56 protein-coding genes and 2 tRNA genes (1 of these 58 cut by a window edge) are annotated in these 55,756 nt (G+C 59.1%); 32 read left to right on the top strand and 26 right to left on the bottom strand.

The window, feature by feature from the left end:
- From mutY to AEQ67_RS24650, 5 genes are all read left to right on the top strand, one after another.
- Positions 1–776 carry the 3' portion of an A/G-specific adenine glycosylase gene (mutY, locus tag AEQ67_RS24670; protein WP_059406404.1) on the top strand. The gene continues 292 nt to the left of window position 1, outside the view, so only the last 776 of its 1,068 coding nucleotides appear in the window; its start codon lies beyond the left edge, outside the window; it ends in the stop codon at positions 774–776.
- Positions 773–1,045, top strand: a complete 273-nt coding sequence (locus tag AEQ67_RS24665; protein WP_008149405.1) for an oxidative damage protection protein — start codon at positions 773–775, stop codon at positions 1,043–1,045. Before mutY ends, AEQ67_RS24665 begins: the two co-directional genes overlap by 4 nt.
- 103 nt (positions 1,046–1,148) lie before the next feature.
- Positions 1,149–1,224 (top strand) — tRNA-Phe (locus AEQ67_RS24660).
- A gap of 311 nt (positions 1,225–1,535) precedes the next feature.
- Positions 1,536–2,612, top strand: a complete 1,077-nt coding sequence (locus AEQ67_RS24655; RefSeq protein ID WP_059406471.1) for a hypothetical protein — start codon at positions 1,536–1,538, stop codon at positions 2,610–2,612.
- 72 nt (positions 2,613–2,684) lie between these two features.
- The gene (locus AEQ67_RS24650; RefSeq protein ID WP_059406403.1) at positions 2,685–3,476 is read left to right on the top strand and encodes a TSUP family transporter; all 792 of its coding nucleotides are present in this window, start codon (positions 2,685–2,687) and stop codon (positions 3,474–3,476) included.
- Between the two features lie 40 nt (positions 3,477–3,516).
- On the opposite strand, the gene AEQ67_RS24645 is transcribed toward AEQ67_RS24650, so the two are convergent.
- Positions 3,517–3,966 (bottom strand): hypothetical protein, encoded by a 450-nt coding sequence (locus AEQ67_RS24645; protein WP_059406402.1) that lies wholly within the window; start codon positions 3,964–3,966, stop codon positions 3,517–3,519.
- Positions 3,967–4,226: 260 nt separating this feature from the next.
- Here AEQ67_RS24645 and AEQ67_RS24640 point away from each other — a divergent pair, with 260 nt between their 5' ends.
- The 4 genes from AEQ67_RS24640 to AEQ67_RS24625 all read left to right on the top strand — a co-directional run bounded on the left by AEQ67_RS24640 (position 4,227) and on the right by AEQ67_RS24625 (position 7,234).
- Positions 4,227–5,285: a PDDEXK nuclease domain-containing protein gene (locus AEQ67_RS24640; RefSeq protein WP_059406401.1), complete on the top strand. Its 1,059-nt coding sequence runs from the start codon at positions 4,227–4,229 to the stop codon at positions 5,283–5,285.
- Between the two features lie 69 nt (positions 5,286–5,354).
- Complete coding sequence (locus AEQ67_RS24635; protein WP_059406400.1) at positions 5,355–6,320, top strand: alpha/beta hydrolase family protein; 966 nt, start codon at positions 5,355–5,357, stop codon at positions 6,318–6,320.
- Positions 6,321–6,358: 38 nt separating this feature from the next.
- Positions 6,359–6,775, top strand: coding sequence for a hypothetical protein (locus AEQ67_RS24630; RefSeq protein WP_059406399.1), 417 nt, complete (start codon positions 6,359–6,361; stop codon positions 6,773–6,775).
- Between the two features lie 6 nt (positions 6,776–6,781).
- The gene (locus AEQ67_RS24625) at positions 6,782–7,234 is read left to right on the top strand and encodes a hypothetical protein (RefSeq protein ID WP_059406398.1); all 453 of its coding nucleotides are present in this window, start codon (positions 6,782–6,784) and stop codon (positions 7,232–7,234) included.
- 252 nt (positions 7,235–7,486) lie between these two features.
- Here the strand turns inward: AEQ67_RS24625 and gabP are convergent, their stop codons facing one another.
- Positions 7,487–8,878: a GABA permease gene (gene gabP / locus AEQ67_RS24620; protein ID WP_059406397.1), complete on the bottom strand. Its 1,392-nt coding sequence runs from the start codon at positions 8,876–8,878 to the stop codon at positions 7,487–7,489.
- Between the two features lie 562 nt (positions 8,879–9,440).
- On the opposite strand from gabP, the gene AEQ67_RS24615 reads away from it, so the two are divergent.
- From AEQ67_RS24615 to AEQ67_RS24585, 7 genes are all read left to right on the top strand, one after another.
- Positions 9,441–10,214 (top strand): ABC transporter ATP-binding protein, encoded by a 774-nt coding sequence (locus tag AEQ67_RS24615; RefSeq protein WP_007972784.1) that lies wholly within the window; start codon positions 9,441–9,443, stop codon positions 10,212–10,214.
- Between the two features lie 13 nt (positions 10,215–10,227).
- Positions 10,228–10,974: an ABC transporter substrate-binding protein gene (locus tag AEQ67_RS24610; RefSeq protein WP_059406396.1), complete on the top strand. Its 747-nt coding sequence runs from the start codon at positions 10,228–10,230 to the stop codon at positions 10,972–10,974.
- A gap of 78 nt (positions 10,975–11,052) precedes the next feature.
- The gene (locus AEQ67_RS24605) at positions 11,053–11,748 is read left to right on the top strand and encodes an ABC transporter permease (RefSeq protein ID WP_059406395.1); all 696 of its coding nucleotides are present in this window, start codon (positions 11,053–11,055) and stop codon (positions 11,746–11,748) included.
- A complete protein-coding gene (locus tag AEQ67_RS24600) occupies positions 11,745–12,434 on the top strand; it encodes an ABC transporter permease (protein ID WP_059406394.1) in 690 nt (229 codons plus the stop codon). The genes AEQ67_RS24605 and AEQ67_RS24600 overlap by 4 nt, the downstream gene beginning before the upstream one ends.
- Positions 12,415–13,644 (top strand): methyltransferase, encoded by a 1,230-nt coding sequence (locus tag AEQ67_RS24595; protein WP_059406393.1) that lies wholly within the window; start codon positions 12,415–12,417, stop codon positions 13,642–13,644. The genes AEQ67_RS24600 and AEQ67_RS24595 overlap by 20 nt, the downstream gene beginning before the upstream one ends.
- 334 nt (positions 13,645–13,978) lie before the next feature.
- Positions 13,979–14,506 carry a serine acetyltransferase gene (locus AEQ67_RS24590; protein ID WP_059406392.1) on the top strand — a complete coding sequence of 176 codons (528 nt, stop codon included), beginning with the start codon at positions 13,979–13,981 and terminating at the stop codon, positions 14,504–14,506.
- Positions 14,507–14,608: 102 nt separating this feature from the next.
- Positions 14,609–14,684 (top strand) — tRNA-Thr (locus tag AEQ67_RS24585).
- A gap of 77 nt (positions 14,685–14,761) precedes the next feature.
- Here the strand turns inward: AEQ67_RS24585 and AEQ67_RS24580 are convergent.
- From AEQ67_RS24580 to AEQ67_RS35525, 5 genes are all read right to left on the bottom strand, one after another.
- Positions 14,762–15,604 carry an oxidoreductase gene (locus AEQ67_RS24580; protein WP_059406391.1) on the bottom strand — a complete coding sequence of 281 codons (843 nt, stop codon included), beginning with the start codon at positions 15,602–15,604 and terminating at the stop codon, positions 14,762–14,764.
- A 68-nt stretch (positions 15,605–15,672) separates the two neighbouring features.
- Entirely contained in the window at positions 15,673–16,383 is a 711-nt protein-coding gene (locus AEQ67_RS24575; RefSeq protein ID WP_059406390.1) for an SDR family NAD(P)-dependent oxidoreductase, read from the bottom strand.
- Positions 16,384–16,426: 43 nt separating this feature from the next.
- Positions 16,427–17,083 carry a DsbA family oxidoreductase gene (locus AEQ67_RS24570; protein WP_059406389.1) on the bottom strand — a complete coding sequence of 219 codons (657 nt, stop codon included), beginning with the start codon at positions 17,081–17,083 and terminating at the stop codon, positions 16,427–16,429.
- Entirely contained in the window at positions 17,080–17,301 is a 222-nt protein-coding gene (locus tag AEQ67_RS24565) for a tautomerase family protein (protein ID WP_059406388.1), read from the bottom strand. The genes AEQ67_RS24570 and AEQ67_RS24565 overlap by 4 nt, the downstream gene beginning before the upstream one ends.
- A gap of 369 nt (positions 17,302–17,670) precedes the next feature.
- Positions 17,671–18,255, bottom strand: a complete 585-nt coding sequence (locus AEQ67_RS35525; protein WP_236710400.1) for a PBECR2 nuclease fold domain-containing protein — start codon at positions 18,253–18,255, stop codon at positions 17,671–17,673.
- A gap of 183 nt (positions 18,256–18,438) precedes the next feature.
- Here AEQ67_RS35525 and AEQ67_RS24555 point away from each other — a divergent pair, with 183 nt between their 5' ends.
- A complete protein-coding gene (locus AEQ67_RS24555; protein WP_059406387.1) occupies positions 18,439–18,762 on the top strand; it encodes a helix-turn-helix domain-containing protein in 324 nt (107 codons plus the stop codon).
- Here the strand turns inward: AEQ67_RS24555 and AEQ67_RS24550 are convergent.
- Positions 18,759–19,106, bottom strand: coding sequence for a type II toxin-antitoxin system RelE/ParE family toxin (locus tag AEQ67_RS24550; RefSeq protein WP_059406386.1), 348 nt, complete (start codon positions 19,104–19,106; stop codon positions 18,759–18,761). The genes AEQ67_RS24555 and AEQ67_RS24550 overlap by 4 nt on opposite strands.
- Positions 19,107–19,948: 842 nt before the next feature.
- Here AEQ67_RS24550 and AEQ67_RS24540 point away from each other — a divergent pair.
- The gene (locus AEQ67_RS24540; RefSeq protein WP_059406384.1) at positions 19,949–20,239 is read left to right on the top strand and encodes a DUF3077 domain-containing protein; all 291 of its coding nucleotides are present in this window, start codon (positions 19,949–19,951) and stop codon (positions 20,237–20,239) included.
- A 284-nt stretch (positions 20,240–20,523) separates the two neighbouring features.
- Here AEQ67_RS24540 and AEQ67_RS24535 read toward each other — a convergent pair whose 3' ends face one another.
- From AEQ67_RS24535 to AEQ67_RS24510, 6 genes are all read right to left on the bottom strand, one after another.
- The gene (locus AEQ67_RS24535; protein ID WP_059406383.1) at positions 20,524–21,297 is read right to left on the bottom strand and encodes a DeoR/GlpR family DNA-binding transcription regulator; all 774 of its coding nucleotides are present in this window, start codon (positions 21,295–21,297) and stop codon (positions 20,524–20,526) included.
- 55 nt (positions 21,298–21,352) lie between these two features.
- On the bottom strand, positions 21,353–22,354 hold the full coding sequence (gene pdxA, locus AEQ67_RS24530; protein WP_059406469.1) for a 4-hydroxythreonine-4-phosphate dehydrogenase PdxA: 1,002 nt from the start codon (positions 22,352–22,354) through the stop codon (positions 21,353–21,355).
- 5 nt (positions 22,355–22,359) lie between these two features.
- On the bottom strand, positions 22,360–23,640 hold the full coding sequence (locus AEQ67_RS24525) for a four-carbon acid sugar kinase family protein (RefSeq protein WP_059406382.1): 1,281 nt from the start codon (positions 23,638–23,640) through the stop codon (positions 22,360–22,362).
- Complete coding sequence (locus tag AEQ67_RS24520) at positions 23,637–24,650, bottom strand: 2-keto-3-deoxygluconate permease (protein WP_059406381.1); 1,014 nt, start codon at positions 24,648–24,650, stop codon at positions 23,637–23,639. Before AEQ67_RS24520 ends, AEQ67_RS24525 begins: the two co-directional genes overlap by 4 nt.
- Positions 24,651–24,944: 294 nt before the next feature.
- Positions 24,945–26,231 (bottom strand): OprD family porin, encoded by a 1,287-nt coding sequence (locus AEQ67_RS24515; RefSeq protein ID WP_059406380.1) that lies wholly within the window; start codon positions 26,229–26,231, stop codon positions 24,945–24,947.
- A 248-nt stretch (positions 26,232–26,479) separates the two neighbouring features.
- The gene (locus AEQ67_RS24510; RefSeq protein ID WP_059406379.1) at positions 26,480–27,151 is read right to left on the bottom strand and encodes a DsbA family protein; all 672 of its coding nucleotides are present in this window, start codon (positions 27,149–27,151) and stop codon (positions 26,480–26,482) included.
- Positions 27,152–27,405: 254 nt separating this feature from the next.
- Here AEQ67_RS24510 and AEQ67_RS24505 point away from each other — a divergent pair, with 254 nt between their 5' ends.
- Complete coding sequence (locus AEQ67_RS24505) at positions 27,406–29,499, top strand: TonB-dependent receptor (RefSeq protein ID WP_059406378.1); 2,094 nt, start codon at positions 27,406–27,408, stop codon at positions 29,497–29,499.
- Between the two features lie 266 nt (positions 29,500–29,765).
- Here the strand turns inward: AEQ67_RS24505 and AEQ67_RS24500 are convergent, their stop codons facing one another.
- From AEQ67_RS24500 to AEQ67_RS24470, 6 genes are all read right to left on the bottom strand, one after another.
- Positions 29,766–30,110: a hypothetical protein gene (locus tag AEQ67_RS24500; protein ID WP_152974906.1), complete on the bottom strand. Its 345-nt coding sequence runs from the start codon at positions 30,108–30,110 to the stop codon at positions 29,766–29,768.
- A gap of 53 nt (positions 30,111–30,163) precedes the next feature.
- Positions 30,164–30,595 carry a hypothetical protein gene (locus AEQ67_RS24495; protein ID WP_152974905.1) on the bottom strand — a complete coding sequence of 144 codons (432 nt, stop codon included), beginning with the start codon at positions 30,593–30,595 and terminating at the stop codon, positions 30,164–30,166.
- 52 nt (positions 30,596–30,647) lie between these two features.
- A complete protein-coding gene (locus AEQ67_RS24490) occupies positions 30,648–30,860 on the bottom strand; it encodes a hypothetical protein (protein ID WP_059406375.1) in 213 nt (70 codons plus the stop codon).
- Between the two features lie 245 nt (positions 30,861–31,105).
- The gene (gene aguA / locus AEQ67_RS24485; RefSeq protein WP_059406374.1) at positions 31,106–32,212 is read right to left on the bottom strand and encodes an agmatine deiminase; all 1,107 of its coding nucleotides are present in this window, start codon (positions 32,210–32,212) and stop codon (positions 31,106–31,108) included.
- Between the two features lie 5 nt (positions 32,213–32,217).
- Entirely contained in the window at positions 32,218–33,096 is an 879-nt protein-coding gene (gene aguB, locus AEQ67_RS24480) for an N-carbamoylputrescine amidase (RefSeq protein ID WP_059406373.1), read from the bottom strand.
- Positions 33,097–33,390: 294 nt separating this feature from the next.
- Positions 33,391–36,303: an aminotransferase gene (locus AEQ67_RS24470; RefSeq protein ID WP_059406371.1), complete on the bottom strand. Its 2,913-nt coding sequence runs from the start codon at positions 36,301–36,303 to the stop codon at positions 33,391–33,393.
- Positions 36,304–36,565: 262 nt separating this feature from the next.
- Between AEQ67_RS24470 and rfbB the strand changes: the two genes are divergently transcribed.
- The 5 genes from rfbB to AEQ67_RS24445 all read left to right on the top strand — a co-directional run bounded on the left by rfbB (position 36,566) and on the right by AEQ67_RS24445 (position 42,032).
- The gene (gene rfbB / locus AEQ67_RS24465; RefSeq protein WP_059406370.1) at positions 36,566–37,648 is read left to right on the top strand and encodes a dTDP-glucose 4,6-dehydratase; all 1,083 of its coding nucleotides are present in this window, start codon (positions 36,566–36,568) and stop codon (positions 37,646–37,648) included.
- Between the two features lie 37 nt (positions 37,649–37,685).
- The gene (rfbC, locus tag AEQ67_RS24460) at positions 37,686–38,231 is read left to right on the top strand and encodes a dTDP-4-dehydrorhamnose 3,5-epimerase (protein ID WP_059406369.1); all 546 of its coding nucleotides are present in this window, start codon (positions 37,686–37,688) and stop codon (positions 38,229–38,231) included.
- Positions 38,232–38,336: 105 nt separating this feature from the next.
- Positions 38,337–40,145 carry a sensor histidine kinase gene (locus AEQ67_RS24455; RefSeq protein WP_059406468.1) on the top strand — a complete coding sequence of 603 codons (1,809 nt, stop codon included), beginning with the start codon at positions 38,337–38,339 and terminating at the stop codon, positions 40,143–40,145.
- Positions 40,142–41,536 carry a sigma-54-dependent transcriptional regulator gene (locus tag AEQ67_RS24450; protein WP_059406368.1) on the top strand — a complete coding sequence of 465 codons (1,395 nt, stop codon included), beginning with the start codon at positions 40,142–40,144 and terminating at the stop codon, positions 41,534–41,536. Before AEQ67_RS24455 ends, AEQ67_RS24450 begins: the two co-directional genes overlap by 4 nt.
- A 40-nt stretch (positions 41,537–41,576) precedes the next feature.
- On the top strand, positions 41,577–42,032 hold the full coding sequence (locus tag AEQ67_RS24445) for a thioesterase domain-containing protein (protein ID WP_059406367.1): 456 nt from the start codon (positions 41,577–41,579) through the stop codon (positions 42,030–42,032).
- Between the two features lie 102 nt (positions 42,033–42,134).
- Here the strand turns inward: AEQ67_RS24445 and cysQ are convergent, their stop codons facing one another.
- Both cysQ and nudE read right to left on the bottom strand, forming a co-directional pair.
- The gene (gene cysQ / locus AEQ67_RS24440) at positions 42,135–42,962 is read right to left on the bottom strand and encodes a 3'(2'),5'-bisphosphate nucleotidase CysQ (protein ID WP_059406366.1); all 828 of its coding nucleotides are present in this window, start codon (positions 42,960–42,962) and stop codon (positions 42,135–42,137) included.
- Complete coding sequence (gene nudE, locus AEQ67_RS24435) at positions 42,959–43,525, bottom strand: ADP compounds hydrolase NudE (RefSeq protein WP_059406365.1); 567 nt, start codon at positions 43,523–43,525, stop codon at positions 42,959–42,961. The genes cysQ and nudE overlap by 4 nt, the downstream gene beginning before the upstream one ends.
- Positions 43,526–43,615: 90 nt before the next feature.
- On the opposite strand from nudE, the gene yrfG reads away from it, so the two are divergent.
- Positions 43,616–44,278: a GMP/IMP nucleotidase gene (gene yrfG / locus AEQ67_RS24430; protein WP_059406364.1), complete on the top strand. Its 663-nt coding sequence runs from the start codon at positions 43,616–43,618 to the stop codon at positions 44,276–44,278.
- Positions 44,279–44,405: 127 nt separating this feature from the next.
- Here yrfG and lysM read toward each other — a convergent pair whose 3' ends face one another.
- Positions 44,406–44,846: a peptidoglycan-binding protein LysM gene (lysM, locus tag AEQ67_RS24425; RefSeq protein ID WP_059406363.1), complete on the bottom strand. Its 441-nt coding sequence runs from the start codon at positions 44,844–44,846 to the stop codon at positions 44,406–44,408.
- A 136-nt stretch (positions 44,847–44,982) separates the two neighbouring features.
- Between lysM and AEQ67_RS24420 the strand changes: the two genes are divergently transcribed.
- The 4 genes from AEQ67_RS24420 (at position 44,983) to AEQ67_RS24405 (ending at position 49,958) form a co-directional block, all read left to right on the top strand.
- Positions 44,983–45,870: a LysR family transcriptional regulator gene (locus tag AEQ67_RS24420; RefSeq protein WP_059406362.1), complete on the top strand. Its 888-nt coding sequence runs from the start codon at positions 44,983–44,985 to the stop codon at positions 45,868–45,870.
- Positions 45,871–45,962: 92 nt separating this feature from the next.
- Positions 45,963–46,802: a formate dehydrogenase accessory sulfurtransferase FdhD gene (fdhD, locus tag AEQ67_RS24415; protein WP_059406361.1), complete on the top strand. Its 840-nt coding sequence runs from the start codon at positions 45,963–45,965 to the stop codon at positions 46,800–46,802.
- A complete protein-coding gene (locus AEQ67_RS24410; RefSeq protein ID WP_059406360.1) occupies positions 46,799–49,147 on the top strand; it encodes an FdhF/YdeP family oxidoreductase in 2,349 nt (782 codons plus the stop codon). The genes fdhD and AEQ67_RS24410 overlap by 4 nt, the downstream gene beginning before the upstream one ends.
- Positions 49,148–49,478: 331 nt before the next feature.
- Positions 49,479–49,958, top strand: coding sequence for a glycine zipper domain-containing protein (locus AEQ67_RS24405; protein ID WP_059406359.1), 480 nt, complete (start codon positions 49,479–49,481; stop codon positions 49,956–49,958).
- A gap of 69 nt (positions 49,959–50,027) precedes the next feature.
- On the opposite strand, the gene AEQ67_RS24400 is transcribed toward AEQ67_RS24405, so the two are convergent.
- The 3 genes from AEQ67_RS24400 to AEQ67_RS24390 form a co-directional block, all read right to left on the bottom strand.
- On the bottom strand, positions 50,028–50,459 hold the full coding sequence (locus AEQ67_RS24400; protein WP_152974904.1) for an acyl-CoA thioesterase: 432 nt from the start codon (positions 50,457–50,459) through the stop codon (positions 50,028–50,030).
- Between the two features lie 173 nt (positions 50,460–50,632).
- Positions 50,633–51,859, bottom strand: a complete 1,227-nt coding sequence (locus tag AEQ67_RS24395; protein ID WP_059406358.1) for a 3-hydroxyacyl-CoA dehydrogenase — start codon at positions 51,857–51,859, stop codon at positions 50,633–50,635.
- Between the two features lie 68 nt (positions 51,860–51,927).
- Complete coding sequence (locus AEQ67_RS24390; protein WP_059406357.1) at positions 51,928–53,883, bottom strand: RecQ family ATP-dependent DNA helicase; 1,956 nt, start codon at positions 53,881–53,883, stop codon at positions 51,928–51,930.
- Between the two features lie 548 nt (positions 53,884–54,431).
- On the opposite strand from AEQ67_RS24390, the gene AEQ67_RS24385 reads away from it, so the two are divergent.
- The 3 genes from AEQ67_RS24385 (at position 54,432) to AEQ67_RS24375 (ending at position 55,580) form a co-directional block, all read left to right on the top strand.
- Positions 54,432–54,725 carry a hypothetical protein gene (locus tag AEQ67_RS24385; RefSeq protein ID WP_059406356.1) on the top strand — a complete coding sequence of 98 codons (294 nt, stop codon included), beginning with the start codon at positions 54,432–54,434 and terminating at the stop codon, positions 54,723–54,725.
- Positions 54,726–54,756: 31 nt separating this feature from the next.
- Positions 54,757–54,957, top strand: a complete 201-nt coding sequence (locus AEQ67_RS36020) for an antitoxin PaaA2 family protein (protein ID WP_059406355.1) — start codon at positions 54,757–54,759, stop codon at positions 54,955–54,957.
- A 335-nt stretch (positions 54,958–55,292) separates the two neighbouring features.
- Positions 55,293–55,580 carry a hypothetical protein gene (locus AEQ67_RS24375; protein ID WP_059406354.1) on the top strand — a complete coding sequence of 96 codons (288 nt, stop codon included), beginning with the start codon at positions 55,293–55,295 and terminating at the stop codon, positions 55,578–55,580.
- Positions 55,581–55,756 lie beyond the last annotated feature (176 nt).

Below are 55,756 nucleotides of genomic sequence, written 5' to 3'. Positions count from 1 at the left end.
CCGAGTACGGCGGTGAGTTTCCGCGAGATGTGGAAAAACTCGTTGAGCTGCCGGGCATCGGTTTGTCCACGGCCGGCGCCATCGCCAGCCTGAGCATGGGCCTGCGCGCGCCGATCCTCGATGGCAACGTTAAACGGGTGCTGGCGCGCTTTACCGCGCAAGAGGGTTACCCGGGCGAGCCGAAGGTCGCCAAACAGCTGTGGGCGAACGCTGAGCGCTTTACGCCACATGATCGGGTCAACGCCTACACCCAGGCGATGATGGATCTGGGCGCCACGCTCTGCACCCGCAGCAAACCGAGCTGCCTGCTCTGCCCGCTGGAAAAAGGCTGCGAAGCGCACATGCTCGGTCTGGAAACGCGATACCCGATCCCCAAACCGCGCAAAACGGTGCCACAGAAGCGCACGCTGATGCCGATGCTCGCCAATGGCGAAGGCGCGATTCTGCTTTACCGTCGCCCTTCCACGGGCTTGTGGGGCGGTCTCTGGAGCCTGCCGGAACTCGACGACCTCGACGACCTGCAACATCTGGCGTCGCAGCACTCACTGGAGCTTGGCACTCAACAAGCGCTGCCGAGCCTGGTGCACACCTTCAGTCATTTTCAATTGTCTATCGAACCCTGGCTGGTTCAGGTCCAGGAGGCCGGCCATCACGTGGCCGAGGCCGACTGGCTCTGGTATAACCTCGCCACCCCGCCGCGCCTGGGCCTTGCCGCCCCGGTCAAAACCTTGCTCGAACGCGCGGCCGCCGTATTGAACGCAGGAGAGTCGTCATGACCCGCACCATCATGTGCCGCAAGTACAAAGAAGAACTGCCCGCCCTGGAACGCGCTCCATTCCCGGGCGCAAAAGGCCAGGACATTTTTGACCACGTCTCGGCCAAGGCCTGGGCCGACTGGCAGAAACACCAGACCCTGCTGATCAACGAAAAACGCCTGAACATGATGAACGCCGAAGACCGCAAATATCTGCAAGGCGAGATGGACAAGTTCTTTTCCGGCGAGGAATACGCCAAGGCCGATGGCTACGTTCCGCCCGCCGAATAATCGAGCTTTTCGCGGGGTCGGAACGTAAGCGACGGTAATAATTAAAATTTTTTTGAAAACTTTCTTGACGACCCCCTGAAAAACCAGTTTAATGCGCCCCGTTGCCCAGATAGCTCAGTCGGTAGAGCAGGGGATTGAAAATCCCCGTGTCGGCGGTTCGATTCCGTCTCTGGGCACCAAATACCGAAAACCCTGAATCGCAAGATTCAGGGTTTTTTTATGCCTGTGATTTGGTGAGGCGCGATTGCAGTCACCTTCGAAGCGCCAGACGAAGCTTCAATTCCCCACCTCCTGTCGCCACGCTAGCAAGCGGCTGTAACGCTTTTTAAGCCGAGTCTCGATGCCCCCTTCTTGGCCGTCTCTCGAGTCTGTGGGAACGCTCCGTATGCTTTAACGGAAACGGACGACATACGCTGAACATCGGCTTGGGCAGAATCGGAGGAGGAGCTGCCGCGTAACCGCAAGCAGATGCACAACAGGGATGTCGACCATGACTGACGCCAAACAAGACGTCGAAACCGCTGAGCTTTTCGCTGAACAAGAAATCAGAATTTTCAACTTTGATGTTCGGCAGTCGACATGGCTTCACACGTTCGCTGAAGAACTGGCCGCCATCGGCGGGCCACAAGCACCAGGCGCCAGGTCCAAAGCCTCTCTGGCAGTCACCGAATTAAAGTGCTCGTTTTCGAAAGACCAACGCGAACTGCTGGCGGCCTACTCCGATGGCCTTGTTTGCGTGTTGATCTTTGAAGGGCTGCAAAAAATCACCGACGCCAGCCCTCCAAAAGAACTACCAGGCCTGACATCCCTGGAAAATCGATACGACGTTCTTTGCCTGGCCGCTCGCAATCAAATCCTGTTGGCGCTGGTGGATAACAGTGCTTTTGCCTATGACATGGACAACGAAGGAAAACTGGTTCGATTGGTGGCCAACTTCAAGGGTGGCGGACTCATCAAAATCAATGCCGAGTCGGGTATAAAAGAACTGAGCTCGCATTCCGGCCTCGCGCTTGGCCCGCACACCGAGGCGCCTTACTGGTGCGCCGTGAACGCGAAAGACGGGCACTCGCCCTCTCCGTCGTCTCTCATACTTTCCGCCCTGTGGAACCCAGGCCTGGAACCTACGCGGGTCATTCCACTGCCTCCCATACTGGACAAGGTTGGTATCACCAACTGCCTCGCGCTGACCACGGGTAACTTCCAGTTCACTCGTAGCGACTCCTTTGTCAGTGGCAAAGGGGAAGGTGGTCGCAACGTTTCGATTCTGGAGTTCGACGACAACGTCGGGTTCGCCGCCCGCTTCAACTCTTATCGCTTTTCGGTCAATGACGACGCCTCGACTTTTGTCAAAACGGCTTACGACGCCCTTTGCCAAGGTGTAAACGAAGCAATTCCGGCTGAATACACGTTGACCCAGGAATCGGCCATGGCCATCAACAACATCCGGACGCTGCACTGCCGCGATGTCATCAAAGACAACAGACGGGTCCTGGTTCGCCTTTTCGGCCTTTCCAAATTCTCTTCCCCTATCGTTATTTCAGAGGACCCGTTACTGCTGCAGGGCTGATTTTCCAAGGGCTCAGGGGGTTGAACGAGCAGTCATGCGGATGACTGGCCAATAATTAAAAGAGGGAATGTAATGTCTTGGGACGTAATTGGCATGCTGGCACTCGTCGCGTTTTGCGCCGGTTTTTTTGATGCGATTGCCGGGGGTGGTGGCTTGATTACCTTGCCTGCATTGTTTCTGGCAGGTGTAGATCCGATCAGTGCAATTGCAACGAACAAGTTCCAGGCTGCTTCGGCAACAATTTCGGCCACTGCAACCTTTGCTCGCAAGGGAATGATCGAGTGGCGAGAGGGCCGCTTCCTGGTTATCTGCGGATTTATGGGTGGTGCCAGTGGCGCCTTGTTGGTCAGCTCTATTGATAAGCGCTATCTGGAAGTTTGCGTGCCAATCATGCTGATTCTGGTGGCCATCTATTTTGCGCTCTCTCCAAAACTGGCCAATGAGGATCGACGCAAGCGAATCGGCATCCTGCTTTTTTCGTTTACCGTTGCGCCGATCCTGGGTTTTTACGACGGTATATTTGGCCCTGGTGTGGGTTCTTTTTTTATCGTCGCGTTTGTGCTGCTCTGCGGCCTGGGCATGATGCGGGCGATGAGCTTTACCAAACTTGCCAATGCCTCATGCAACCTGGGCTCTCTGGCGGTCTTCATTACCAAGGGTGTGATTATCTGGCCGATTGCCATAGCCATGGCGTTGGCGGCCTTCATTGGCGCTCAATTGGGCGCACGAGCCGCTGTTCGGGTCGGGCCCCGGTTGATTAAACCCATGTTGATCGTGGTCTGCTGCGCCTTGGCCATCAAGCTGCTGAGCGTAGAAACCAATCCTTTGCGTGTTGCGGTCGTCAATGGATTGGCTTCGTTTTGATCAGCGGTGGGCGCTCATTCGCGACGCGACGTGTGGGTAGCTATTCATCACCATTCCAGTGAAAAACCAGATTACGAGCGGTATCGTTTCCGACGTCCGTTGTGTCATGCCGCGCCTCTCCATTGCGGGTCGCGACAACGGTGTACTTGCCGGGAGGCAGTTGAACGTAGACCAGCGGGCCCGCCTGGCTCAACGTCAGCACGGGCTGCCCTTGGGCTTTCTGAATGACCACATCGACATCGGGAATGTATTTGTTTTCCACTCCGACGGAGAAGGTCATGTGCAGGTTGTACCCCGTGGTCTGCTGGATGGCCTTCGCCTCATCCTCGCCGATACCACCGGACAGGTAAGTAATCCCGTTTTGCTCTTGTCGCTGAACTTGCACGCCTGAGTTGTCGACCGGATCAAGGCTGGCCGCCTGCAACATGACGGGGAACATCAACAGACCGACAGCAGCCAGAGGCAGCAATAATGCGTGGACGTGTTTCATGATGGGCACTCCCGGGTTCCGCAGAACCCAATCGTTACTCCTTTTAGATTTCTCGCTGAGCGCCCGTGTTTTAGATTGATTAGTACTTGAGTCCACTGCGAATTGGACTACGCACTGTATTCCTCAAATCTGCGCAGCCGTCGGCGTGCTCCTGCAAACCTGTCCGGTATTTCCTGCCGATTTACCAGAGGTGCCCTGCATCTTCATCCAGCGCTCTTTTGCCATCCTCTTTCGCTGTGCCTCCAACTGCGGAAGACTTCATGAGCATCGTCAAACCCGATAACACCCCAGATCCACAACTGGCCTCACTGCTTGGCAATCTGGGCGAGCTGATCCGCCAGGCACGCTTGAAAGTGCTGCGAGCGGTCGATACCGCTCAGGTGCAAACCTGCTGGCAGATCGGGCGGCATATTGTCGAGTTTGAGCAGGAAGGTGCCCGGCGGGCGGTTTACGGGAAGCAGTTGCTGGCTACGTTGGCGAAGGTGCTGACAACAGAATTCGGCAAGGGGTTTGACGAGACCAACCTGCGGAAAATGCGCCTGTTTTATCAGGCGTTTCCAATTCGAGACGCATTGCGTCTCGAATTGAGCTGGACCCACTATCGCAGACTACTCCGAGTGGATAGTGACACTGCACGCAAATGGTACATGGACGAAGCCGCCAACCAAAACTGGTCAAGCCGCGCCCTGGAGCGCCAGATCAACACCCTCTACTACGAGCGCCTGCTATTGAGTCGAGACAAGTCTGCCGTCATGCAGGAAGCGACTACGAACATCCAAGCAATCAACGACAGTCCCAGGGAGTTCATCCGAGACCCCGTGATGCTGGAATTTCTCGGTCTACCCAGCACAGGAATCGTTCTGGAAACCGAACTTGAACAAGCCCTCATCGAACAGCTACAGGGTTTCCTGCTTGAGCTGGGCAAAGGTTTCGCGTTCATCGCCCGCCAGCAACGCATCAGTACCGAAGGCAGGGATTTCTACATTGATCTGGTGTTCTACAACTACCTGCTCAAATGCTTTGTCATCTTCGATCTCAAGCGCGGTGAACTGACCCATCAGGATGTCGGGCAGATGGACATGTATGTACGCATGTACGACGACCTCAAGCGCAGCGACGAAGACGGGCCGACCGTCGGCATCATCCTTTGCGCGCAAAAAAACGAGTCGGTAGTGCGCTACTCGGTGTTGCAGGGCAACGAACAACTGTTCGCCAGCAAGTACAAGCTGGTGCTACCGAGCGAAGAGGAACTGCGCGCAGAGCTGGATCGCGAACGAGCGGCACTTGAAGAGCGGCTGCTCGATCAGATCCCCCTGTAAACACGGATGGATTGTCCGTAAGCCGCGCGAAGACTATTGTTGGCAGCTACCCGCAAAGGTCAAAAAGCCATGAATTTGCAGGACATGCCTTCACTGGCGCCCACTCAAATCGAGTTACCGCTGCCACCATCCACTGCCGGTGAACCGTTCAAGGAACCTGCCGCAGACGGCTACCTCCTGGGCGGCTTCCGCTGGCGGCATGAGCATCAGGACACCACCCGCCCGGTCGTGATCATCAACGCCGCCACCTCAGTCCGCTGCCGCCACTACTCACGTTTCGCTGATTACCTGTTCGCCAATGGCTTCGACGTCATCACCTATGACTACCGCGGCATCGGCGAATCGCGACGCGATTCCCTGAAAGGGCTTCAGGCTTCATGGACCGACTGGGGCGCACTGGACTTTGAAGCGATGCTCAAGCGCGCTCAACGCGACTTCCCCGGCCAGCCCATCGATGTCGTCGGCCACAGCTTTGGAGGCTGTGCAGCGGGCCTGGGAGCGTCCGGACACTTGATTCGGCATCTGGTGACGGTCGGCGCGCAATTCGCTTACTGGCGCGACTATGCGCCCGCCCACCGCTGGCGGATGTTTGGCAAGTGGCACCTGGTGATGCCCTTGGTGACGATGCTGTGCGGATATTTCCCCGGAAAACGCCTCGGCTGGCTGGAAGACACACCCGCCGGCGTGGTCCGCGACTGGAGTACACCGACGTCTCGTTACGAGCAGCGTCCAAGCGGTCGCGCGTTAACAGGCGGCTTACCCTTCGCCAACGTCACCGCGAAAACCCTGGCCATCAGCATCAGCGACGACCCTTACGGCACGATTCCGGCTATCGAACGCCTGCTCGGCTACTTCACCAGCAGTCAGAACAGCCACCTGCGAATTGCCCCGGAAGACATCGGCGAAGAAGAAGTCGGACATTTCGCCTTTTTTCGTAGCCCATACCAAGCCACACTATGGCCCATTGCATTGTCCTGGCTGCAAACCGGCGAACTGGCCCCCGACACTCCTGGGCGGCTAGTGCCACGCAGTTGATCGACCTGCCCCTCTCAACGAAATACGGAACGACGCCCATGGCCTCCGCCAACAAACAGCAAAAACGCGCCACCCGCGCCAAAGCCAAGGCCAAGCAGAACCGCACTCAACGCGCCGCCGCGCCGGTCGAGCTGGACCCGAACGACGATCGCATCGACTTTGAATCGGTGGACCTGACTGAACTGTTCAAAGAAATGATCGACGCGCAAAAGATCAGCCAACAAGCCATGTGCACGGCCTTTCTCGAACACCCACTGCTCGCGCTGGTGCTGGAGCAGGAGGGCGAAGAAACGGCGACAGACTTCATCCTCGCGGCGCTGATCGAATACCGTCAATGGTCCGCCGAGGTCGACGAAGCCGCCGCCCTGGCGTGGATCGAATCGCCGGCCTTCCAGGCTGATTATGTGGCGGCGTCCGACTCCATCGCAGCCCAACCCCAACAGAAACCGAACTGAGTTCCCATGGCCTCCCTGAACAAGCAACAGAAACGCGCCAAACGCGCCAAGATCAAAGCCAAGCAAATCAATATCCACGGCAGAAAACCCGCCGCGCTGGACGATGATCTGGGCGACATCGGCGAGCCGATCCCGGAATACACCCTGGCGATGTTCAGCAAAATGCGTGATGCCGAAGCCATCGGCCGCAATGACATGTTGCTGACTTTGTTGTCGAATCTCGCCGAGATCATCAGCGACCATCCAGAATTGCTGGACATGGAAAACGCCGACAACGAAGCCATGGCTGCCACTCACCTGGCCGCCGACATGCTGATCGACTACCGCATGTGGGCCGACGGCATGGACCGCGACACCGCTCAGGCGTGGTTGACCGATCCGCAGTTCATCACTGACTTCGGCAATGCGCTGGACAGCTATCGCCAGTCGCTGGACGCGCAGGAAGAAAAGACCGAGTAAACACCGGTCAAGCCATAACGCGACCTCTGTAGCAGCTGGCGAAGCCTGCGTTCGGCTGCGCAGCAGTCGTGAAGTCAGATCATGCGGTCCCTCAGCATGACCTCGCGCGCAGGTTTTGCGACCGCTGCGCAGCCGAACGCAGGCTGCGCCAGCAGCTACAAGGTTTGCGCTGCTGCATCTCTCGCCTCTTCAGAAACAAAAACGGCCGCTTGTCATCACTGACAGCGGCCGTTTTGCGTCACGCGGTACGAATCAGTTCAGCACTACCGCGCCAACCTTCTCCAGCTTGCGACGGCGAGCCACGAACAAACCGGCAGCCACCACCAGCAAACTCAGGAAACCGGTCGCGAGGATCTCCACGCGGTGGGCTTCCTGGAACAGCATGATGGTCAGTGCGCCAACGATGAACACGATCACTGCGTAGGTCAGGGTTGGGAACAGCCACATGCTGAAGGCGATTTTTTCACCGCGAGCCATACGCTGTTTGCGCATACGCAGTTGCGAAATCGCGATCACCAGGTACACCAGCAGCGCGATAGCGCCGGAGCTGGCCAGCAGGAATTCGAACACGGCAGCCGGGGCCACGTAGTTGGCGAATACCGCAAGGAACGCAGCGCCGGTCGACAGAATCACGGCCCAGTAAGGGGTGCCGCTCTTGTTGGTGCGCTGGGAAACGGCCGGTGCATCACCGCGCTTGCCCAGGGAGAACATCATGCGCGACGCGGTGTAGAGCGCCGAGTTCAGGCAACTGGTCACAGCAACGAGTACCACGATGTCGACGATCAGCTTGGCATTTGGGATGCCCATGCGCTCAAGCACGGTCTGGTAGGAACCGACGCTCGCCAGGATAGGATCGTTCCATGGCACCAGGGCCACAACGATGAAGATCGATACGAGGTAGAACAAGCCGATCCGCCAGATCACCGAGTTGGTGGCCTTGGAGATTTGCTGGCCAGGGTTCTTCGATTCCGCGGCCGCGATGGTCACGATCTCGGTGCCCATAAAGGAAAACATGGTGGTCAGAATTGCGCCCAGTACCGCGCCCATGCCGTTTGGCAGGAAGCCTTGGGTATCAAACAGGTGCGAAACGCCACTGACCTGGCTGGTTGGCAAGAAGCCGAAGATCGCCAGAATGCCGAGGCCGATGAAACCAATGATCGCCACGACTTTGACCAGGGCGAACCAGAATTCGAACTCACCGTAATTCTTCACACTGAACAGGTTGGTCACCGTCAGCAGCAAAGTAATGATCAATGTGAAGGCCCAGATCGCCACATTCGGGAACCAGGCATGCAGGATAGTCGCTGCGGCGTTGGCTTCCAGCGGGATGACCAGCACCCAGAACCACCAGTACAACCAGCCGATGGTGAAACCGGCCCAGTGACCGATCGCGCGATCGGCGTACGTCGAGAAGGAGCCTGTGTCTGGCGACGCGACGGCCATTTCGCCGAGCATGCGCATGACCAGCACCACCAGAGCACCGGCGGCAGCGTAGGCCAACAGCACGGCCGGGCCTGCTGCAGCGATGGCGTGGCCCGAGCCGACGAACAGGCCGGCGCCGATAACCCCGGCAATCGACAGCATGGTCACATGACGCGGTTTGAGCCCCTGTTCGAGGCCATTGGAGCTTTGGGTACTGCTCATTGAAACTACCTTTGTAAGGAAAAGCGATGACGTCCACCCGGCCTGGTGTTCCTTCTCGTAAAAAGAAACCAACGGGGCGTTCCGGATTCTGCACGCAATAATTGCGCCAAAATGTTACAAAACCCTCTGTCTCGGGGCTCTCCTCCTGACCGGGCAGTCATCGCAAGTCATTGAGATTAATGGCAATTCGCCAGAACGTTACCCAGCGACCCACTTTTAGAACGAAATAGCGCACCAGAAACACACCCAAAAAATGCCAGACGCACAATAAAAGTGCGGATCAGGAACGTTTGGCCGGTTAGCGCTTCCAACACCCCGCCAAAGCTGGCAACATCGCGCCCTTTTTTGGAACAGCCCCGCGCTTTTTATCGGCAGGCCGGGTTCAAACGGCTGTTCGGTTGATAGCAGCGCGACAGTCTGCTGTACCGATGCGACAACCTGCCACACGCCACCCGTTTACCGCCCGTAGCGCTGTTGGCTGCCATTCAGACGCTATGCTAGCTTGGCCGCCTCGCCAGGAAGGCCAACCAACAGCAGGAGCGAAACACTATGAGGAACGCACATGGCTGAGGCCACGCCCGCGCTTGAAATCCGCAACTTGCACAAACGCTACGGTTCGCTTGAGGTGCTCAAAGGCATCTCGCTGACCGCCCGCGACGGCGATGTGATCTCGATCCTGGGTTCCTCCGGTTCCGGCAAGTCCACGTTCCTGCGTTGCATCAACCTGCTGGAAAACCCGCACCAGGGGCAAATCCTGGTGGCCGGCGAAGAACTCAAACTCAAAGCCGCGAAGAACGGCGAACTGGTCGCTGCCGACGGCAAACAGATCAATCGCCTGCGCAGCGAGATTGGTTTTGTGTTTCAAAACTTTAATCTGTGGCCGCACATGAGCGTGCTCGACAACATCATCGAAGCCCCACGTCGCGTGCTCGGCCAGAGCAAGGCCGAAGCCATCGAAGTCGCCGAAGCCTTGCTGGCCAAGGTCGGCATCGCCGACAAGCGCCACGCCTACCCCGCGCAACTCTCCGGTGGTCAGCAACAACGCGCGGCCATCGCCCGCACGTTGGCGATGCAGCCCAAGGTGATTCTGTTCGACGAGCCCACCTCCGCCCTTGACCCGGAAATGGTCCAGGAAGTACTTAATGTCATCCGCGCATTGGCCGAAGAAGGCCGCACCATGCTGCTGGTCACCCATGAAATGGGTTTCGCCCGTCAGGTCTCCAGCGAAGTGGTGTTCCTCCACCAGGGCCTGGTAGAAGAGCAAGGATCGCCACAGCAGGTGTTCGAAAACCCGCTTTCGGCGCGCTGCAAACAATTCATGTCCAGCAACCGCTAACGGAGCTACCCGCATGCAGAACTACAAAAAAATCTTCCTGGCTGCCGCCGTCACCCTGGCGTTCAGCGCCGGTGCCGCCGCCGAGACCTTGAAGATGGGCATCGAAGCGGCCTACCCGCCGTTCAACAACAAAGATGCCAGTGGCAATGTCGTCGGCTTCGACAAAGAAATCGGCGACGCCCTGTGCGCCAAGATGAAAGTCGAATGCACCGTGGTCACGTCCGACTGGGACGGCATCATCCCGGCCCTGAACGCCAAGAAATTCGACTTCCTGATCTCCTCGATGTCGATCACCGACGAGCGTAAGCAAGCGGTGGACTTCACCGACCCGTACTACTCCAACAAGCTGCAATTCATCGCCAAGAAAGACGTCGACTTCAAAACCGACAAGGCCGCGCTGCAAGGCAAAGTAATCGGCGCCCAACGCGCGACCCTGGCCGGCACCTGGATGGAAGACAACATGGAAGGCGTTGAAGTCAAACTCTACGACACCCAGGAAAACGCCTACCTCGACCTCACTTCCGGTCGACTGGACGGCATCCTGGCGGACAAGTACGTCAACTACGAGTGGCTGAAAAGCGACGCCGGCCGTCCTTATGAGTTCAAAGGTGATCCGGTGGAAGAAAGCGACAAGATCGGTATCGCTGTGCGTAAAGGCGACCCGATCCGCGCGAAGCTGAACCTCGCCCTGAAAGAAATCGTCGAAGACGGCACCTACAAGAAGATCAACGACAAGTATTTCCCGTTCAGCATCTATTGATCCTGACCTGCCGGACCGGCGCCGCTTTCTAACGGCGCCAGTCCCTGGCATTGCCTGCCGCGATTTGAAAAGAAATCCATGACTATCGATCTCTACGGATTCGGCCCGGCGCTCGCCGCTGGCGCGCTGATGACTGTGAAACTGGCACTCTCGGCCTTGTGCCTGGGGCTGGTGCTCGGTCTGCTCGGCGCCTTGGCCAAGACTTCCCCGTACAAGCCACTGCAATGGCTTGGCGGCACTTACTCGACACTGGTTCGTGGCATCCCGGAATTGCTCTGGGTGCTGTTGATCTACTTCGGCACGGTCAACCTGATGCGTGCCCTGGGCGAATTCTTCGGCAACCCCGACCTTGAATTGAATGCCTTTGCCGCTGGCGTGATTGCGCTGGGTCTGTGCTTTGGCGCCTACGCCACGGAAGTCTTTCGTGGCGCGATCCTGGCGATTCCCAAAGGTCACCGTGAAGCGGGCGTGGCACTGGGTCTGTCGAAATTTCGCATCTTCACCCGCCTGATCATGCCGCAGATGTGGCGTATCGCCCTGCCGGGCCTGGGCAACCTGTTCATGATCCTGATGAAAGACACCGCGCTGGTGTCGGTCATTGGCCTGGAAGAAATCATGCGTCACGCGCAAATCGGCGTAACCGTGTCCAAACAACCGTTCACCTTCTATATGGTGGCCGCGTTCATGTACCTGGGCCTGACGATTCTGGCCATGACCGGCATGCACTTTATGGAAAAACGCGCCGCTCGCGGCTTCGCGAGGAGCACCCAATGAACTGGGAAGTCATCATCAAATGGCTGCCGAAACTGGCCCAAGGCGCGACGCTGACCCTGGAGCTGGTGGCCATTGCCGTGATTGCCGGGTTGCTACTGGCGATTCCGCTGGGCATCGCTCGCTCATCGCGGCTCTGGTACGTGCGGGCAATTCCCTACGGCTACATCTTCTTTTTCCGCGGCACGCCGTTGCTGGTTCAGCTGTTTTTGGTCTACTACGGCCTGGCGCAGTTCGATGCGATCCGTAACAGCTCGATGTGGCCGTACCTGCGCGATCCGTTCTGGTGCGCTACTGCCACCATGACCTTGCACACGGCGGCCTACATCGCCGAAATCCTGCGCGGCGCGATCCAGGCTATTCCGCCGGGCGAGATTGAAGCGGCGCGAGCCTTGGGCATGTCCCGGGCCAAAGCGCTGGTCTATATCATCCTGCCCCGAGCTGCGCGCATCGGCTTGCCGGCCTACAGCAACGAAGTGATCCTGATGCTCAAGGCCAGCGCGCTGGCCAGCACCGTGACCCTGCTGGAACTGACCGGCATGGCCCGCACCATCATTGCCCGCACCTACCTGCCGGTGGAGATCTTCTTCGCCGCTGGCATGTTCTACTTGCTGATGGCTTACGTGCTGGTTCGCGGCTTCAAGCTGCTGGAGCGCTGGCTGCGCGTCGATGCCTGCCAAGGGCGTTGATTCCCACGTGTTGACGGGCGAGGCCCTACTCGCTCGTTTCACGGCGCTGGATGCTTTTCTGACAACGCATCAGGCGTTGTGGAAGCCTCGACCGTTTACTCATCTGCAGCTTCCTTGGGAAGCGTCCTACCCGGAATTGGCGCTTTGGCTACGCGGGCGCTCATTGGAAGCGGCGGAGCACGCACACAACCACCCAGCTCTTTTGGAAGCGCCGGAGCCGTTTGCTTCATTGGCGGCGTTATCTCTTGAGCTGAGTGCCGTGGGCGAATTGCCGGCCCACGCGCTTGAAGCGGCCGGGCATCGATTGAATGTCGATGTGCCGGGGCGCAAGTGGCAGCAGATTGAAGCCTTTGCCAGTCGGCTGGAGTTTTCTGAGGCGCCGAAGCACTGGCTGGATTGGTGTTCAGGCAAAGGTCACCTGGGGCGGCGCCTACTGCAGGCCGGTCAACAGCTGACCTGCCTGGAATACGACCCGGCGCTGGTTACCAGTGGCCAGGCGCTCAGCCAGCGCCATCATCTGCATGCGCTGCACGTCGAGCAAGATGTACTCGCTGTCGGTGCCGCTGCCTTATTGAACGCTAACCACACGCCGGTCGCGCTGCATGCCTGCGGTGACCTGCATGTGCGGCTGATCCAGCTCGCCAGTGCAGCAGGCTGCAAACAGTTGGCCATCGCGCCTTGCTGTTACAACCGGATCAGTCTTACCGAGTATCAGCCGATTTCCTCTTCGGCCAAGCGCTCCAACCTACACCTGTCCCTCGACGACCTCGCGCTACCGATGAGCGAAACCGTCACCGCGGGCGCCCGCGTCCGACGCCAACGCGACACCTCCATGGCCCGCCGCCTGGCGTTCGACCTGCTGCAACGGCAACTGCGCGGCGTTGACGAATACCTGCCCACCCCGTCCCTGCCCGCTGTCTGGCTGGACAAATCCTTCGCCGATTACTGCCACCATTTGGCCGCACTTAAAGAGTTATCCACAATTGGCGCCCAAGACTGGGCAGCAGTCGAAGCCGCCGGTTGGCAACGATTGGCGGAGGTGCGCAATCTTGAGCTGCTACGGGGACTTTTCCGACGCCCGCTGGAGCTTTGGCTGGTCCTTGATTCGGCACTTTTCCTTTACGAAAACGGCTACGCCATTCGCCTCGGAACCTTCTGCGAAACCCCGCTCACACCGCGCAATTTTCTTCTGTTGGCAGAACGTTCTTAAACAGCCGCATCCTGTGGATAACTCTGTTGATGAAATTTTCATGGATCCAATATCCATGCCTGTTTCGGGCCTGAAACACTACTGTTCAATTTTCGTACACATGCAGAAAAAACCCGAAAAACAGTCATTTGCGAGTAAATGAGAACGGATCCACATTTTCGATCTTAAAGGCGTGTGCCGGACCGGCCGTTGTGCATAAGCATTCAATCAAAAGGACATAACTGCCTAAACCGGGACGGTAGCAGCGGAAAATACGCCTCGTATTCAGCACAAAGGCCAGCCGCTACAATCGGCCGCTTCCAAGCGTCGTTTGATTCATCCGGAGGGCCACGTTTTGAATCTCGACACCTTGCTATTGCATTGGCAGTCAGAAATCTCGAACAAGAACAAACGTGGCAGCCGCATAGGACTCATCAGCAACATTCTCAAGCGAACCCGGAAAAACAACACACTCCGGTACTTGTTCATGTTCCGACTGGCTCAGTACCTGTATTCCGGAAACGCTTTTGCGCGTAGCTATGCCAAGCGTATGGAGCAAAAACTCAATCTCAAATATGGCGTCGACATCAGCATCGACGCCCAAATAGGGCCTGGCTTCCGCATAGGCCACCTCCCCGGTGTGGTCATCACGGGGAGCGTCAGAATCGGCCGGAATTTCTTCATCCGTCAAAACACGACGATCGGCATCAAGACCCTGGGGCTGGACAACTACGACCTGGTCATCGGTGACAACGTCAGCGTGGGCGCCAACAGCTGCATCATCGCCGACACCCTGTCCATCGGGGACAACGTCACGATCGGGGCCATGTCGTTCGTCAACAAAGACATCCCCGAGGGTGCGACCTTTTACAACGCACGATGACCGCAACACCCGCAAAAAAACCGCAGCAGACGCTTGTGCAAAAATAGTCTGAATTCAGGGGTTTACAGAACCAATCCAATCGCTATAATCGTCGCCCAACACGCCGGTATAGCTCAGTTGGTAGAGCAACTGACTTGTAATCAGTAGGTCCCGGGTTCGACTCCTGGTGCCGGCACCATACAAAACGAAGCCCTCGTAGAAATACGAGGGCTTTGTTGTTTTCGGGTTTGAGTTTCTATACGCCGAGCATGTCGATCAATCGAACTCCGTCGCCCCCGAAAGATGCTCCCAAGCATCAATCTCCGCCTGAAGGCCCGCGATCTTTTCGCGCACCAGCCTCACCGCATCCTTACCCAGCAACAGATGAACCGGTGGCTTCTCAGCAGCGACCAACGCCAACAATGCCAGCGCCGCTTTGTGCGGATCGCCAGCCTGCTTGCCACTCTTCTCTTCACGCGCCTTGCGGACCGGATCGAACACCGAATCGTAGTCATTCAAGCTGCGATCCGACCGAATCATCGAGCGACCTGCCCATTCGGTACGAAACGAGCCCGGTGCCACGGCCGTCACGTGAATACCCAGGCTTTCCACTTCTTTAGCCAGCGCTTCACTCACACCTTCGAGGGCGAATTTACTGCCGCTGTAGTAGGCGATGCCCGGCAAGGTGATGAAGCCGGCCATGGAGGTGATGTTGATGATGTGCCCGCTGCGCCGTTCGCGCATGCCGGGCAGAACCGCCTTGATCATGGCCACTGCGCCAAACACGTTAACGTCGAACTGGCGCTGCATCTCCGTCAGCGGTGACTCTTCGAGAATGCCTTCATGGCCATAACCGGCGTTGTTCACTAACACGTCGATCCGGCCCACCTCGTGCAGGATACCGGCCACCAGCGGTTCGATCACCGGGTAATCGGTGACGTCGAGCACGAACGCTTTGGCGCGATCGGCGTCCAGCGCTTCGAACGCGGCTCGCTCGGATTCGCGTCGCACCGTGCCCACCACCGTGTGCCCCGCCGCCAATGCTGCTTGCGAAAAAGCCAGGCCGAAGCCTGAACTGACCCCGGTAATCAGGAAAACCTTGTGAACGTCGATGGTCATGGTGCGCTCTCCAAATGAAAACGCCGTCGACAGGGGTCGACGGCGCTGTGGACAGATCAAGTCAGGTCTTAGTGACCGGCGCTCTGACCACCATCGACGTGCAGGATTTCGCCAGTAACGAAGTTGGCGTTGTCCAGATACACGACCGCTTGCGCAATGTCGCTGATCTCGCCCATGTGCCCGACCGGGTGCAGGTTCCCCAATGCTTCATGGGTTTCTTCGCCGTGCATCGGCGTCTTGATGATGCCAGGGGACACCGCGTTTACGCGGATGCCGCGCTTGGCGTATTCGATGGCCAGGGATTTGGTCGCGGCGTTCAGGCCACCTTTGGTCAGCGAGGCCAGTACCGATGGCACGCCATCGATAGCGTGGTCCACCAGGCTGGTGGTGATGTTGACGACGTGGCCGCTGCCTTGTTTTTCCATCTCGGCGATGGCGAGTTGGGTGATGTAGAAGAAGCCATTCAGGTTGACCGACAGCACGGCGGCGTAGTCTTCCTGGGTGTAAGCGGTGAACGGTTTGGCGACGAAGATCCCGGCGTTGTTGACCAGGGAATCGATGCGGCCGAAACGGGCGATGGTTTCACGGATCACTTGTTGGGCGACCGCCGGGTCGCCGATGTCGCCGGCCACGGTGAGGATGTCCGGGTCGGTGGACGGTTTGATCGAACGCGAAGTGGCGACAACTTTGTAATCCAGGTCACGGAAAGCCTTGACCATGCCTGCGCCGAGACCTTGGGATGCGCCGGTGATAACGATGACTTTTTTCGAATTGCTCATGATGAACCTCTACTAATAAATGATGGTTTAAAAAAGTAAGTAATCAGGCTTCAGCGGGGGCCGTCGCCATTTGTCTCAACATCTGTTCGTAGTACTCGACCGACTGCGAACCGGACACCAGGTGACGACCGTTCAGGACCATGGCCGGCACCGAGTTGATGCCGCGCTGGTGGTAAAACGCTTCAAGCTCACGTACTTCCTTGGCAAACGCTCCGGACGCCAAGACCTCTTTCGCAGCCGCCGCATCTAGTCCTGCTTGAGCGGCCAAACGAACCAGCGTCTCGCGATCACTCGGGTTCTGGCCTTCGCTGAAGTAAGCCCGCAGCAGAATCTTCTTCAGCTCGACTTGCCGACCTTCCTGCAACGCCCACAACAACAGCCGGTGAGCATCAAAGGTGTTGTAGAAGTGCGTGCGCTTCTCCAGATCGAACTTGAAGCCGATGGCCGCACCACGTTCGATCTGCATGGCTTTGCCGGCAGCGACGTCCTCGGCAGTCCGTCCATACTTGCGCATCAAATGCTCGACCGCTTTTTCGCCGACTGCCGGCATGTCCGGGTTCAACTCGAAGGGCTTGTAGGTCAGCTCCACCGACACTTCACCAGCTACGTTCGCAATCGCTTGCTCCAGCGCCGTCGCGCCCAACGCGCACCACGGGCACACCACATCGGAGACAAAATCGATGGTGACGGTGGAAGTCATGACTTCCCCTCCGCCTCAGCCAGTTGCTTGCGGTACTGGGTGGTGGTGATGCCGGCGTAGCCCCAGTTATCGGTGTCGACTTCTTCGATCACGATGTGGGTCAGGTGCGGATCCTTTTTGAGGACGCGTTCCAGTGTTTCAGTGATTTCGGCGATCACCTGAGCTTTCTGCTCAGAGGTAACGCCATCGCGGGTAATGCGTACGCTTACGAAAGGCATGAGGAATCTCCAGTGACCTTCCCTTCGGAATGAATGGGTCGGCGTTGGAGTTCAATGTAGGGAGTTAGGTGGAGGGGATAAAGGTGGGGGCGGGAACATCATTAGTTACGTTGTGTAATGAGTGCTTGGCGGCAGGCAAAACAAACGCTGTTTCAACTCAACGTCGACGCGAGCTGAACGGTCGGGTTGACATATAAGTCATTGGTGACAGAGAATCGGCCCAAGAGCGCGAAACCGACTGCCTTCAGGTGGCAATAGTTGGCGTTAGGAACCCCGTTGATGACCTGAGTATCAACGTTCGGGTGAGACCTCTTCTCCCCCGCTTGAGGGAGCACAATATCAAGCAACCTTTTCAAGAAAGCAGCCTAGTCAAGGCTGCTTTTTTTGTTTTGGTCCCAGGCAACGTTGATAGACCAACTCGCCATGTCGGTGCTTGTTCAGTGCCTTTTTCTCACAATTCATGAAATTCCAAAGCAAGTTTCCATGGTCAACATGGATGACTACTAGCATCTGGTATTTCGTGTTGTACAACCCAATGAATGCCAGACGATGGGAACCGTCGCTGTAGGAAACTCGCCAGATTTCCAAGGGATTGCGGAGCGTGTCCACAGCGAAATCGGTAAAGCGTTCTCGGGCGTTTGGACGTTTTTCTACGATGTGGAAAAGATGGTGGCGCCAAATGGTGATCGGTACGTATGGCGTTTCAATCAGCACGGCGTCAATTCCTTGCTGCAATCCAAAACCCAGCGCGACCTGCTCGACGGCGGAGTGGAAATCGGCTGCACCTGGTAGCTCCCGCAATGCGGGAGTCGAAAGCGTTACAGAAATATCCCGCAGATCAGGCAAGCCAAGATCCTTCCAGTTTTCTTGATCCGGAGCCTCCTTTACCTTTGGCACACACATCGGAAAATCTCTTTCGGCATCAACCGCTATTTCAGCCAGTTGAAGCGTCATGAGAAATCAGGTGGATCCCCTTTTCCCCTCGGAGATTTCCGACAATCTTGCAGATCATCGCCACTGCAAAAGGGGGCAGATTTACTTTTGACCGGCACAAAAAACAATTGCATCAACAACGGCCAATCGTCTAACCTGCATTTATCGTAAATTTTAGATAATTTCTGCAAAAGGTGAATGCTCATGGCCATTCAATTCTTCGATAGCCCATTCCATGTCACGCATGACGAAGAAGTCGCCAGCAAAATGGCACTGAAAATGGAGCTATCAATCTTCATCACTGACTGCATCAAAAAGCTGGGGCTAACACAAAACGAAGCCGCTACCAGGTTAAACGTGACCCAATCACGCGTCTCAGAGCTCGCTACCGGCAAGATCGAGAAATTTACGATCGATGCAATGATGGACATGCTGGATAGACTCGGCTTCCGTACCACGTTTACGTTGCCGTCCGACGATGACGGCGCGTTGCCGCAGATTGTCATTTCACAAGCACGTGCCTGCTAGACGTTGAAACCCATCTTTCGAAGTTCTCTTTTCAGCTCCTTCAACCGATCTTCCGCAACCACCATTGCGTGACGATCGGTTCGATTCGTCGTTTTGACGAACGAGTGAAGAACGAAAATGGTATCCGCATACTTCGCAATGTAGATGCATCGGTATGCCGGGCTGCCATTGATGATCAACTCAGTAGCGCCCGCCCCCACAGAGCTCAGCTGCTTGATCGCCAGCTCGGGATCCCCGCTGTACTGCACACGCATCAGGTCTTTCCCGAACTCATCCTGTACCCAGCCCGGCAAGTCCCTGTACTCACGTGTTGCGGCTTCACTTACAAAAGCAAACTTCTTCAAATGATGGATTCCTACCAGAAACAGTCGATGCCCTCCGAACGCCTCAGTAGACGATTGATGGGCTGCTGTTTGGTAGTTATCGCTGGCTTCTTCTGCGGTAGGACTCAGACTCTTTTGATGTAGTCCGTTTTGTTACGCGTCGCAGTTTTTCAATTTATGCGACACGCTTTGGGAACGTGTCGCTGACGACGACATAGGCGGTACAGAGTGCTCCTGCGTTAACACCCTATCCTCAGCAATAGGAAGAGCTTGGCTCTCATTCATTTCGCGTACAGATTCCAGCAAGTCCTTTTGAAACTGATCTATTTCAAAGTCCATTCCTGATGCCTCCTTCAGCAAGTCGGCAAGGCTATCAGCACGCCGTCTTCAAATTATGAAAATTATGGATAGCCAATAATTATTGGCTAGCCATAAAAACCCCTAAAACTCTCGTGGTCACAGCAAGCACTTTGCCACAGTTGCGGATCGCCCTTCCTCACGCTACGCTGCCTACATCGCTGCAAAATCAGCGACCGGGTTTGGCGACCCGACCTAAACAATAGGCGCACAGGCGCCACCATGACGATTGCTGGCGTTTTTTTTCGCTCGTGTTTTTTATGGCGGCTGTGCGCGGGAGACCTTCGGGTCTGCCGGGTTCCTATTGTCCCGGTTCGCCAACCTGCGCATAGCTGCCACCCATAATCGTTTGGCGACGGTTCGTGGCAGTTCCTCAACGATAGGAGCTAGACCATGTACAAGATTGATCCGTCCAAAATCTGTGTTAGCAAGCTCGTTGCTTCAGCACCGGGCATTCGTCGAAGGCCCGCGACTTCTCAGTACCTCGCATCCGCCGGAGGTGCCCAATGACCAACCCTCAAGACCTGAAAACCATCGGCCTCACCCCATTCTCCTACCACGACAACCAACCTCTATTCCGAATCAATCGGGGTGTCCCGATTATCCAGGCGCTCTACCACGCTTCGGATCTGCTCCACATCTCCAAATTGCTGGCGTCAGACGCCGCCATGATTCGCGAGTCTGATCGGCATGCCTGGGCGTCGCATTTTTTGCAGGATATGAGTAAGGCGATCATCGATGACGTGGTGAAGGTGCTCGACGCGGCGTGTAGCAGTGAGCCAGTAACGTCTTCGTGATTTAAATCGCACGCATGAAAAAGCCCCGAATAATCGGGGCTTTTTGCATTCTGGTTTGTACTCTGCGTACGACGTGAGGCGCTAACGTATCGCTGTTTTTCACTTTTTGCGACACGTCTTGAGAACATGTCGCCGCGGACGACATGTTATTGGAACGTGTTACCGAAATTGGATGTTGGCGACATGAGCACGAAAATCGCTTTTCGTAGGCGCTCGACTTGCCGGCGATAGCGGTCTTGAGGACGCCATCGCTGGCAAGCCAGGCTACTACAATGCGACGGTGCTTAACCGACGATCACGGTTTCTACGGTGATTTGTTTCAGAGCATAAAACGGTGCAAGCGCCGCCTCATCCGCCGTAGCACCCGTAATCAACCGCCACTCCCGCTCAATCGGCGTCCAATGCTGCTGCCTCGCACGCCCGAGTTTATCGGTGTCGGCAAGTACGACAATCTGCGCCGCCCGCTTGATGATGCATTCCTTCAAATACGCTTGCTGCGCACTCGCTTCACACAAACCAAATTCCGCGACCACGCCATCCGCGCCGAGGAAGGCTTTGTCGACGCTCAACCGGCTCAATGTCAGCTCCGCCAACGGTCCCAACGTGCTCATGCTCGAACCGCGCAAATCGCCGCCGATCAAGGTCAGGCGAATACCCGGCGCATTGGCCAGGGTCATCACCGCGAGCAGGTTGTTGGTGACCACGTGCACGTCTTGCCGCGAGCACAAATGATGAGCGAGTGCGGCGCAGGTGGTGCCGCCATCGAGCAGGACAGTATCGCCATCCTGGACGTGAGCCGCCGCCGCTTGGGCGATGGCATCTTTCTGCTCCCACTGCGAGGTCTTGCGTTCTTCCAGTGAAGCTTCCGGTTCATGAACGCCGACCACGGCGGTGGCGCCGCCGTAGGTGCGCACCAGGTGTCGCTGTTTGGCGAGCATGGTCAGGTCGCGTCGCACCGTGGCTTCCGAGACCCCGAGCGCCGCGCTCAATTGCTCGACGTTGGCATCGCCAATGCGTACGAGATCGAGGATGGCGCGGTGGCGTTCGGAGGCTTTCATGGCGGGTCTCGGGCTGTGGGCGGTGGTCGATCTTACACGACAGCGCCCGTGCGCCTCATCCCCGTCGCGTGGCAAGCTCCGCACCCTGGCGCAACGCTTCGAGCAGGCTGCGTTCATCGGCGATGCCCTTGCCGGCGATGTCGAACGCGGTGCCGTGATCGACCGATGTGCGGATCACGTCCAGGCCGACGGTCACGTTTACGCCCGCTTCAAGCCCCAGCACTTTGACCGGGCCGTGGCCCTGATCGTGATACATCGCGACCACCAGATCGAAGTCGCCGCGACCGGCACGGAAAAACAGCGTGTCGGCGGGCAGCGGGCCGGTGACATCTAGGCCGCGTTCCTGCAACAACTTCACCGCAGGAATGATTTTTTCTTCCTCTTCGCCATACCCGAACAAACCGTTTTCACCAGCATGCGGATTGATCCCGCACACGCCAATGCGCGGCTTGGCGATACCAGCCTTGATCAAAGTCGCGTTGCCACGTTCGATGGTGCGCTGGACCAGGCCCGGCTCGATCTTGCGGATCGCGTCGATAATGCCGATGTGAGTCGTGACGTGGATCACCCGCAGTTGCGGCGCCACCAGCATCATCGAGACTTCATCGACGTTGGTCAGGTGCGCGAGCATTTCGGTGTGGCCGGGGTACTTGTGGCCACCGGCGTGCAACGCTTCCTTGTTCAGCGGCGCGGTGCAGATCGCGTCGATCTGGCTGGCCTCGGCGAGTTGCACGGCACGGGCGATGTATTGATAGGCAGCGTCACCGGCGATGGGCGACAGCTCGCCGAACGGCAGGTCCTCGGGAATCAGATCGAGGTCGATGCAATCAATGGTGCCGGCCTCGTATTGCGCCTCGGAGGCGTCCTTGATGCGGCGCACTTTGGCGCTGCCACCGACGATGACATTGGCCTGCTCGAGGCGACGGGCATCGCCGATCACCAGCGGCCGGCATTGTTGGTAGACGATGTCGTGAGTCAGGCTCTTGACGATGATTTCCGGGCCGACACCTGTAGCGTCGCCCATGGTGATGCCGATGATGGGAAGGTAGTTGCTCATAATGTTCATTCGAGTCCTTGGATTCGTGGGCGTTTGGGCTGGGAGCGATCGGCGCTATCGCTCAAGTGTTGCCATGCCGCATACAACGCGTGATCGGTGCCGAACGCGCCTGCCTTGGTAACAATGCCGGGACGATGGCCCTGCCGGGAAACGGTCGGGCGGGCGTAGGCCACGCCGGCTTCGATTTCCGTCATCAGTTGCAGGCTGTCGATGCCGACAGTGGTCAATATGGCCCGCGCCGTCTCGCCGCCCGTGGCGATCAGACCGCCGACCTTGGCGAAGTGCGGTTCCACCAGCGCGGCCAGCAGGGTCGAGAGTTGCGCGCCCTCCTGGGGATCAAACGCCTCGTCGCGGCCGATGCGCAACAGCAGGTCGCTCCAGCCGTCCAGTTGCTCGCCGATACGCGCTTGCCAGAGCGCCCAATCGCTATGCGTCGTACCTTGGCGCAGGACTTCTGGCGGGATGACCAATTCACTGACCCCGCCACGCTCCTTGAGCAGTGCGCATTGGCGCTCGCAGACACCGGACAGGCTGCCCACCAGTATCAAAATCGGTGCCTGACTTTTTTCGATGGCGTCAGGTTCGATGGTTGTAACCCGTACTTCAGAGAAATCAGCAAGCCCGGCAATTTCTCGAGCCAGGCCACCCGAGCCGATCCAGAACAACGGCTGCTCCATCGACGCAGTCATCCGCGCCAACGTCAGCAAGTCATCTTCAGTTTGTGCATCGACGATCAACGCTTGCGTGCCGCTGCGGGCGACCTCGGCAATGCGGCTTGCGAGTGCACTTTCATTGCCGCGCAAGGTGTCGAGGTCAAGCTTCGCAGTAATCAGGCCGGCGTCGACGAGCATCGCTTCGACGTCGGCCGGGCGGTCGGCGTTTTCCAGTTTCCAGGTGTCGGTGGTTTCCAGCGGTTGGCCGTTCACAAACACCCGACCGCCGCGCAGCGTGCGCCCGGTGGCGGGGAACGCCGGGGCGACGATGGCCAGGCCCGCCAGCGGTTGCAGGGCAGCGACTTCCGCCGCCCAGTTGCCCCGTAAAGTCGAATCGATTTTCTTGTACAGCCGCTGCCCGGGTTGGTGCAGTGCCTTGAATGCGGCGACGGTGCGCTCGGCGGCATGCGCCGGTGAGAGGCGCCGGGTGTCGGTATCGGCGGCGATCACTTGCGCGGCGGCCTTGTCATTCAAGGGGTCCAGCGTGACCCCCGTTGGCAGCCCCGCCGTCGCAAAACCGATGGCGCAATCCGCCGCGCCCGACAGGTCGTCTGCGATGATCAGAATCCTCATCGCAAGGCCTCCTGCTTTTGCGGCTCGATCTCCGGGTCCGGTATGACGACGGGATTACGCTGCTGCACACGCTTGGCGACAGCGGCAGTAAGCAGCGGTGCGAGGATCGCAGTCACTACGACACACGCCGCTACCAGAATGGTCGCACTCTTGGCGGCTTCGGCGTACACCGGATTGGCCGCCGCGATCAGCGCGGGCACGGCGGCAGCGTTCCCCGCGGTGGTGGCCGCAGCAACACCGGCGACGCCAGTGCCACCGGTCAAACGGTCGGCGAAGAACAGCGGGATGCCGGTCAGCACAACCACCGCAACACCCATGCCGAGACCGAGCAAACCGGCCTGCCAGACGTTATGCAAATCCAGGCTGGCACCGAGTGCCAAGGCGAAGAACGGGATCATCACCGGAACAGCCTTGGCCAGAAAGTCGCGCATGTCACGGTCGAGATTGCCCAGCAGCATGCCGAGGGCCAGCGGCAGAATGCTGCCCACCAGCGTTGGCCATGGGAATGCCGACAGGCCGGCGATGCCCAGCGTCACCATCGTCAGAAAAGGACCGGACTCCAGCGACATGACCGAGTACGCGCCGACATCTTCGGAGCGACCGTATTGCCCCATCAGCGCCATGTACAAGCCGCCGTTGGTGTCGTTCATCGCAGCGACGACCGCCAGTGTCGATATGCCGGCGAAGAGACCCGAGGAAATCGGCTGCTCGCCCAGAAAGTGCCCAAGCACAATACCAATCAGCACGGCGATGCCGACCTTGGTCGCCAGCAGCGTTCCGCCCTTTTTGAGCAGGTAAGGCGTGGACTTGATGTTGATGCTCGCGCCCATGCAGACGTAGAACACCGCGAGGATGGGTAACGCCCCGGTGAACAGTGCATTGGTGAATGAGCCGAAAAATTTGGGCGTGTCGGGCAGGAAGGTTGCCACCAGCGAACCGATCAGCAGGGGCACGATCATCATGCCGCCCGGAATGCGTTCAATGGTGCGCTTGATAGGGATCTGGGCCACGAGGGTCTCCTTTTATAATTGTTGGGTAAGACGTGTTTCACCTCGAAACTGACTGAACCGATCATTCAATGATTATTTCAGTCAACTTTATCTTAGGGTATTGGTTTTATTTGCGCAAACCAATCATTCAAATGATCGTTTCGATCATTCTGGGTGGGTAATCTGCGAGTGGTACGCGACTCGAATCGTCCGGTGACGCAGGCTAGAGCCTTGCGGCGCGCATAAAAAAGCCCCGAACCAGTCGGGGCTTGTTTTACTCAGCCTTGAATCAGGCCTAGATGCTTTAACCGATCATCAGAAAATGTTGATTGGGTAATCCACGAACACACGCACTTCGTTGCCGCTGACGTTGTACTCGCTGGATTTCTGCGACACGCGCAGGATCGAGCTGCGCAGTTTCACGCTCAGGTCTTTGGCCGGGCCGCTTTGCACGACGTATTTGAACTGGTTGAAGATTTCGCGCTCAGTACCGCCTTCGCTGGTGGACGTGGTGATGTTGTCACCGCGCACGTAGGCGAAGTTGTAGCTCAGGCCTGGCACACCGAAGGTGCTGAAGTCGAGGCCGTAGCCCAGCTGCCAGCTGCGTTCGTCTTCGGCGTTGAAGTCGGACCAGTAGGAGTTGGACAGGTAGATGGTGTTGCCGCCGTCACCAATACGACCTTGATCCTTCTGGTAGCCGCCGTACGGGTAGCCCAGGTTGCTGTCGCCGGTGCTGCGCTGGTAGCCGAGGATGAACGAGTGCGGGCCGGTGGCGAAGGTGGCCGCCAGGCTCCAGATCTTGTTGTCATCGCCGGTGAGACCGTTATCGCGGACGTAGGAATCATCCAGCTTGGTGCGATAGCCGTTGAAGTCCAGGGTCAGGGACTGATCCTTGTCGATCGGGAACACGTAGTTGGCGTTCACGTATTGCTTCTTCAGCACGTCTTCGACGTCGGACGCGTACAGCGCAGCCTTGAACTGTTCGGTGAACTGGTAGCTACCGCCCAAGACGTTGATCGACTTCAAGCCGCCGCTGTCACGGCCTTCAGCGCTTTTGCGCGATTCGGCGGTGAAGCGACCGGCGTTCAGTTCCAGGCCTTTGATCTCCTTGGAGGTGATCAGGGTGCCGGTGTAGCTTTCCGGCAGCAGGCGCACGTTGTCGTAGCTCAATACCGGCAGCACCGGCATCTGGTCGCCGTAAGTCAGCGTGGTGCTGGACAGACGGAATTTGACGGCTGCGCCAGCCTTGGCCAGGTCATCTGCCGGTTCGCCGCTGGCGCCTTTTTTGAAAAAGTCGATGCCTTGCGCGCCGCTACGGTCTTCACTGCGCTCCAGATTGAGTGCATACAAGCCGAAAGCATCCACACCGACACCCACGGTGCCTTGGGTGAAGCCGGACGAGAACGTACCGATGGCCGCTTGGCCCCACTCGGATTTATCCGGGTTGCCGTCTTTGAAGTCGCGGTTCATGTAGGCGTTGCGCAGCAGCACTTTGAGGCTGCTGTCTTCAACAAATCCCTTGGATTCGGCCTGGTCGTTAGCCATGGCCTGTGTAGCGCTCAATATCCCCAGAGCGATCAGGCTGATTCGCTTGTTCAACATTTTATTTTTTTCCTTATTTCCGGTTGATACGCGCTGTGTCGAACGGCTGAAACGGCGCTATCGCACTCTTTTTTCACCCAAAACAAAAAGGCCCGCCCACGAGGAAATCGTGGCGGGCCTTTTTATTGTTTTATGAGTCATGGCGGTTAGCCACAGGCGTAGGACGGAATCGTAGCCGTGCCTTTAACGATGTGTCAATTTCATGAATCGTCTTTAAATAGGCGAAAATCGTCTAAGAAAATACTTGTTCAGTGGGCGCAGCCATTCAGGTCACAGGCTTGAATCGGAGAAGACACCTCGGTGGCTGGAAGCGCCTGGCTTAGCCACTCCGCGAACGCTTGCGGCTTGCCAAGCCACGGTCCGATGTCGATCAGGGTGAATTGACCGTCTTGTTCCAGGGCGAAGGTGGGGAAACCCTGGCCGCCGATTCTGGCCAAAAGAGCGCGGGCTTCCTTGATGTGGTCATCGGTGGCCGCTTGTTTAAAGGCTTTTTCGAACGTGGACGCATCCAGACCGATGTGTGCGGCGAGTTCGAACAGCACCGGTTCATCGGCGATGCGTCGACCCTCCATGTAGTGAGCACTCTGCAAACGACCCAGCAACTCCAGCCCGCGAGCAGCGATTTGTTCGGCGGCCAGCACGGCAGCAATCGGCGGTGCGGAGTCGAAAACCGCCGTGTCATCCCTCAGCAAACCTTCGAAATACGCTTCGCCAAATGGCTGGCCGGTGTACTCGGCAATGCGCCGGTCGTGGGGCATCACGTAATTGCGCAGCTGCGGCGAGACTGTCTGGCGGTTGGCGCCGCTCATCATGCCGCCGCCGTGGGCGATCACTGGCAACACGGTTTGGGCGGCGTGCACCAGCGGTTTTGCCCCGTAGCACCAGCCGCACAGCGGGTCGTAAATGTAGTGAAGGATCATCGGAAGACTCCGGCAAAGGTATAGGAAAACGGGATGCCGGCAGATTAGTCCTTCGCCTCTTACTGAAAAACGCTGGAATGGCTTTCAGTCTGTTTCGTGGATCGGTCGAATGGCCTCGCGGAACTTCTGTAACAGTCTCGACATAATTGGAAACAATCCAATTACGGTACTTCTCAAGAATAATTAACGGAAGTAAATAGCAAGCATTACCATTCGCACCCTCGAATTTATCCACCCTTTCGGATGCGCTTCAGATGCCTGCCCCCTTCCGCCTTACGCCCGCTACCCTTGGGCTTTCTGCATTTCTGTCTGCTGGTTTTACCTGCGCCGCGACCACCGTTTTACCCGAGACATCCATCAGCGCCGAAGCCGAAGCCGATGACCCACGCGTCAAGGAAACCAGCACCGCGACGCGCACCGCCACACCCGTGCGCTACGTGCCACAAGCCATCGACTCGATTAAAACCGCGAACGTCATGGATTACGGCACCAACGATCTGGGCACCGCGCTGAGCGGGATCCCCAACGTCAGCAGCGGCGCCGACACTCGTTTCGACAGCTTGCGCATCCGTGGTTTCGACGCCAGCAACGACTTCTACCTCGATGGCATTCGTGACGACAGCCAATACGTGCGCGACTTGCACAACATCGAACGCATCGAAGTCCTCAAGGGGCCGGCCGCCGTACTGTACGGTCGTGGCAGCCAGGGCGGGATCGTCAATCGGGTCAGTAAACTGCCGGAGTTCGGCCGTCGCTCGACCGTCGAAGCCCAAGGTGGCAGCGAAGATTTGCGCAGCCTTTACGCTGACCTGAGCACCGACCCGAGCGAAAACATCAGCTTGCGTCTGAACATGGGCAACATGGATGAAAACAGCTTCCGCGACGGCGTGAGCGGCAATCGTCAACTGTTCGCACCGTCGATGAGCTGGCAACTGGCGCCGGACCTGAACTGGCTGGTGCAGTACGAATACAGCCGTTACAACCGTACACCGGATCGCGGCATCCCCGGGGTCAACGGACGCCCGGCAGACGTAGGACGCGAGACGACCTACGGCAGCGAGCACGATTTCATCGACGACAAGTCGCAATCCCTGCGCTCGAAACTCAGCTACGAACTCAGCGACAACTGGCAGCTGCGCCATACCCTCGGCGTGTTCAAGCTCGACAGCGATTTCGACAACACCTATCAGACCGGCTACACCCCGGCGACCAACCAGGTCACGCGCCAACACTGGCAACAAGACCTGACCACCCGCAACGTCTACAACAACGTAGAGCTGGAAGGTGGTTTCGACACCTTCGGCCTGGAACATCGCCTGCTGACCGGCATCGAGATCGGTAGCCAGCGCCGCGATCCCACGTTGTACAACGCCGCCACTTCCGGGCCGGGCAGTTCACCGGTGCCGTCGCTGGACCTGAACAATCCGAATCGCGATCTGCGCCACACCGGACGCATGCAGGTGTCCAGTGACAACCACACCGAAGTCGAAAGCCGTGCGGTGTATGTGCAGGATCAACTGCGCCTGAACGATCAATGGCAACTGCTGGCCGGTCTGCGTTACGACACGTTCGACATCGAGTCGACCAACAAGCTGCGGGGCATTTCCGAAGACCGCGACAGCCACAGCACCAGCCCGCGTGTAGGACTGGTCTGGACGCCGCTGCAGAATCATTCCTTCTACGCCTCCTGGACCAAGACCTTTTCCCCGGTCGGCGGCGGCTTGATCGGCATCACCCCAGGCGCTGCCGGTAACAGCAATGACTTGAGTCCCGAGTTGACCAAGCAAAAAGAAATCGGCGTGAAGAGCGACTGGCTGGATGATCGCCTGAGCACAACGCTGGCGATCTACGAACTGGAACTCTACAACCGTCGCACCAGTGATCCGAACGATCCAACCGTGACCCTGCTCAGCGGCCTGCAACGTTCCCGCGGGACCGAGCTGACCGGCACCGGCAAGATTGCCGGCAACTGGTACGTGCGCGGTGGCGTGGGTGTGCAAGACGCAACCGTGGAAAAGGACAACAACGGCTTTGAAGGCAAACGCATCAGCGACGTGGCCAAGCGCAACGGCAGCCTGTTCCTGACCTGGAAACCGGAAATGGGCTGGTACGCCGAAACCGGCTTGACCCTGGTGGGTCAGCGTTACGCCGACAACCTCAACACCACCGTCCTGCCGGGCTATGGTCGTTGGGATGCACTGGCCGGGTTCCGGCAGAAGGATTGGGATTTGCGCGCGGCGCTGAACAACATCAGCGACAAGACCTATTACTCGTCGGCCACCAGTGCGGCGCAGATTCAACCGGGCGCCCCGCGTAGCCTGGTCGTGACGGGAACCTACAGCTTCTAAACACCGCCGATCGGTGCTAACCACAAATATGGGTTCACACCGATCACCTGTAGGAGCTGGCTTGCCAGCGAAGAGGCCATCAGCTTCAACATTGAGGCTGGATGACAAACCGCCTTCGCTGGCAAGCCAGCTCCTACAGAAGGTTTTCCACAAAATTTTCGCGCATAAATACCGCAAAACCCGTAGGAGCTGGCTTGCCAGCGAAGAGGCCATCAGCTTCAACATTGAGGCTGGGTGACAAACCGCCTTCGCTGGCAAGCCAGCTCCTACAGAAGGTTTTCCACAAAATTTTCGCGCATAAACACCGCAAAACCCGTAGGAGCTGGCTTGCTAGCGAAGAGGCCATCAGCTTCAACATTGAGGCTGGGTGACAAACCGCCTTCGCTGGCAAGCCAGCTCCTACAGAAGGTTTTCCACAAATTTTCGCGCATAAACACCGCAAAACCCGTAGGAGCTGGCTTGCCAGCGAAGAGGCCATCAGCTTCAACATTGAGGCTGGATGACAAACCGCCTTCGCTGGCAAGCCAGCTCCCACAGAAGGTTTTCCACAAAATTTTCGCGCATAAACACCGCAAAACCCGTAGGAGCTGGCTTGCCAGCGAAGAGGCCATCAGCTTCAACATTGAGGCTGGATGACAAACCGCCTTCGCTGGCAAGCCAGCTCCTACAGAAGGTTTTCCACAAAATTTTCGCGCATAAACACCGCAAAACCCGTAGGAGCTGGCTTGCCAGCGAAGAGGCCATCAGCTTCAACATCGAGGCTGGGTGATAAACCGCCTTCGCTGGCAAGCCAGCTCCTACAGAAGGTTTTCCACAAATTTTCGCGCATAAACACCGCAAAACCCGTAGGAGCTGGCTTGCCAGCGAAGAGGCTATCAGCTTCAACATTGAGGCTGGATGACAAACCGCCTTCGCTGGCAAGCCAGCTCCCACAGAAGGTTTTCCACAAAATTTTCGCGCATAAACACCGCAAAACCCGTAGGAGCTGGCTTGCCAGCGAAGAGGCCATCAGCTTCAACATTGAGGCTGGGTGATATGCCGCCTTCGCTGGCAAGCCAGCTCCTACAGGGGGGTGTTCGATAAAATATTCGCGCATAAAAAAAGCGCCGCCATCCCGGCAGCGCTTTATCAATCCGTTGTTTTTCTTCTTATCCTTCCATCACATCCCACAACGCTTCCAGCTCCGCCTCGCTGAATAGACCAGCGGGGTAACGCTCGATCATCGTCCGGCGCGGATCACTCTCTGTGATCGGACGCGTTCCTTTGGACTTCAACCAGTGCGCCAGGACCTGGAGCGATTCGCTGTTTACTGCCAGGGGATGCAACGCCCGCTCGCTCATTACATTCATTTCGGCGTTCATTTCCGCGCTCTCTCCTGGTACGTGAGCGGCTAACTTATCCAAGGTTTATGACAGAACATCGCAGTTCTCCCCCTCCCTGTTTTGCACCATGAGAGATACAAGAGCTGTGCCAAGGTGTCGCAACCGTCGACGAGCGGATACAAAAAAGCCCGCAGTCCTGCTGGGCTGCGGGCTTCTTGGTGGACGGTGAGGGAAAACCTTTGCCTGATCGATTTTGCAATCAACTCAAGCTGTTACAACCCCACTCACTCCTTGTGCGGTGCTGGCTGTTGTTGGGTAAGGCAGTGGATGTTGCCGCCGCCCAGTAACAGTTCGCGGCCCGGCACCATTACCACTTCATGCTGCGGGAACAGCGCCTGCAAAATCTCCTTGGCCGGACCGTCCAGCGGATCGTCGAAGCTCGGCGCGATGATGCCGCCGTTGACGATCAGGAAGTTCACGTAGGAACCGGCCAGACGCACGGTCGGATTTCGCTCCTGAGTGCCGTCCACCGGATCCACACCGGCGCATTCTTCTTCGGTCGCATACAGTGGCCCTGGAATCGGCATCTTGTGCACCGTGAATGGGCGACCCTTGGCGTCGGTGCTGCTTTCGAGCACTTTCATCGCCGCCTGGCAGCGCGGATAGTTCGGGTCTTGCGGATCATCGGTCCAGGCCAACAGCACTTCACCCGGGCGCACATAGCAGCAGAAGTTATCCACATGACCGTCGGTTTCGTCGTTGAACAAACCATCCGGCAGCCAGATGATTTTATCCACAGCCAAGTGGGCGCTGAGCACCGCCTCGATCTCTGCACGGTTCATGTGCGGATTGCGATTGCGGTTGAGCAGGCATTCCTCGGTGGTGATCAGCGTGCCTTCGCCATCGACGTGGATCGAACCGCCTTCGAGCACGAAACCTTCGGTGCGATAGCGCTGGCTGCGCTCGATCTCAAGGATCTTGCCGCCCACCTGCGAGTCACGGTTCCACGGCGAATACAGACCGCCGTCGAAACCGCCCCACGCGTTGAAATCCCAGTTCACACCACGGACTTCGCCACTGTTATTGATGACGAACGTCGGGCCGGTGTCCCGGACCCAAGCGTCATCGCTGGACATCTCGACGACGCGAATATTCGGCACATCGAGACGCGTACGGGCGTTTTCGTACTGGCCGGCGGAAACGGCCACGGTCACCGGTTCAAAACGGGCGATGGCCTTGGCCACCGCGACGTGCGCGGCTTGCGCCGGTTTGCCACCCAGGCGCCAGTTGTCCGGGCGCTCGGGCCAGATCATCCAGGCTTGTGTTTGGGGTGTCCACTCGGCTGGCATGTAGAAGCCATCGGCGCGAGGGGTGCTGTTCAAAGTGGTCATAGCAATCAGGACTCCAGGGAACCGTCGAGGGTTTTCAGCGCGCCGTACAGGTTCGGGCGACGATCGCGGAACGAGCCCCACGCGCTGCGAATGTGCTCCAGCTCGTCGAGGTCGAAACTGTGCACCAGAATACCTTCTTCGGTTTTATCGAGCTCCTGAACTTTGTCACCAAACTGATTGGCGATGAACGACGAGCCGTAGAAAGTGATGTCGTAGCCGTCCTGCTCTTCGTTGCCGATGCGGTTGCTGGCGATCAGCGGCATCAGGTTGGCGCCGGCATGGCCCTGTTGCACACGCTGCCAGTGGTCACAGGAAGAAATGGTTTTGTCATGTGGCTCGCTGCCGATGGCGGTCGGGTAGAACAGGATTTCCGCGCCGAGCAACGCCATGCTGCGGGCGCATTCCGGGAACCACTGATCCCAGCAGATGCCCACGCCGATTTTCGCGTAACGGGTGTTCCAGACTTTGAAGCCGGTGTCGCCCGGGTTGAAGTAGTACTTTTCGTGGTAGCCAGGGCCGTCCGGGATGTGGCTTTTACGATAAATCCCGAGGTTGCTGCCATCGGCATCGATGATCGCAATGCTGTTGAAACGCGCCCGGCCCGCCAGTTCGTAAAAGCTGATCGGCAGAACGACCTGCAGTTCCTTGGCGACTTTCTGGAAATGCTTGATGGCGACGTTGTCTTCAACCGTCGTGGCCAGTTGCAGGTAATCCGGGTTCGGCTTCTGGCAGAAGTACGGTGCCTCGAACAATTCCTGGATCAGGATGATCTGCGCGCCTTTGGCCGCAGCCTCACGGACCAGCTTTTCAGCGGTCTCGATGTTGGCTTCAAGGTCCCAGGAACAGGCCATCTGGGTAGCGGCGACGGTAACGATACGGCTCATGAATCATCTCCGGGTAAACGCTGGTGGGTCGAGTGTGGCCTCGACCGATGACAGAAAGAGGAAAGCAGGGCGTGGTGACTCACGCCGTGGGCATGGACGACTTTATAGCCGATAAAAATCGGCTTTTAAAGCGATATACATTCTTTCTGTCGGAAAATATGCGAATAAACCCGATAAGAATCGATATTTTTTGCGTATTTGATGACGCCTTCGCGGGCAAGCCTCGCTCCTACAGGTTCGAAGACGACCCGAATTTGTAGGAGCGAGGCTTGCCCGCGAAGGCGATATCAAACTTTACAAACCTTCGTGCAACACCTTCGAAAGCATGTCGACAAAGAAATCCACGCTCCGGCGCGAGGTGACCATCGGCGGTTTGATCTTGAGGACGTTCAGGTAATCGCCGGTCGGCTGCATGAAAATCCCCAACTCACGCAGGCGATCACACAGCGCCGTGGTTTCTTCGGTCGCCGGTTCCAGGGTTTCGCGGTTGCGGATCAGCTCGACGCCCAGATAGAAACCGGAACCATGCACCGCGCCCACCAGCGGATGACTATCGATCAGCGCTTCAAGCCGCTCCTTGAAATACCCGCCCACGACCTGGGCGTTTTCCCAGAGCTTTTCTTCTTCCATCACATCCAGCACCGCCATGCCGACCTGGCAGCTGACCGGACTGCCGCCGGCCGACGAGAAGAAGTAACCCTCAGCCTCCAGCGCTTCGGCGATTTCCCGACGCGTGATCACCGCGCCCAGCGGCTGACCGTTACCCATGCCCTTGGCCATGGTGATGATGTCCGGCACCACGCCTTGCTCTTCGAAGCCCCAGAAGAAATGGCCCATGCGCCCGTAACCGACCTGCACTTCGTCGGCAATACACACGCCGCCCTGGGCGCGGACCAGCGCATACACCTGTTTCAGATAGCCCGGTGGCAGCGAGATGCCGCCGGCGTTGCCATACACCGGCTCGCAGATGAAACCGGCCAGTTGGCGTTTCTGCTCGGCGATTTTCGCCAGGTTGTGTTCGACGCTGCGCACGTAGTCCGGCGCGCTGTCCCGACCGCGGAATTCACCGCGATAAGTGTTCGGCGCGGTGACCGGGTGCACCCAATCGGGACGGCTGCTCAAGGCTTTGGGGTTGTCGGCAATCGAGGTCGATACCGCGTCCGCGCCCACCGTCCAGCCATGATAGGCCTCGAGCACGCTGAGCATGTCGCGCCCGCCGCTGTAAGCCCACGCCAGACGGATCGCCAGATCATTGGCCTCGCTGCCGCTGTTGACCAGAAACACGCGGTCCATGGAATCCGGCGCCAGCTTCAGCAAGCGCTCGGAGAACTCGGCCACGGCGGCGTAGTTGAACCGCGAGTTGGTGTTGAGCAGCGACCACTGGCGGCTGGCGACTGCGGCCATGCGCGGGTGACCATGACCGAGCACCGCGACGTTGTTAAGCATGTCGAGGTAGGAACGGCCCTGCATGTCGATCAGGTGATTGCGCCAGCCGCGCTCGATGCGCGGCGGGTCGACGTAATAGTGTTTTTGCGTACGGGCGAAACTGGCGTCGCGACGGGCCAGCAAGGTCTGCGAATCGAGTTCTTCTTCCGCGTCGCAGGCCAGCCCCAGCAGCGTCGCCGGTGACGGGCACAATGCTTGCCAGGCGGCCGCGCGTGAAGGCGTGCAAAACAACGGCGCATTCAACGATGCGCCGCGACTCAGCTGCACGATCAGCGGCCCGCTGACCGAACCCAGCACCTGGCCTTTGACCAGCGCCGCGCCCGTATGCAACGACGGCGTCACGCCCCACAGCCGCACGCTCAATTGCGGGCCATCCAGTTGCAGCACGCCAGGCGCCGGCTGGTGGACAACGCCGGCAAAGGGCGACTCCACCGCCGTGCCATGGGGCACGCGCAACTCGACGTGCAATGGGCAAGTGTCGGGTTCGGTGGCGATGTCCGGCCGGGTGCGAGACAAGCGATATTGCCCATAACGACTGGCCGCCAGCCCGTGAGCCGTCGCAGCTTCGGATAACAAACGCTGATCGACGCCCTCCTGCTCCCAGTTTCCAGCCTCGAAATGCGCGCTGAGCACGCCCAGATCGATCAAGGCAAACTCACGGCCGACCAGGCTCGGCAACAGAGGCGCAAAACCTTCGCTGCCGATGCTCGGCAGGCTTTGGCCGACGGCAGTCAGAATCGCCGCTTCCATCAAGTCCAGGGGCACCGAAGTCGCCACGCGGAAAATTTCCCACTCGTGGGTGAGGTTGTCGCGGCTGTATTCGTTTCCTGGATCGATGCTGACCTGCTGTTCGCCACTGAGCACCAGCACCGCAGCGCGAGCGACGATCAGCGGCCACAGCGCCAGCAGTTCTTCATGGGTGAGCGGGTTGACCGCGTGATAAGCCTGGACCGCCGGCAAGATACAGAACGGATCGCCATCGGCGTGATGCAGCAACGCTGCGCAAGTTACCGACAAATCAGTAATACGCCAGGTGCGCACCAGATCGCCGAAATCGATCACGCCCTGCAATTGCCACTGACGTTGCGAATCGCGCTGCCACACCGCGTTATCGTCGGTGATGTCCATGTGAATGGCCTGCACCGGCAGCTTATCCACCAGTGGCTGCAAATGGCGCTCGGCCCGTTCCGCCGCATCGGCGATCAACCGGCGCTGCTGATCGTCCTTGATGACGGGCAGCAAATGCGCGATCAACGCGTTGGCATGGCGCGCATCCCATTGCAGGGTTCGCTCCAGCCCCGGATGGTCGAAACTGGCCAGGGCCAGGTCCATTTCGCCACACAGCCGACCGAAACCGGCCACCACGGAACGCGGCAGATGATCGAGGTGCGTGAGCGACGTGCCTTCGATGTAATCGAGCAGGCGCACATGCACCGCTTGGCCGTCGACGTCCAGGGACAGCAGGTCTGCGCCGCTTTTCGCCGGGATTACGCGCGGCACATGCACGCCGGGGTGTTCGCCCAAATGCTTGAGCCCGGCATGCTGGGCCAGCAGCTCCAGCGCCGAGTAATCGCCACGGCAGATTTTCAGGACAAAACGCCCTTGGTCGCTGTCGACGCGATAGTTGAGATCCTGCTGGCTGCCGAGGGCCTGCAAGCGTCCGCTCAACCCGTAATGCGCTTCGAGCAGCTCTAGTGCTTGCTCCGCAGACACCTGCGGGCTGGGCAAACTGGCGCGATGAATCAACGTGGCGAGCGGCATACAACGACCCCTGAAATTTTATTAGGCGCTTATATCGCCACTGCTTGGGGCGATACGCAACCCCCTTCCAAGGTCGACGACGATCAAATGTGGGAGCGAGCTTGCTCGCGAATGCGGTGTGTCATTCAACATACATGGCGACTGACCCGGCACCTTCGCGAGCAAGCTCGCTCCCACAGGGGATCTGTGGGGTGCTGGAGGGGCGTTAAACATTGCAAACCGTTATGCTCTTTCCTTCCACGTCTGCCACGGGCCTCTTGCCATGCGCATCCTCATCACCGGCGGCGCCGGTTTCATCGGTTCGGCACTGGTTCGCCATGTGATCGAGCACACCGATCATGAAGTGCTCAACCTGGACAAGCTGACCTACGCCGGCAATCTCGAATCCCTGAGCAGCATCGCCACCAACACCCGCTACGAGTTCGTGCAGGCAGACATTGTCGATCAGGCAACCGTCAGCAACGTGCTGGCGCGCTTTGAGCCCCACGCCATCCTGCATCTGGCGGCGGAGTCGCATGTCGACCGATCCATCGACGGGCCTTCGGATTTCATCCAGACCAACATCGTCGGCACTTACAGCCTGCTGGAAGCGACCCGCGCTTACTGGCAAACCCTGGCCGAGCCAGAGAAAAGCGCCTTGCGTTTTCATCACATTTCCACCGACGAGGTCTACGGCGATTTGCATGGCGTCGATGACCTGTTCACCGAAACCACGCCTTACGCGCCAAGCTCGCCGTATTCCGCCAGCAAGGCGGCGTCCGACCACCTGGTCCGCGCCTGGCATCGCACGTATGGCTTGCCGGTGCTGCTGACCAACTGCTCGAACAATTACGGGCCGTTCCATTTCCCCGAAAAGTTGATTCCACTGGTGATCCTCAATGCCCTCGCCGGCAAAGCGTTGCCGGTGTATGGCGATGGCCAGCAAGTGCGTGACTGGCTGTTTGTCGAAGATCATGCGCGGGCGCTGCTCAAAGTGCTGACCGAAGGTGCGGTCGGCGAGACCTACAACATCGGTGGGCACAACGAGCAGAAAAATATCGATGTCGTGCGCAGCATATGCGCGTTGCTGGAAGAACTGGCGCCGCAAAAACCTGAAGGCGTGAGCCATTTCACTGACCTGATCACCTTCGTCAAGGACCGCCCCGGCCACGATCTGCGTTACGCCATCGATGCCGGCAAGATCGAGCGCGATCTCGGCTGGGTTCCTGAAGAGACCTTCGAGTCCGGCCTGCGCAAGACCGTGCAGTGGTATCTCGATAATCTGGAGTGGTGCCACCGGGTGCAAGACGGCAGCTATCAAGGACAGCGGTTGGGCCACAGTGATTTCAAGGATTTGATTGCTTGAGCGTTTCCACCCTCAACACCTATTGCTGGAGAAAAACATGAATGTCGTCACCACCGACCTGCCTGGCGTTCTGATCATCGAACCCGAGGTGTTTGGTGATGAACGCGGTTTCTTCTATGAAAGCTTCAATGCCAAAGCTTTCAAAGTAGCGACTGGCCTGGCCACCGAGTTTGTTCAAGACAACCATTCCCGCTCGCAAAAAGGCGTGCTGCGCGGCCTGCATTACCAACTGCAAAACACCCAGGGCAAACTGGTTCGCGTGACGCTCGGCGAGGTGCTCGATGTGGCCGTGGACATCCGCCGCAGCTCGCCGCACTTCGGCCAATGGGTGGCGGTGCGTTTGTCTGCCGAGAATCGGCGCCAGCTCTGGGTCCCGCCAGGTTTTGCCCATGGTTACCGGGTGTTAAGCGATGTCGCCGAGGTCCTCTACAAAACTACCGACTACTACACGCCGACTGCCGAGCGCAGTCTTCGTTGGGACGACCCGGACCTGGCCATCGACTGGCAACTGGACAGCGCACCGCAATTATCGGCCAAGGATCAAGCCGCCCGCTTCTTGAAAGATGCCGACTTATTTTCCTGAAACGCTGTGTGAATCTTCAGCGCAATGCGCGCCCGCGCCAAGGTGCGCAGACTGCGCCCGCAAGCCTAGGCATAATGCGCCTGTACCCACAGGCGCTCGATGCTCATGACTCCGACCCTACCCCGCAGACCCCGCTGGCGCAGCCTGGCCCTGCTCGCGCTGTGCCTGGCGCCTTTGCTGTGGCCGCTGGAGCATCTGGCCGAGCGTTACTACCGCAGCGAACTGGCCGGGCAGAACCGTCAGACCCTCGACCTCTACGTCGCCAACTTGCTGGGCACCCTGCACCGTTATGAGGTATTACCGCAGATCCTCGGCGACCTGCCGGCCCTGCGCGCCGACCTGACCGCGCCGGACGACGGCGTGACGCAAGGAAACGCCAACCGCCTGCTGAAGAACATCAGCGCCCAGACCGGCGCCGCAGTCATGTACCTGATGGACACCACGGGCAAGACACTGGCGGCGTCCAACTGGGATAAACACGACAGCTTCGTCGGCCGCCATTTCGCCTTTCGTCCTTATTTCAGCGAAGCCATGGAAGGGCGCCTGGGGCGCTTCTTCGGCTTGGGCACGACATCGGCCAAACGCGGTTATTTCTTCGCGGCGGCGGTGCGCGATCGCGAAAAAGTCATCGGCGTGCTCGTGGTCAAGGTCGACCTGGACCACACCGAAAGCCTCTGGGGCAAAACCCCGGAACAGCTGTTGGTCACCGACCACAACGGCGTGGTCATTCTCACCTCGCGGCCGGAGGGGCGATGCCGCTCGACCCGTCCCTTGAGCGATGAAGAAAGCCAGGCCATCACCGCGATTCAACCCTACCCGACCCGCGATCCCAAGCCGCTGAACCTCAATCCAGACGCCTGGCTGCCCCAGACCCGGCAGATCGACGAAACCGGCTGGAGCGTCAGCCATCTTGCGCCCCGCACGCTGATCGACCGGCCGGTGCGTACGGTCGTTGCCATCGGCGGCGCGACGCTGCTGGGGGTGATGCTGTTGCTCGGCCTGATGATGCAGCGTCGCCGCCATTACCTCGAACGGATCGCCTTCGAAGCCAAGGCTCGTCGCGAACTGGAAGGGCGGGTGGCCGAGCGGACCAGCGATCTCGAAGGCCTCAACCGTCGACTGAAACAGGAAGTGCTGGAACGCGAACACGCGCAACAAGAGCTGGTGCGCGCCCAGGATGATCTGGTGCAGGCCGGCAAACTGTCGGCGTTGGGCACCATGTCGGCGAGCATCAGCCACGAACTCAATCAACCGCTGGCAGCGATCCGCAGCTACGCGGAAAACGCCGAAGTGCTGCTCGACCATCAACGCACCGACGATGCGCGAGGCAACCTCAAGTTGATCAGCGAATTGACCGGGCGCATGGCCTCGATCATTGCGCTTTTGCGCGCCTTTCCCCGCCGAGACCGCCACGCCCCGGAAAGCGTCGCCCTGCAACCGGCGCTGGACGATGCCCTGGCCTTGCTGGCCAAGCGCCGACGCAGCATGGAAGTCGAGTTGATCCGCGATTTGCCGGCCGCCACCTTGTGGGTCGAGGCCGGGGAAACCCGTCTGCGCCAGGTACTCGGCAATCTGCTGGCCAATGCCCTCGACGCCCTGACGGAAAAAGGCCCGCCGCGTAAACTCTGGCTGAGTGCCCAATCCACCGCCGATGGCGTCACCTTGTACATTCGCGACAACGGCCCAGGCTTTTGCATGGAAGCCCTTGGCCGCGCCAGCGAGCCCTTCTACACCACCAAGACCCGTACGCAGGGCCTTGGTTTGGGATTGGCCATCTGCGAAACCCTGATGCGCGCCTTCGGGGGTGAACTGTCGTTCTCCAACCACAAGGAAGGTGGCGCCCTGATTACCCTGAAGCTGCGCGCTGGCGCACCGGGTGTGAGCCTGCAACCGTCCGAGGACCGAAGTGCATGACCATCGATAACCGCATCCAGGTCGTGTTGATCGACGACGATCCGCACCTGCGCCAGGCCCTGAGCCAGACGCTCGACCTCGCCGGCCTGAAAATCCTGCCGCTGGCTGAGGCCAAGGGCCTGGCCGGGCAACTGGAGCGCGACTGGCCCGGTGTGGTGGTCAGCGACATCCGCATGCCGGGCATGGACGGTCTCGAACTGCTGACCGAACTCCACGCTCAGGACCCGGAGCTGCCGGTGCTGCTGATCACCGGTCACGGCGATGTGCCGCTGGCGGTGCAAGCCATGCGCGCCGGGGCTTATGACTTCCTGGAAAAACCCTTCGCCAGCGACGCCCTGCTCGACAGCGTGCGCCGCGCACTGGCCTTGCGCCGGCTGGTGCTGGACAACCGCAGCTTGCGTCTGGCCCTGAGCGATCGCAATGAGCTGAGCACGCGACTGGTCGGGCAATCGGCACCGATGCTGCGCCTGCGCGAACAAATCGGCGCACTGGCGGCGACCAAGGCCGACGTGCTGATCCTTGGCGAAACCGGTGCCGGCAAAGAAGTGGTGGCGCGGGCGCTGCACGATTTGTCGAACCGGCGTAACGGCCCGTTCGTGGCGATCAACGCCGGCGCTCTGGCCGAATCGGTGGTGGAAAGCGAACTGTTCGGTCACGAGCCAGGCGCCTTTACCGGCGCGCAGAAGCGCCGCATCGGCAAGTTTGAATTCGCCAACGGCGGCACGCTGTTCCTTGATGAAATCGAAAGCATGAGCCTGGATGTGCAGGTGAAATTGCTGCGCTTGCTGCAAGAGCGAGTGGTCGAGCGTCTAGGTGGCAATCAGTTGATCCCGCTGGACATCCGCATCATCGCCGCGACCAAGGAAGACCTGCGCCAGGCCGCCGATCAAGGGCGCTTTCGGGCCGACTTGTATTACCGCCTGAACGTCGCGCCGCTGCGCATTCCACCGCTGCGCGAGCGCGGCGAAGATGCGCTGATGCTGTTCCAGCATTTCGCCGACGAAGCCAGCGCTCGCCACGGTTTGCCGCCCCACGAGTTGCAACCGGGGCAACGCGCCCTGCTGCTGCGCCACACCTGGCCCGGCAACGTGCGCGAACTGCAGAACGCCGCCGAACGCTTCGCCCTGGGCCTGGAACTGGCCCTGGACAACAGTGCGCCGGACGGCGCAAGCGGAACGATGGTCGAGCTGGTGTCCGGCGGGCTCAGCGAGCAAGTGGAAAACTTCGAAAAGACCTTGATCGCTGCCGAGCTGGCGCGCTCGCACAGCTCCGTGCGCAGCCTCGCCGAAGCCCTCGGCATTCCGCGCAAGACTTTGCACGACAAGCTGCGCAAGCACGGGCTGAACTTCTCCGACAGCGGCGCCCACCACCCCACCGACGAACTCGATTGAGCTACCGTCAACCCATCATCTGCATGCAAGAGGCCCGTGAATGAACCGCTACAGTCGTCACCTGGAATCCGTCCTTCATCGCGACATTCCTCTCACGAAGGACATGGGCGTCAAGGTGCTCGACTGGCACGACCAGCAACTGCGCCTGTACTTGCCGCTGGAAGCCAACGTCAATCACAAGAGCACCATGTTCGGCGGCAGCCTGTATTGCGGCGCCGTGCTAGCGGGTTGGGGCTGGCTGCATTTGCGTTTGCGTGAGGAAGGCATCGAGGACGGGCACATCGTGATTCACGAGGGGCATATCAGCTATCCGCTGCCGGTGACCATGGATGGGACGGCTATTTGCCATGCGCCGAGTGCGGCGGTGTGGAAGAAGTTTTTGGCGACGTATGAGCGTTACGGCAGGGCGCGGTTGACGTTGCATACGCGGGTGGTGAATGCGGGGAGTGATGAGGATGCGGTGAAGTTTACCGGGCAGTATGTGTTGCATCGGTAAAGCAAAAGATCGCAGCCTCGTTTTACTCGACAGCTCCTACAGAGAAACGCGTCCCCCTGTGTAGGAGCTGTCGAGTAAAACGAGGCTGCGATCTTTTGATCTCTACGCCCGAGCCAGTTCCAACAACTTCTCCCGCCAAGCAGCCTTCGCCGGCAGCGCCAAAAAGAACTCATTCAGCAGCGATTCCCGCGCCGGATAACAAAACGGCTGACCGCTCAAATCCAGCACCTCACCACCCGCCCCTTCCAGCACACCTTGCGCAGCCGCCGTGTCCCACTGCGAAGTCGGCGCCAGCCGTGGATAACAATCCGCCGCCCCTTCCGCCAGCAAACAGAACTTCAGCGAACTGCCGATGTTGGCCAAATGCAGCTCACCCAGACTGTCGCTCAGCCCGGCCAACAAACGCTCCTGCTCAGGGCTGGAATGCCGACGACTGGCCACCACCGTGAACGCCTCGCCCGCCGCCGGCACGTCGCGCACCTGAATCGGCAACGGCTGCGCGTCTTTATCGCCACGCCACGCACCCAGACCGGCGCCACCGACGTAGAAACGCCCATTGGTCGGCATCGATACCACGCCAAACACCACGCGCCCCTGCTCGATCAGCGCAATGTTGACGGTGAATTCTTCACTGCCAGAGATGAACTCCTTGGTCCCGTCCAGCGGGTCCACCAGCCACCAACGCTGCCACCCGGCGCGCACGCTCTGGGGAATATTGGCGTCTTCTTCGGACAGCACCGGAATGCTTGGGTCCAGCGCTGTCAGCCCGGCCAGAATCAAGTGGTGAGCGGCCAGGTCTGCTGCGGTCACCGGCGAATCATCCGCCTTGGCGGTCACCGCCGTGCCGGTGCGCCAGAACGGCAGGATCGCGTCGCCAGCCTTCAAGGCCAGTTCAACCACTGGCGCCATCAACGGATGAGGGAAATTCATGGCTGGAACACCCCACGCTGCGTCAGCAGGTCACGGGCCAGGTACAGCGCCGCCAAGGCACGGCCCTCGGTGAATCGCGGGTTCTGCGCCAGCGCCGACAGTTCACGCAGGTTGATCTTGTCTACGCCCATCGGCTCGGGCTCGTCGCCTTCAAGGCGCTCTTCGTACAGATCGGTGGCCAATACCACTTGGATTTTCTGGCTCATGTAACCGGGCGACAACGACAACTCGGTCAGATGCTCCAATTGCCGCGCGCCATACCCGGCCTCTTCCTTGAGTTCACGCTCGGCCGCCGCCAGCACGTCCTCGCCCGGCTCGATCAGGCCTTTGGGCAGGGACAGTTCGTATTCATCGGTGCCACCGCAATACTCTTCGACCAGCACCGCGTGGTCGGCATCGAGCATCGCCACGATCATCACCGCGCCATACCCGGCGCCTTTGCCGACCAATCGCTCGTAAGTGCGCTCCACGCCATTGGAAAAGCGCAGCTTCAGCTCTTCGACGCAGAATAAACGGCTGGTGGCGACGATCTCGCGGGCGAGTATGGTGGGTTTCTGGCGCATGAGCGGCTCCTTGGCGATAGCGGGTTACTATACCCGGCCTATCCTGATTGTTGACCTCGGATATCTTTTTTACCGCTGGAGAAGTTTTTTATGTCCCTGCTGCCCTGGCGCGACATCGACACCGTTTTGCTGGACATGGACGGCACGCTGCTGGACCTGCACTACGACAACCATTTCTGGATGGAGCACCTGCCCCAGCGTTACGCCGAGTTGCACGGGGTGAGTCGGGCGATGGCCGAGATGGAGTTGCAGCCGCTGTTCGAACGCAATGCTGGCCAGTTACAGTGGTATTGCCTGGACTTCTGGAGCGCCGAGCTGAAATTGCCGGTACGTGAATTGAAGCTGGAAACCGCGCACCTGATCGCCCTGCGCCCGGATGCGGATACCTTTCTGGCGGCGATCAAACAGGCCGGCAAGCGCGTGGTGCTGATCACCAATGCCCATCGTGATTCGCTGTCGTTGAAGCTGGAGAGAATCGAACTGGCGCCGTACTTCGAGCGTTTGATCAGTTCTCACGATTACGGGTTCGCCAAGGAAAACCCGCAGTTCTGGGATGCCTTGCAGGCGGATATCGGGTTTGACCCGGCGCGCAGCCTGTTTATCGACGATACGCTGCCGATTCTGCGCAGTGCGCGGGATTTCGGCGTGGCGCATTTGTTGGCGGTGAGCGAGCCGGACAGCCGCAAAGGGCCGAAGGATACGGCGGAGTTTGCGGCGGTTGGGGGTTATCGGGGGTTGATTGCAGGGCTCTAGACCGAGTTGTCTGCATCGCGGGCAAGCCCGCTCCCACAGGTTTTTGTGTCGTACACAAATCACGCGAACGACTCAAAACCTGTAGGAGCGAGGCTTGCCCGCGAAGGCCATCACACGGTCTTGAACCTTACTCAGGAATCCGCAACGACTGCCCCGGATAGATCTTGTTCACATCCTTGAGCATCGGCTTGTTGGCCTCGAAGATCTTTTGATACTTGTTGGCATCACCATACACGCGCAGGGAAATCGCGCTAAGGGTATCGCCCTTCACGACCGTCACAAATACCGCAGCCTTCGCAACCGGCCCGGTCACCGTAATCTGGTCATCCACGCTACCGACACCGGCAATGTTGCCCACGGCCAGCAGGATTTTTTCCTTCTCTTCCTGGCTCGCCACTTCACCGGTCACAGTGACCTTGTCGCCATCCACCGTGGCCTGCACATTCGGGTTACCCAGGCCGACCTTGCTGATATGTTCCTTCAACTGCTCGCTGGCATTGGCGTTGCCCGGCGTCAGCAGATCGATAAGCTTTTCGCCTGCTTCTTTCACAAAGCTAAAAATACTCATGGTGCACTCTCCTTGGGTTTTGGGTTCCAGACGCAAAAGCCTAGACCACGCCCGCCACTCAAGGTTACGAGCCGACCAATGACGCCGGCGCCCCCCAGGCGCTAGAATCCGCACCTTCACGCGCCCCGGAGCGAAGATGGACATCAAGCAGCTGAAATTCCTCATCGCCCTCGACGAAACCCGACATTTCGGCCAGGCCGCGGCGCGCTGTCACATCACCCAACCGACCCTGTCCATGCGCTTGCGCAGCCTCGAAGAAGAACTCGAACTGCCCTTGGTCAATCGCGGCCAACGCTTTGAAGGATTCACCGCGCCGGGTGAACGGGTGTTGGCCTGGGCCCGTACCGTGCTGGCGGCCTACGATGGTTTATACGCCGAGGCGGCAGCCTGTCGCGGCAATCTGGTCGGCACGTTGCGCCTGGGTGTGGTGCCGCTGTCGAGTTTCGATCCGCTGCCGCTGATGCAACGCTTGCACGCCGAGCACCCGAATCTGCGTTTCGAACTCTCGGCCCTCAGTTCCGAGCAGATCCTCGAACAACTGGCAAACAATCGTCTGGACCTCGGCGTGTCGTACCTCGAGCGTCTGGACGGCGAGCGCTTCGACTCCTTGACCTTCAGCGAAACCCGCATGGGCCTGCTCTACGATCAGCGCTTTTTCAGTTTCGGCGACGCGCCGCTCAGTTGGGAGTCGTTGATCGAACTGCCGCTGGGCATGCTCACCAGCGGCATGCATTTCCGCCAGTCCATCGACCACAATTTCCACAGCCGCGGTCTCACCCCACAGCCGTTGTTGCAGACCGATGCCGTCCATCAATTGTTACAAGCGGTGCACGGCGGACTCTGCTGCGCGGTGATGCCGCTCAACGGCGGCCTCGAAAACCTCACCGATCATCTACGTCTGCAACCCATCGAAAACGCCCAGACCCTCGCGCGGCTGGGGCTGATCATGCGTCGCAGCGCTCCACGTTCGGCGCTCGCGGAAGCCTGTTTCGCGATTCTTCAACAATCGCTGCCGGAGTCTTGATCGACGGCATCTATCGGTAGATCAGTAATAGCGATTAGACGCGACAAGTTGACGCGCCTAGGCTTAAAGCTAATCAAACCGTCGGTGATGCCATGAACGCCAAGCGCCCTGTCTGCGCGGCGCCTGCCCTCGAAACGCCAGCGCCCGCCGCCAGCCAAACGTACAGCTACAGCAACCTCCAACACGGCGAATCGGACAGCACCGCGCTGGCCGAGGAAGTGGCGTTGGCGATCGCCTATAACGGCATCAGCCAGGCGGTGATGCTGGTGACACCGACGGACCTGGAAGACTTCATCGTCGGTTTCAGCCTCGGCAGCGGCATCATCGAAGACGCCGCCGACATCTATGACCTGCAACTCAGCGGCTCGGGTTCGGCGCAGTACGCGCAAGTGACCATCGCCAACCGCGCCTTTTGGAACCTCAAGCAGCAGCGTCGGCAAATGGCTGGCACCAGCGGTTGCGGGCTCTGTGGTGTGGAAGCGGTGGAACAGGCATTGCCCGACCTCAAGGTGTTGCCCGGCGCACCCTTGCCACCCGCCGAATGGCTCGATGGCCTGCGTCAGCGCATCGGTGCGTTCCAGCCACTTGGCCAGTATTCCGGCGCGGTGCACGCGGCGGTGTTTATGAACGCTCAGGGCGAACTGCTGCTGGGGCGCGAAGACATCGGCCGGCACAACGCCCTCGACAAACTGATCGGCGGGTTGATCCGGCAAAAGATCCCGATGGCCGGTGGGCTGGCGATTGTCACCAGCCGTTGCAGCCTCGAACTGATCCAGAAAGTGCTGCGCGCAGGCATCCAGACCCTCGTCAGCCTGTCGTCGCCCACGGGCCTTGCCGTGCAATGGGCCCGTCGTCACAACCTCAATCTCATCCATCTGCCTCAGAAGAATGCGCCGCGGGTCTACAGCCCAGCGTTGGAGAATCAAGCGTGAGTCAACACCGTCAAGCCGACCAGACACCCGTCCCTCGATATAAGCCTTACAAAGGCCCGGCCGGTGGCTGGGGCGCACTGATCAGCGTCGCCCAGGCCTGGTTGACCAGCGACAACGCGTTGAAAAACCTGCGCATGATGCTCAAGACCAACAAGAACGGCGGCTTCGACTGCCCCGGTTGCGCCTGGGGCGATTCCAATGAAGCCGGCATGGTGGCGTTCTGCGAGAACGGCGCCAAAGCGGTGAACTGGGAAGCAACGAAGCGGCGTGTAGACGGCAAGTTTTTTGCCAAACACAGCGTCACCCAGTTGCTGGAGCAGAGCGACTATTGGCTTGAATATCAAGGTCGCCTGACCGAGCCATTGAAGTACAACGCCGAAACCGATCGCTATCAACCGATCAGCTGGGAGGATGCGTTTGCCCTGATCGCCAAGCATCTGCGCGGCTTGTCGAGTCCCGATCAGGCCGAGTTCTACACCTCGGGACGTGCCAGCAACGAAGCGGCGTACCTCTATCAATTGTTCGTGCGCGCCTATGGCACCAATAATTTCCCCGATTGCTCGAACATGTGCCACGAGGCCAGCGGCGTGGCGTTGGCGCAGAGTGTTGGCGTCGGCAAAGGCACCGTGACCTTCGACGACTTCGAACATGCGGATGCGATTTTCGTCTGGGGCCAGAACCCCGGCACCAACCACCCACGGATGCTCGAACCGCTGCGCGAAGCGGTGAAACGCGGTGCGCAGGTGGTGTGCATCAACCCGCTGAAAGAGCGCGGTCTGGAACGCTTCCAGCACCCGCAACACCCGATCGAAATGCTCACCAACGGCGACAAGCCGACCAACACCGCGTACTTCCGTCCGGCCTTGGGCGGCGACATGGCGATCATGCGCGGCATGGCCAAGTTCCTGCTGCAATGGGAGCGCGATGCGCAAAAGGCGGGTGAGCCTGCCGTGTTCGACCACGACTTCCTCAATGAACACAGCGTCAACGTGCTGGAATACCTGGGCATCGTCGACGACACCTCGTGGGAGCAGATCGTCGAGCAATCCGGCCTGCCCCTGGTCGAGATCGAGCAAGCGGCGCGGATGTATGCCAAAGGCAAGAACGTGATCATGTGCTGGGCGATGGGCATCACCCAGCATCGCCATTCGGTGGCGACCATCCAGGAAATCGCCAACCTGATGCTGCTGCGCGGCAACATCGGCCGGCCGGGCGCAGGCCTGTGCCCGGTGCGCGGCCACAGTAACGTGCAGGGCGACCGCACAATGGGCATCAACGAGCGTCCACCGGTGGCGTTCCTCGATGCCCTGGAGCGGCGCTTCCAGTTCAAGGTGCCGCGTGAAAACGGCCATAACGTGGTCGAGGCCATCCATGCCATGGCCGAAGGCCGGGCAAAAGTGTTCATCGCCCTGGGCGGCAACTTCGCCCAGGCAACGCCGGACAGTCCGCGTACCTTCCAGGCCTTGAGCAATTGCGACCTGACCGTACAGATCAGCACCAAGCTCAACCGCAGCCACCTGGCACACGGTAAAGACGCGCTGATCCTGCCGTGCCTGGGCCGGACCGATATCGACCGGCAAACCGAAGGCCCTCAAGCCGTGACCGTCGAAGACTCGTTCAGCATGGTCCACGCCTCCAACGGCCAGTTGGAGCCGCTGTCGAACCAGATGCGCTCGGAGCCAGCGATTATTGCCGGCATCGCGGCCGCCACGCTGGGCAGCCACCCGGTGGATTGGAACTGGCTGGTAGCCGACTACAGGCGTATCCGCGACCTGATTGCCGACACCATTCCCAACTTCAAGGACTTCAACGAGAAGATCAAGAATCCGGGTGGCTTTTACCTAGGCAACAGTGCCGGCGCGCGCAAGTGGAACACCCCGTCAGGCCGGGCCAATTTCCGCCCGAACCAATTACCCAAGCACCTGGTGCACGAACGCACTCGCGCCACGGGCGTATTGCCGGACCTGATCATGCAATCGATGCGTTCCCACGATCAGTACAACACCACGATCTATGGCCTCAATGACCGCTATCGCGGCGTGAAAGGTCAGCGTGATGTGTTGTTTGTGAACGAGGCGGACATCATTCGCCTGGGCTTCAAGCCGGGGCAGAAGGCCGACATCGTGTCGATCTGGGATGATGGTGTAGAGCGTCGCGTGAAGGGCTTCACGCTGCTGGCGTTTGATATTCCTGCGGGGCAAGCGGCGGCTTACTACCCCGAGGTGAATCCGCTGGTGCCGCTGGAGAGCACTGGGGATGGCAGCCATACGCCGACGTCGAAGTTTGTGGCGAGCCGGTTGGAAATGGCGAGTGCGACCGGGTTGATTAGGGCCAAGTCGGCTTAACGCGGCAGCGGGGCTGGCCTCTTCGCGGGCAAGCCTCGCTCCTACAGGGTGAACGACTCCTGTAGGAGCGAGGCTTGCCCGCGAAGGCGTCCGACCGGTCAACGCCTGTTTGCGAACCCTTCGAACACTTTCCAATCGCCCACAAAAAAGGCCGTTTTCTAACAAAAACGGCCTATCCGAAGTAGCTAAAGACCGGCGAAAAACACTTAAGTTCCGCCCAAAAAACAGCAACTTATAGAAATGTGCTCAAGTCGTGTTACTCGTCGGATTTCGATTGTCAGCCCCCCGACACAGCCTCAGGATCGCGCCGTCATCCCCTTGAGGTTCCTCTATGAAGTTCTCCTCGATTCTCTTGTTGTCCCTTGGCCTGGTCAGTGGCTTCGCTTCTGCCGGCGGCACCACCGAAGCAGGTGTGGGCGGCGCATTGGGCGGGGTTCTTGGCTCGGTCGTCGGTCAGTCACTAGGCGGCAATACAGGTTCCACCATTGGCGCGGCCCTGGGCGGCGCGGGTGGTAGTGCCGTTGGCGCAGACAAACGCAGCCGTGGCGAAGCCGCCATTGGCGGTGCGTTGGGCGCAGCGGGCGGTAACGTGGTCGGCCGCAGCATGGGCGGCACCACCGGCAGCCTGATCGGCTCCGCAGCAGGCGGCGGCGCCGGTGGCGCGCTGGGTAACTACATGGGCAACAAGAGCGATGACGACGATGACGATCGTCGCGGCGGTGGTGATCGCCGTTACCGTGGCGACCACCACGATCGTGGTCACCACTACGGCCATCGCAAGCATCACAAGTACTACCGCCATCGTCGCTGAGACCGGAACGGTTTCGCGGACAGGTAGATCAAAAAATCGCAGCCCAAGGGCTGCGATTTTTTTTGCCCGTCAAACCACCAAGCGCTCCAATGCCCCGCGCAACCCGGCAGGAATGGCCACCGGCTGATTCGATAAACGATCCACAAACACATGGACGAAACGCCCCGCAGCGCAGGCTTCGTCATCCCCTTGCTTGAACACAGCCAGTTCATATTGAACGGAGCTGTTACCCAACTTGCCGACCCGCAGACCAGTCTCAATGCGATCCGGGAAAGCGATCGACGCAAAGTAATCGCAGGCCGAACTCACCACAAAACCCACCACTTCACCGTCATGAATATCCAGCCCGCCAACTTCGATCAGGTAGGTGTTCACCGCCGTGTCGAAAAAGCTGTAGTAGGTGACATTGTTGACGTGCCCATAGGCATCGTTGTCGTGCCAGCGGGTGGTGATGGGCTGGAAGTGCGGGTAGTCGGTGCGTTGGGGCATCGGGTTGGACATCAGTGTCGATTCCTGAAGTTGGATTGCCAGTCTAAGGCTTAAACCGCGTCATCGTTCATCGCGGGCAAGCCCGCTCCCACAGAGATTGCAGTGAAACATTTAGCGTGTGAACACCATTAAACCTTGTGGGAGCGGGCTTGCCCGCGAAGGCGCCCTCACAGGCGCTACAGAAATCACTTGTCAGTAAACCCCTTACCCACCGCCGCCAACTCCCCAATCAACCGCGCCGGTTTCCACTGATCACCCTGCCGCGTCTCCAGCGCCAGTAACCGCTGATGAATATCCGCCAACCCCTGCTGATCCGCCCAGGCCATCGGCCCACCCTTGTCCGCCGGGAAGCCGTAACCATTCAGGTACACCAGATCGATGTCATGGGCCGATTCGGCAATCCCTTCCTGAAGGATCTTCGCCCCTTCATTGACCAGCGCCAGCAAACAGCGCTCCAGAATCTCCTCAGGCCCGATCTCGCGACGCTGGAAGCCCAACCCCTCGCTGACCTGCAGCACCAGCGCATCGACCTCCACATCGTGCTCAGCCTGACGACTGCCCGGCTCGTAGTGGTAATAGCCGTTGCCACTCTTCTGGCCAAAACGCCCCAGCTCGCACAAACGGTTGTCCACCTGCACTTCCGGCGCATCCTGGCCTTTGCCGGCCAGCTCCCGGGCACGCCATTCCAGATCGATGCCGACCACGTCGTACATACGGAACGGCCCCATGGCGAAGCCAAAACCTTGCAGCGCCGCGTCGATCTGCTGTGGATAAGCGCCTTCGAGCAGCATCTTGCGCGCTTCGAGCACATACGGATGCAGCATGCGGTTGCCGATGAAACCGTGGCAGTTGCCCGACACCACGCTGACCTTGCCCATGCGCTTGCCCAGCTCCAGCGCCGCATCAAGCACCGTCGGGGCGGTTTGTGCTCCACGGACGATCTCAAGCAGTTTCATGATGTGCGCCGGGCTGAAGAAGTGCAGGCCCAGCACCAGTTGCGGACGGCGCGTGGCTGCGGCGACGGCGTCGATATCCAGCGCTGAGGTGTTGCTGGCCAGAATCGCTTCCGGCTTGAGCAGCCCGTCCAGCTCGCGGAAGATTTTCTGCTTGAGCTCGAGGTTTTCGTAAACCGCTTCAATCACTAGATCGACATCGCGGATCGCCGCGTAGTTGGCAGCCGCCGTTACCCGAGAAACACGCGCATCCGCCTCGGCCTGATCGATCCGCCCCTGCTTTACGTTGTGGGCGTAAGTCTCGGCCACAGTGGCCAATGCCTGCTCAAGCATCTGCGGATTGTTATCGACCCACTGCACCGGCACCCCGGCATTGGCCAGGCACATGACAATGCCACGGCCCATGGTGCCCGCGCCGATCACGGCGGCGCGCTGAATGTTGAACGGTGTCTGGCTCATGTTTTGTTCTCTTGTTGGCGATCCAAAGACAGCCCTCACCATAGTCAGCCACCGGGCTTTTTTGAAATTTATTCCTGTGATGAGCGACATTCAGCGGATGGATGCGCCTCCGCCCATGCCCGGACTTCGCCATACGGATACTGCTCCAACGCCGCAAACCCCGGAATCGACCGCGCCTTGAGTTTGGTAAACAACGGCACACTGATCCCGCACAAAAACCGCGTCACGCGCTCAGTCGAAGGAACGCTGCCGGTGTGCTGTTCGTGCCTGTGGATAAAATCGCCACACAGCGCCTCAAAGTTTTTATCCACAAGCGCCGGCAATTCCGGTGGCTCTGGCAATCGCGCCACATCCCCGTGACACACCGAGCAATGCCCACACTGCTGCGGCGCGTTTTCGTCGCCGAAGTACGCGGCCAGGCGATAACCCAGGCATTGCTCGGTGGCGAACAAATCCAGCATGGCGTGTATCCGTGCGATCTCGGTGTGTTCGTGGCGGGTGAAGTAGGCGTGAAGCTCTTCGCTCAGGGCTTGGGCATCAAAGTCGGTTTGCAACAGGCTGTAGACTTCGGTCATCAGCTTGCTTTCAAGTTCGACCCAACCCTTCTCCTGGAAGTAATCCAGCGCTTTGACCACCCGATCACGCTCGGCTTGATGCTGCTCGTACAGCGCGTCGAAGTTCACCGTGGCCCAGGTCCGCGCGCGGCTGGACGTCTGGATGATTGCCGCGACGAAGTCCTTTCGCTCGCCTTCGAAGCGAGCCAGCAAGGCTTCCGGTTCCTGCAAGTATTTGAAGCGGTACTCGGCGTAATAGGCATAACGCGGCGCGATGATCCCGCGCAGCTCCAGTTGCACCAGCAAGGTTTTGAGCGGTAACAGGCGGATGTTGCTCTGGTCTGCCAGCGGTCCCAATAGAAATTCCCACTGCCCATCGGGCGCAGCGGCTTGCAACTCGTCGAGCACACAACGGATGCCGTCCTGTTCCGGCGTGTCGCCGTAGACGAAGTTTTCCAGCACGTTGAGGCTGTCGCGGTTGGCCAATACTAGGCAGTCGGACGGCTGCCCGTCACGCCCGGCGCGACCGATTTCCTGGCTGTAGTTTTCGATGGATTTTGGCAGGTCGAAATGCACCACGTTGCGGATGTCGCTCTTGTCGATGCCCATGCCAAAGGCGATGGTGGCGACGATGCAATTGGACTGCCCGCCCATGAAGCGTTTCTGGATCGCTTCCCGTTGTTCGTGGGGCAAACCGGCGTGGTAGGCCTCTGCCTGAATGCCATTTCGGCCCAGGTGTTCGGCAATGTGCTCTGCGGTTTTTTGCAGGGTGACGTAGACAATGCTTGGCTGATCGGGACGTTGGCTCATCCATTCGACAAGGCGTCGGCGCTTGTCCTGACCGCGTACCGGTTCCACTAGCAGATTGAGGTTCGGTCGATAGAAACCGGTGGTCACCACGTCCTCAGGGGCGATGGCGAACTTGGCTTCCATGTCGGCGATCACCTTCGGCGTCGCGGTAGCGGTCAGCAGCAGCGCCTGCGGGATGTTGAACTGGCGCTGATAGTCGGGAAGCTTGAGGTAGTCGGGGCGAAAGTTGTGGCCCCACTCCGAGATGCAGTGCGCCTCATCCACCACCAGCAGCGAGATCGGCACCTGCTGCAAGAAATTACGGAAGCGCTCGTTCTTCAGGCGCTCCACGGAAATCATCAGAATCTTCAGCTCGCCGGACTTTGCACGCGCCATCACGTCGCTGGCGTCATCGCGGCTTTGCGCCGAATCGATGCTGCCCGCCGAGATGCCGTGGCGCTGCAAGAACAGCAACTGATCCTGCATCAACGCCAACAACGGCGAGACCACCAGCGTCAGGTGCGGCAGCAACAGGGCCGACAATTGATAGCAAAGGGACTTGCCCGAGCCGGTGGGGAAAATCGCCGCCGCCGAGCGCCCGGCCAGCACCGCGCTGACCGCCGCCTCCTGGCCGGGCCGAAACTGTGAAAAACCGAAAACCTGTTCCAGGGTGTTGTGCATAAGCTGTCACTCCGTTGACCGCTGCGAAGCCCAAAGCCTAGCTGGCGATCGCAGCGAGTCGAGAAAAGGTCGGGGGCAAAAAAGATACGGGATGATACAGCGGATGGCTCCGCGGGTTTGTAGGGCTTGAGAAATGGGGCTGTCTGTAAGGCCGCCTTCGCGGGCAAGCCCGCTCCCACAGGTTTCCGGTATGGAGCGCAAGTCTGTGAACCACCCGCGACCACTGTGGGAGCGGGCTTGCCCGCGAAGAGGCCAGCAACATCACCGCAAACTTAGAAATGCCCTACACAGTCTGACGCACCCCCGAGCGAGATTCGCCGCGCAACACCTGACAACCCCGTAAGCCTTTTTACCAACAGCCATTCCCCAGTAAAAAACCTCCCCCAGCACGTAGGCCAATTCCCAAAATGCCCGTAATCCCCCTACAAAACCTGTCCATCACAGCCGTCTTGTCGCACAACAACACACCCTTCTATAGTTTCCGGCGCGGCTGAAACAGTGTGTCGGCCTGCCGGCGAGACTGCCGATCCCCCAAAGGACTGACCTCGATGAACAACCCCGATCCATCAAATGCCCGCTATCGCCCACTCAAATCCCGCTACAGCGAAACCCCGGTGCTGCTCATCGACACCGAAGCCGACCCCTTCGAAATCCTCGACGCCGCCCGCCAACGCATCCGCGCCGCCAGCGACCTGCTCGAAACGCTGTATTGCCTGTGCTTCAAACAGTCCGACGTAAGCGACATCCCCAACATCGTCAGCGCGCTGTACCTGCTGACCCAGGACGGCAACGAACTCCTCGAAATCGCCCGTCAACGCCTACCAAAACCCACCACGATCTAAAGCCTCACCACAATCCCTGTAGGAGCGAGGCTTGCCCGCGAAGAACGATAACGCGATCCACATGAAGAAAACCAAAATGCCCGACGATCAAAAACAACTCGAAAAAGCCGCCTACGACGCATGGTTCAGAGCACAAGTACAAGCCAGCATCGACGACCCTCGCCCAAGCATTCCAGATGAAGAAGCCAAACGCCTGATGGCAATCAAACGCGAAAAACTGCGGAAGCGATAAGTCCGTCAGCAACGCCCTATCAAAGCTTCGGCACGGTCCTACAAGAGAAGACTCTTTGTCGACTATCGCCAACCAGTGACGCTACCTATAGTCGGACTGTCGCTGCCAATTCAGCGACTCAGGTTTGGTCACCTGAATTAGATCTCCGCACGCACCCGTTGTATGCTGCCGGCGCTTTTTGCGTCAGCACGCTTTATGGCGGCTGTGTTTGGGACGTCCTCGGGCGTACCGGGTAAGCGTGTGATCTCACCGGTTGACCAACCTGAACACAGTCGCCTCCCATCGCTTGGTCACGATGGCGGCGACTCCTTCTGACGCATTCGAGATCACACATCATGAAGTTCACCATTGATCGCTACCGCCCTCTCCAAACCAACCTCACCGATTCCCCGCCCCTGATCATCGACACAGAAGCTCACCCCCAAGACATCCTCGAAGCCGCCCTCCAGCGCATCCGAGCCTCCAGCGAGCTGCTCCGAACCCTGCACTGCCAAAGCTTCCTCGACGGTGACATCGAAGACATCCCCCACATCACCCACGCGCTCTACCTGCTGACCCAAGACGGCTGCGACCTGCTCAAAGTCGCCCAGCAACGCCTGATGGGCTGGAAAGCCCCAGCCTAAAGCTACGCACTGCGCGGCAAGCCGAACCCTTGTGGGAGCTGGCTTGCCTGGGTAGAAACCGGAGACATCCTTTACGTTTTAAACCGGAGACATCGTTTACAGGTATGAAATACGGTCAGGAGGTGCCTGACCATGCCCTGGAATCGAGAGTCCCCAATGGATCAACGAATCAAACT

The organism is Pseudomonas sp. RIT-PI-q, from assembly GCF_001297125.1.
Taxonomy (GTDB): Bacteria; Pseudomonadota; Gammaproteobacteria; order Pseudomonadales; family Pseudomonadaceae; genus Aquipseudomonas.
This window is presented reverse-complemented; position numbering and strand designations above follow the sequence as displayed.

What these genes read in the sequence shown, in the direction of transcription:
- pdxA (WP_059406469.1), bottom strand. Translation starts at nt 22,354, where the DNA reads ATGAGCAACTACCTTCCCATCATCGGCATCACCATGGGCGACGCTACA.
- AEQ67_RS35525 (WP_236710400.1), bottom strand. Translation starts at nt 18,255, where the DNA reads ATGACGCTTCAACTGGCTGAAATAGCGGTTGATGCCGAAAGAGATTTT.
- AEQ67_RS24390 (WP_059406357.1), bottom strand. Translation starts at nt 53,883, where the DNA reads ATGCACAACACCCTGGAACAGGTTTTCGGTTTTTCACAGTTTCGGCCC.
- AEQ67_RS24405 (WP_059406359.1), top strand. Translation starts at nt 49,479, where the DNA reads ATGAAGTTCTCCTCGATTCTCTTGTTGTCCCTTGGCCTGGTCAGTGGC.
- AEQ67_RS24615 (WP_007972784.1), top strand. Translation starts at nt 9,441, where the DNA reads ATGGCTGAGGCCACGCCCGCGCTTGAAATCCGCAACTTGCACAAACGC.
- aguB (WP_059406373.1), bottom strand. Translation starts at nt 33,096, where the DNA reads ATGAGCCGTATCGTTACCGTCGCCGCTACCCAGATGGCCTGTTCCTGG.
- AEQ67_RS24565 (WP_059406388.1), bottom strand. Translation starts at nt 17,301, where the DNA reads ATGCCTTTCGTAAGCGTACGCATTACCCGCGATGGCGTTACCTCTGAG.
- AEQ67_RS24510 (WP_059406379.1), bottom strand. Translation starts at nt 27,151, where the DNA reads ATGATCCTTCACTACATTTACGACCCGCTGTGCGGCTGGTGCTACGGG.
- AEQ67_RS24600 (WP_059406394.1), top strand. Translation starts at nt 11,745, where the DNA reads ATGAACTGGGAAGTCATCATCAAATGGCTGCCGAAACTGGCCCAAGGC.
- cysQ (WP_059406366.1), bottom strand. Translation starts at nt 42,962, where the DNA reads ATGAATTTCCCTCATCCGTTGATGGCGCCAGTGGTTGAACTGGCCTTG.
- AEQ67_RS24630 (WP_059406399.1), top strand. Translation starts at nt 6,359, where the DNA reads ATGGCCTCCGCCAACAAACAGCAAAAACGCGCCACCCGCGCCAAAGCC.
- AEQ67_RS24385 (WP_059406356.1), top strand. Translation starts at nt 54,432, where the DNA reads ATGAACAACCCCGATCCATCAAATGCCCGCTATCGCCCACTCAAATCC.
- AEQ67_RS24665 (WP_008149405.1), top strand. Translation starts at nt 773, where the DNA reads ATGACCCGCACCATCATGTGCCGCAAGTACAAAGAAGAACTGCCCGCC.
- aguA (WP_059406374.1), bottom strand. Translation starts at nt 32,212, where the DNA reads ATGACCACTTTGAACAGCACCCCTCGCGCCGATGGCTTCTACATGCCA.
- AEQ67_RS24645 (WP_059406402.1), bottom strand. Translation starts at nt 3,966, where the DNA reads ATGAAACACGTCCACGCATTATTGCTGCCTCTGGCTGCTGTCGGTCTG.
- fdhD (WP_059406361.1), top strand. Translation starts at nt 45,963, where the DNA reads ATGAACGCCAAGCGCCCTGTCTGCGCGGCGCCTGCCCTCGAAACGCCA.
- AEQ67_RS24400 (WP_152974904.1), bottom strand. Translation starts at nt 50,459, where the DNA reads ATGTCCAACCCGATGCCCCAACGCACCGACTACCCGCACTTCCAGCCC.
- AEQ67_RS24375 (WP_059406354.1), top strand. Translation starts at nt 55,293, where the DNA reads ATGAAGTTCACCATTGATCGCTACCGCCCTCTCCAAACCAACCTCACC.
- yrfG (WP_059406364.1), top strand. Translation starts at nt 43,616, where the DNA reads ATGTCCCTGCTGCCCTGGCGCGACATCGACACCGTTTTGCTGGACATG.
- AEQ67_RS24505 (WP_059406378.1), top strand. Translation starts at nt 27,406, where the DNA reads ATGCCTGCCCCCTTCCGCCTTACGCCCGCTACCCTTGGGCTTTCTGCA.
- AEQ67_RS24495 (WP_152974905.1), bottom strand. Translation starts at nt 30,595, where the DNA reads ATGCGCGAATATTTTATCGAACACCCCCCTGTAGGAGCTGGCTTGCCA.
- AEQ67_RS24455 (WP_059406468.1), top strand. Translation starts at nt 38,337, where the DNA reads ATGACTCCGACCCTACCCCGCAGACCCCGCTGGCGCAGCCTGGCCCTG.
- AEQ67_RS24500 (WP_152974906.1), bottom strand. Translation starts at nt 30,110, where the DNA reads ATGGCCTCTTCGCTGGCAAGCCAGCTCCTACGGGTTTTGCGGTGTTTA.
- gabP (WP_059406397.1), bottom strand. Translation starts at nt 8,878, where the DNA reads ATGAGCAGTACCCAAAGCTCCAATGGCCTCGAACAGGGGCTCAAACCG.
- AEQ67_RS24450 (WP_059406368.1), top strand. Translation starts at nt 40,142, where the DNA reads ATGACCATCGATAACCGCATCCAGGTCGTGTTGATCGACGACGATCCG.
- AEQ67_RS24490 (WP_059406375.1), bottom strand. Translation starts at nt 30,860, where the DNA reads ATGAACGCCGAAATGAATGTAATGAGCGAGCGGGCGTTGCATCCCCTG.
- AEQ67_RS24555 (WP_059406387.1), top strand. Translation starts at nt 18,439, where the DNA reads ATGGCCATTCAATTCTTCGATAGCCCATTCCATGTCACGCATGACGAA.
- AEQ67_RS24420 (WP_059406362.1), top strand. Translation starts at nt 44,983, where the DNA reads ATGGACATCAAGCAGCTGAAATTCCTCATCGCCCTCGACGAAACCCGA.
- AEQ67_RS24570 (WP_059406389.1), bottom strand. Translation starts at nt 17,083, where the DNA reads ATGACTTCCACCGTCACCATCGATTTTGTCTCCGATGTGGTGTGCCCG.
- AEQ67_RS24445 (WP_059406367.1), top strand. Translation starts at nt 41,577, where the DNA reads ATGAACCGCTACAGTCGTCACCTGGAATCCGTCCTTCATCGCGACATT.
- AEQ67_RS24605 (WP_059406395.1), top strand. Translation starts at nt 11,053, where the DNA reads ATGACTATCGATCTCTACGGATTCGGCCCGGCGCTCGCCGCTGGCGCG.
- AEQ67_RS24540 (WP_059406384.1), top strand. Translation starts at nt 19,949, where the DNA reads ATGACCAACCCTCAAGACCTGAAAACCATCGGCCTCACCCCATTCTCC.
- AEQ67_RS24595 (WP_059406393.1), top strand. Translation starts at nt 12,415, where the DNA reads ATGCCTGCCAAGGGCGTTGATTCCCACGTGTTGACGGGCGAGGCCCTA.
- AEQ67_RS24625 (WP_059406398.1), top strand. Translation starts at nt 6,782, where the DNA reads ATGGCCTCCCTGAACAAGCAACAGAAACGCGCCAAACGCGCCAAGATC.
- nudE (WP_059406365.1), bottom strand. Translation starts at nt 43,525, where the DNA reads ATGCGCCAGAAACCCACCATACTCGCCCGCGAGATCGTCGCCACCAGC.
- AEQ67_RS24655 (WP_059406471.1), top strand. Translation starts at nt 1,536, where the DNA reads ATGACTGACGCCAAACAAGACGTCGAAACCGCTGAGCTTTTCGCTGAA.
- AEQ67_RS24640 (WP_059406401.1), top strand. Translation starts at nt 4,227, where the DNA reads ATGAGCATCGTCAAACCCGATAACACCCCAGATCCACAACTGGCCTCA.
- AEQ67_RS24575 (WP_059406390.1), bottom strand. Translation starts at nt 16,383, where the DNA reads ATGAGCAATTCGAAAAAAGTCATCGTTATCACCGGCGCATCCCAAGGT.
- AEQ67_RS24395 (WP_059406358.1), bottom strand. Translation starts at nt 51,859, where the DNA reads ATGAGCCAGACACCGTTCAACATTCAGCGCGCCGCCGTGATCGGCGCG.
- AEQ67_RS24610 (WP_059406396.1), top strand. Translation starts at nt 10,228, where the DNA reads ATGCAGAACTACAAAAAAATCTTCCTGGCTGCCGCCGTCACCCTGGCG.
- AEQ67_RS24515 (WP_059406380.1), bottom strand. Translation starts at nt 26,231, where the DNA reads ATGTTGAACAAGCGAATCAGCCTGATCGCTCTGGGGATATTGAGCGCT.
- AEQ67_RS24650 (WP_059406403.1), top strand. Translation starts at nt 2,685, where the DNA reads ATGTCTTGGGACGTAATTGGCATGCTGGCACTCGTCGCGTTTTGCGCC.
- rfbC (WP_059406369.1), top strand. Translation starts at nt 37,686, where the DNA reads ATGAATGTCGTCACCACCGACCTGCCTGGCGTTCTGATCATCGAACCC.
- AEQ67_RS24525 (WP_059406382.1), bottom strand. Translation starts at nt 23,640, where the DNA reads ATGAGGATTCTGATCATCGCAGACGACCTGTCGGGCGCGGCGGATTGC.
- lysM (WP_059406363.1), bottom strand. Translation starts at nt 44,846, where the DNA reads ATGAGTATTTTTAGCTTTGTGAAAGAAGCAGGCGAAAAGCTTATCGAT.
- AEQ67_RS24580 (WP_059406391.1), bottom strand. Translation starts at nt 15,604, where the DNA reads ATGACCATCGACGTTCACAAGGTTTTCCTGATTACCGGGGTCAGTTCA.
- AEQ67_RS24635 (WP_059406400.1), top strand. Translation starts at nt 5,355, where the DNA reads ATGAATTTGCAGGACATGCCTTCACTGGCGCCCACTCAAATCGAGTTA.
- AEQ67_RS24470 (WP_059406371.1), bottom strand. Translation starts at nt 36,303, where the DNA reads ATGCCGCTCGCCACGTTGATTCATCGCGCCAGTTTGCCCAGCCCGCAG.
- rfbB (WP_059406370.1), top strand. Translation starts at nt 36,566, where the DNA reads ATGCGCATCCTCATCACCGGCGGCGCCGGTTTCATCGGTTCGGCACTG.
- AEQ67_RS24535 (WP_059406383.1), bottom strand. Translation starts at nt 21,297, where the DNA reads ATGAAAGCCTCCGAACGCCACCGCGCCATCCTCGATCTCGTACGCATT.